The sequence below is a fragment of the Bradyrhizobium ferriligni genome (genome assembly GCF_056837965.1).
This window is the reverse complement of record NZ_JBXEJO010000077.1, coordinates 1-47324: the sequence shown is the minus strand read 5'-3', so window position 1 is coordinate 47324 and position 47324 is coordinate 1. Positions and strand designations below refer to the sequence as shown.

At 64.7% G+C, this 47324-nt stretch carries 43 protein-coding genes and 1 tRNA gene; 24 read left to right on the top strand and 20 right to left on the bottom strand.

Annotated elements, in window-relative coordinates:
* Nucleotides 1–117: 117 nt before the first annotated feature.
* From AC1VNY_RS34520 to AC1VNY_RS34500, 5 genes are all read right to left on the bottom strand, one after another.
* On the bottom strand, nt 118–522 hold the full coding sequence (locus tag AC1VNY_RS34520; RefSeq protein ID WP_028344087.1) for a DoxX family protein: 405 nt from the start codon (nt 520–522) through the stop codon (nt 118–120).
* 353 nt (nt 523–875) lie between these two features.
* Entirely contained in the window at nt 876–1349 is a 474-nt protein-coding gene (gene greA / locus AC1VNY_RS34515) for a transcription elongation factor GreA (protein ID WP_018269816.1), read from the bottom strand.
* Between the two features lie 197 nt (nt 1350–1546).
* Nucleotides 1547–5011, bottom strand: a complete 3465-nt coding sequence (gene carB, locus AC1VNY_RS34510; protein WP_304498808.1) for a carbamoyl-phosphate synthase large subunit — start codon at nt 5009–5011, stop codon at nt 1547–1549.
* A 352-nt stretch (nt 5012–5363) separates the two neighbouring features.
* Nucleotides 5364–5439: transfer RNA gene (locus AC1VNY_RS34505), tRNA-OTHER, on the bottom strand.
* A 77-nt stretch (nt 5440–5516) separates the two neighbouring features.
* Entirely contained in the window at nt 5517–6206 is a 690-nt protein-coding gene (locus AC1VNY_RS34500) for a class I SAM-dependent methyltransferase (RefSeq protein ID WP_038386877.1), read from the bottom strand.
* Nucleotides 6207–6330: 124 nt separating this feature from the next.
* Here AC1VNY_RS34500 and AC1VNY_RS34495 point away from each other — a divergent pair, with 124 nt between their 5' ends.
* On the top strand, nt 6331–6858 hold the full coding sequence (locus AC1VNY_RS34495) for a Dps family protein (RefSeq protein ID WP_482408534.1): 528 nt from the start codon (nt 6331–6333) through the stop codon (nt 6856–6858).
* A 58-nt stretch (nt 6859–6916) separates the two neighbouring features.
* On the opposite strand, the gene AC1VNY_RS34490 is transcribed toward AC1VNY_RS34495, so the two are convergent.
* From AC1VNY_RS34490 to carA, 4 genes are all read right to left on the bottom strand, one after another.
* Nucleotides 6917–7438, bottom strand: coding sequence for a hypothetical protein (locus AC1VNY_RS34490; protein ID WP_482408533.1), 522 nt, complete (start codon nt 7436–7438; stop codon nt 6917–6919).
* 71 nt (nt 7439–7509) lie between these two features.
* Complete coding sequence (locus tag AC1VNY_RS34485; RefSeq protein WP_482408532.1) at nt 7510–8610, bottom strand: mandelate racemase/muconate lactonizing enzyme family protein; 1101 nt, start codon at nt 8608–8610, stop codon at nt 7510–7512.
* Between the two features lie 124 nt (nt 8611–8734).
* Nucleotides 8735–9232 carry a PaaI family thioesterase gene (locus AC1VNY_RS34480; RefSeq protein WP_482408531.1) on the bottom strand — a complete coding sequence of 166 codons (498 nt, stop codon included), beginning with the start codon at nt 9230–9232 and terminating at the stop codon, nt 8735–8737.
* Between the two features lie 150 nt (nt 9233–9382).
* Nucleotides 9383–10576: a glutamine-hydrolyzing carbamoyl-phosphate synthase small subunit gene (gene carA / locus AC1VNY_RS34475; RefSeq protein ID WP_482408530.1), complete on the bottom strand. Its 1194-nt coding sequence runs from the start codon at nt 10574–10576 to the stop codon at nt 9383–9385.
* Nucleotides 10577–10736: 160 nt separating this feature from the next.
* Here carA and AC1VNY_RS34470 point away from each other — a divergent pair, with 160 nt between their 5' ends.
* From AC1VNY_RS34470 to AC1VNY_RS34450, 5 genes are all read left to right on the top strand, one after another.
* A complete protein-coding gene (locus AC1VNY_RS34470; protein ID WP_482408529.1) occupies nt 10737–11438 on the top strand; it encodes an alpha/beta fold hydrolase in 702 nt (233 codons plus the stop codon).
* Between the two features lie 58 nt (nt 11439–11496).
* On the top strand, nt 11497–11952 hold the full coding sequence (locus AC1VNY_RS34465) for a GatB/YqeY domain-containing protein (RefSeq protein WP_028344077.1): 456 nt from the start codon (nt 11497–11499) through the stop codon (nt 11950–11952).
* A 119-nt stretch (nt 11953–12071) separates the two neighbouring features.
* On the top strand, nt 12072–12689 hold the full coding sequence (gene folE / locus AC1VNY_RS34460) for a GTP cyclohydrolase I FolE (RefSeq protein ID WP_028344076.1): 618 nt from the start codon (nt 12072–12074) through the stop codon (nt 12687–12689).
* 27 nt (nt 12690–12716) lie between these two features.
* Nucleotides 12717–14237, top strand: a complete 1521-nt coding sequence (locus AC1VNY_RS34455) for an FAD-dependent oxidoreductase (protein WP_482408528.1) — start codon at nt 12717–12719, stop codon at nt 14235–14237.
* A gap of 280 nt (nt 14238–14517) precedes the next feature.
* The gene (locus AC1VNY_RS34450) at nt 14518–16128 is read left to right on the top strand and encodes an acyl-CoA synthetase (RefSeq protein WP_482408527.1); all 1611 of its coding nucleotides are present in this window, start codon (nt 14518–14520) and stop codon (nt 16126–16128) included.
* A 163-nt stretch (nt 16129–16291) separates the two neighbouring features.
* On the opposite strand, the gene AC1VNY_RS34445 is transcribed toward AC1VNY_RS34450, so the two are convergent.
* Genes AC1VNY_RS34445 through AC1VNY_RS34430 form a run of 4 tightly spaced genes read right to left on the bottom strand, consistent with a single transcriptional unit; the run spans nt 16292 to nt 18071 of the window.
* Nucleotides 16292–16807, bottom strand: a complete 516-nt coding sequence (locus AC1VNY_RS34445) for an SRPBCC family protein (RefSeq protein WP_482408526.1) — start codon at nt 16805–16807, stop codon at nt 16292–16294.
* Nucleotides 16808–16839: 32 nt separating this feature from the next.
* Nucleotides 16840–17307: an SRPBCC family protein gene (locus AC1VNY_RS34440; RefSeq protein WP_057018077.1), complete on the bottom strand. Its 468-nt coding sequence runs from the start codon at nt 17305–17307 to the stop codon at nt 16840–16842.
* Nucleotides 17300–17764, bottom strand: a complete 465-nt coding sequence (locus tag AC1VNY_RS34435) for an SRPBCC family protein (RefSeq protein ID WP_482408525.1) — start codon at nt 17762–17764, stop codon at nt 17300–17302. The genes AC1VNY_RS34440 and AC1VNY_RS34435 overlap by 8 nt, the downstream gene beginning before the upstream one ends.
* Nucleotides 17757–18071, bottom strand: coding sequence for an ArsR/SmtB family transcription factor (locus tag AC1VNY_RS34430; protein WP_482408524.1), 315 nt, complete (start codon nt 18069–18071; stop codon nt 17757–17759). The genes AC1VNY_RS34435 and AC1VNY_RS34430 overlap by 8 nt, the downstream gene beginning before the upstream one ends.
* A gap of 120 nt (nt 18072–18191) precedes the next feature.
* Between AC1VNY_RS34430 and AC1VNY_RS34425 the strand changes: the two genes are divergently transcribed.
* From AC1VNY_RS34425 to AC1VNY_RS34410, 4 genes are all read left to right on the top strand, one after another.
* Nucleotides 18192–19631 (top strand): LVIVD repeat-containing protein, encoded by a 1440-nt coding sequence (locus tag AC1VNY_RS34425; protein ID WP_482408523.1) that lies wholly within the window; start codon nt 18192–18194, stop codon nt 19629–19631.
* 37 nt (nt 19632–19668) lie between these two features.
* Nucleotides 19669–20169 carry a hypothetical protein gene (locus tag AC1VNY_RS34420; protein ID WP_482408522.1) on the top strand — a complete coding sequence of 167 codons (501 nt, stop codon included), beginning with the start codon at nt 19669–19671 and terminating at the stop codon, nt 20167–20169.
* Nucleotides 20170–20372: 203 nt separating this feature from the next.
* On the top strand, nt 20373–20990 hold the full coding sequence (locus tag AC1VNY_RS34415) for a LysE family translocator (RefSeq protein WP_028333127.1): 618 nt from the start codon (nt 20373–20375) through the stop codon (nt 20988–20990).
* A gap of 156 nt (nt 20991–21146) precedes the next feature.
* Nucleotides 21147–22919, top strand: coding sequence for an adenylate/guanylate cyclase domain-containing protein (locus AC1VNY_RS34410; RefSeq protein ID WP_482408536.1), 1773 nt, complete (start codon nt 21147–21149; stop codon nt 22917–22919).
* A 64-nt stretch (nt 22920–22983) separates the two neighbouring features.
* On the opposite strand, the gene AC1VNY_RS34405 is transcribed toward AC1VNY_RS34410, so the two are convergent.
* Genes AC1VNY_RS34405 through AC1VNY_RS34395 form a run of 3 tightly spaced genes read right to left on the bottom strand, consistent with a single transcriptional unit; the run spans nt 22984 to nt 27256 of the window.
* Nucleotides 22984–23907, bottom strand: a complete 924-nt coding sequence (locus AC1VNY_RS34405) for an FAD binding domain-containing protein (RefSeq protein WP_482408521.1) — start codon at nt 23905–23907, stop codon at nt 22984–22986.
* On the bottom strand, nt 23904–26585 hold the full coding sequence (locus AC1VNY_RS34400; protein WP_482408520.1) for a molybdopterin-dependent oxidoreductase: 2682 nt from the start codon (nt 26583–26585) through the stop codon (nt 23904–23906). The genes AC1VNY_RS34405 and AC1VNY_RS34400 overlap by 4 nt, the downstream gene beginning before the upstream one ends.
* Nucleotides 26582–27256, bottom strand: coding sequence for a TetR/AcrR family transcriptional regulator (locus AC1VNY_RS34395; RefSeq protein WP_482408519.1), 675 nt, complete (start codon nt 27254–27256; stop codon nt 26582–26584). Before AC1VNY_RS34395 ends, AC1VNY_RS34400 begins: the two co-directional genes overlap by 4 nt.
* 194 nt (nt 27257–27450) lie before the next feature.
* Between AC1VNY_RS34395 and AC1VNY_RS34390 the strand changes: the two genes are divergently transcribed.
* Together AC1VNY_RS34390 and AC1VNY_RS34385 are read left to right on the top strand one after the other, a co-directional pair.
* Complete coding sequence (locus tag AC1VNY_RS34390) at nt 27451–27684, top strand: DUF6894 family protein (RefSeq protein WP_482408518.1); 234 nt, start codon at nt 27451–27453, stop codon at nt 27682–27684.
* Between the two features lie 7 nt (nt 27685–27691).
* Nucleotides 27692–27871, top strand: a complete 180-nt coding sequence (locus tag AC1VNY_RS34385; RefSeq protein ID WP_482408517.1) for a hypothetical protein — start codon at nt 27692–27694, stop codon at nt 27869–27871.
* 12 nt (nt 27872–27883) lie between these two features.
* On the opposite strand, the gene AC1VNY_RS34380 is transcribed toward AC1VNY_RS34385, so the two are convergent.
* Nucleotides 27884–28816: a helix-turn-helix domain-containing protein gene (locus tag AC1VNY_RS34380; protein ID WP_482408516.1), complete on the bottom strand. Its 933-nt coding sequence runs from the start codon at nt 28814–28816 to the stop codon at nt 27884–27886.
* A 368-nt stretch (nt 28817–29184) separates the two neighbouring features.
* Between AC1VNY_RS34380 and AC1VNY_RS34375 the strand changes: the two genes are divergently transcribed.
* From AC1VNY_RS34375 to AC1VNY_RS34350, 6 genes are all read left to right on the top strand, one after another.
* On the top strand, nt 29185–30135 hold the full coding sequence (locus AC1VNY_RS34375) for a helix-turn-helix transcriptional regulator (protein WP_482408515.1): 951 nt from the start codon (nt 29185–29187) through the stop codon (nt 30133–30135).
* Nucleotides 30136–30496: 361 nt separating this feature from the next.
* Nucleotides 30497–30763 (top strand): hypothetical protein, encoded by a 267-nt coding sequence (locus AC1VNY_RS34370; protein WP_482408514.1) that lies wholly within the window; start codon nt 30497–30499, stop codon nt 30761–30763.
* A gap of 103 nt (nt 30764–30866) precedes the next feature.
* Nucleotides 30867–32072: an NAD(P)/FAD-dependent oxidoreductase gene (locus tag AC1VNY_RS34365; protein WP_482408513.1), complete on the top strand. Its 1206-nt coding sequence runs from the start codon at nt 30867–30869 to the stop codon at nt 32070–32072.
* Nucleotides 32073–32408: 336 nt separating this feature from the next.
* Nucleotides 32409–34676, top strand: coding sequence for a TonB-dependent siderophore receptor (locus tag AC1VNY_RS34360; protein ID WP_482408512.1), 2268 nt, complete (start codon nt 32409–32411; stop codon nt 34674–34676).
* A gap of 243 nt (nt 34677–34919) precedes the next feature.
* On the top strand, nt 34920–36062 hold the full coding sequence (locus AC1VNY_RS34355) for a PepSY-associated TM helix domain-containing protein (protein ID WP_482408535.1): 1143 nt from the start codon (nt 34920–34922) through the stop codon (nt 36060–36062).
* 7 nt (nt 36063–36069) lie between these two features.
* Nucleotides 36070–36252: a hypothetical protein gene (locus tag AC1VNY_RS34350; protein WP_038386847.1), complete on the top strand. Its 183-nt coding sequence runs from the start codon at nt 36070–36072 to the stop codon at nt 36250–36252.
* A gap of 191 nt (nt 36253–36443) precedes the next feature.
* On the opposite strand, the gene AC1VNY_RS34345 is transcribed toward AC1VNY_RS34350, so the two are convergent.
* Together AC1VNY_RS34345 and AC1VNY_RS34340 are read right to left on the bottom strand one after the other, a co-directional pair.
* Nucleotides 36444–38204 (bottom strand): adenylate/guanylate cyclase domain-containing protein, encoded by a 1761-nt coding sequence (locus tag AC1VNY_RS34345; protein WP_482408511.1) that lies wholly within the window; start codon nt 38202–38204, stop codon nt 36444–36446.
* Between the two features lie 107 nt (nt 38205–38311).
* A complete protein-coding gene (locus AC1VNY_RS34340; RefSeq protein ID WP_482408510.1) occupies nt 38312–39109 on the bottom strand; it encodes an N-formylglutamate amidohydrolase in 798 nt (265 codons plus the stop codon).
* 104 nt (nt 39110–39213) lie between these two features.
* Here AC1VNY_RS34340 and AC1VNY_RS34335 point away from each other — a divergent pair, with 104 nt between their 5' ends.
* From AC1VNY_RS34335 to AC1VNY_RS34325, 3 genes are all read left to right on the top strand, one after another.
* On the top strand, nt 39214–40113 hold the full coding sequence (locus AC1VNY_RS34335; RefSeq protein ID WP_482408509.1) for a transglutaminase family protein: 900 nt from the start codon (nt 39214–39216) through the stop codon (nt 40111–40113).
* Between the two features lie 2 nt (nt 40114–40115).
* The gene (locus tag AC1VNY_RS34330; protein WP_482408508.1) at nt 40116–40928 is read left to right on the top strand and encodes a transglutaminase-like domain-containing protein; all 813 of its coding nucleotides are present in this window, start codon (nt 40116–40118) and stop codon (nt 40926–40928) included.
* A 127-nt stretch (nt 40929–41055) separates the two neighbouring features.
* Nucleotides 41056–41454 (top strand): gamma-glutamylcyclotransferase family protein, encoded by a 399-nt coding sequence (locus tag AC1VNY_RS34325; protein WP_304500225.1) that lies wholly within the window; start codon nt 41056–41058, stop codon nt 41452–41454.
* 5 nt (nt 41455–41459) lie between these two features.
* Here AC1VNY_RS34325 and AC1VNY_RS34320 read toward each other — a convergent pair whose 3' ends face one another.
* Nucleotides 41460–42014, bottom strand: coding sequence for a chlorite dismutase family protein (locus AC1VNY_RS34320; RefSeq protein ID WP_482408507.1), 555 nt, complete (start codon nt 42012–42014; stop codon nt 41460–41462).
* 210 nt (nt 42015–42224) lie between these two features.
* Between AC1VNY_RS34320 and dnaG the strand changes: the two genes are divergently transcribed.
* The 3 genes from dnaG (at nt 42225) to AC1VNY_RS34305 (ending at nt 47268) form a co-directional block, all read left to right on the top strand.
* Entirely contained in the window at nt 42225–44258 is a 2034-nt protein-coding gene (gene dnaG, locus AC1VNY_RS34315) for a DNA primase (protein ID WP_482408506.1), read from the top strand.
* Nucleotides 44259–44624: 366 nt separating this feature from the next.
* The gene (gene rpoD / locus AC1VNY_RS34310; RefSeq protein WP_482408505.1) at nt 44625–46757 is read left to right on the top strand and encodes an RNA polymerase sigma factor RpoD; all 2133 of its coding nucleotides are present in this window, start codon (nt 44625–44627) and stop codon (nt 46755–46757) included.
* Between the two features lie 133 nt (nt 46758–46890).
* Nucleotides 46891–47268 carry a VOC family protein gene (locus AC1VNY_RS34305; protein ID WP_028343417.1) on the top strand — a complete coding sequence of 126 codons (378 nt, stop codon included), beginning with the start codon at nt 46891–46893 and terminating at the stop codon, nt 47266–47268.
* Nucleotides 47269–47324 lie beyond the last annotated feature (56 nt).

Below are 47324 nucleotides of genomic sequence, written 5' to 3'. Positions count from 1 at the left end.
GGCAGGGTGGGGTCAAGCCGCAAGCGAGAGCGTCTTCGTGGAAACAGATCTCCACCCGGATTGCGCTTTCAGCGCAAACCGACCTCCCCTTGTACAAGGGGAGGTCGAAGCACCGACTCACCGCTTGCCCATCGCAGCGTCGACGCTGATCGGGCCCGGACCCGAGGTCGCGAGGTAGAGGCAGGCGAAGCAGAACAGGATCGCCGCGGTGCCGTTGTTGAGCAGCGGCAGGAACACCGGCTCGGCCGGGTTCTTGAACATGTGGCCGAGGAAATAGGCGAACGCCATCTCGCCCGACAGGATGAACGCGACCAGCCGCGAGAACAGGCCGAGCATCAGGAGCGCGCCGAGCACCAGTTCAAGCCAGCCCGCAGCCTGGATCAACGGCGGGATATTGGCGAAGTACGCGACCACCGGAAACTTGAAGATCTTCGCGACGCCGTACTGAAACAGCAGCAGTCCGGTGATGAACCGGAACAGGCTGAGCGCCACCGGCTGAAACTTGGAGAACATCTGGTCCATTGTCATTGACCCCCTGTTTGACACACTGGAACGTTGCAAGATGCAGAAACACACGGTGTCCGCCACCAGAGTGTGATGTCAACACCTTGCGCCTGGAATCATTCCTCGCGCGATGGCAGTTGCGAGAGAACGCGGCAGCGGCACGGTGACGCGCAGCGATGCGTGTTGCGACGCGATCGTCAGCCCGAACTCCGTCCCCCGACATGATTATACTGCATAATCATGTCACGGCCTCACTGGCATGGCGTGCAGCGGCTCTCCACTCACATTGCTGTCAGACCGGGGTGAAACGCGGGGCATAAAAAAAGCCGCGTGCGGGACGCGGCTTTTCTGCACCAGTCACGTGAAGGTAACTACCGCCACTCGACCTTGGTGATCTCGTAGGCCTTGGCGCCGCCCGGCGCCATCACCTCGACGGTGGTCCCCTTCTTCTTGCCGATCAGCGCGCGCGCAAGCGGCGAGGTGATGGAGATGCGGCCCTTCTTGGCGTCGGCCTCGACTTCGCCGACGATCTGCCACACCGCCTTCTTCTCGGTGTCCTCATCGATCAGCGTCACGGTCGCGCCGAACTTGATGGTGTCGCCTGACAGTTTCGAAATGTCGATGATGTCGGCGCGCGCGAGCTTGTCCTCGAGCTCGGCGATGCGACCCTCGTTGTGCGACTGCTCTTCCTTGGCGGCGTGATACTCGGCGTTCTCCGAGAGATCGCCGTGCGAGCGCGCTTCCGCGATGTGTTCGATGATGCGCGGACGATCCACCGATTGGCGATGCTTCAACTCGTCCGTCAGCGCGGCGTATCCGCCCGCGGTCATCGGAACCTTATCCATCATCTTCGTCCTTCATCGCGCGCGCCCGGCGGCCGTGCACGAATATCCAGTTCAGCTAACGCAGGAATCAGGGCGCCAACGCGCCCGGAAGCCCAGTGATTTTCGGCCCCGCTAAGGGCCGTGACAACATCCAATCGCGCGGTGAGTTCCAGCCATTCGGCTAATTGACCGCTTCGGGCCTTCAGCCCGGGCAGCGGTCAGCTTTCGGAAAAGTAACTCTGAAGCGTGCGGACCTCAAGGTCCCCGGCCCGATAGGCCCGGATTCCCCGTGCGGCCGCCACCGCGCCCGAAAGAGTGGTGTAATATGGCACTTTATGCAAGAGGGCAGCCCGCCGCAGCGAGCGGCTGTCGGCCAGCGCCTGCGGACCTTCGGTGGTATTGAAGACCAGCTGGACGTCGCCATTGGTGATGGCGTCGACGATGTGCGGACGGCCTTCGAGCACCTTGTTCACCTTTTCCGTCGGCACGCCGTTGTCGCTGAGGTAGCGCTGCGTGCCCGAGGTTGCCATCACCTTGAAGCCGAGCGAGTGCAACAGCCGCACCGCATCCGCGATGCGCATCTTGTCGTCGCCGCGCACCGAGACGAACACCGTACCTTGCCGCGGCACGCGCGTGCCGCCGCCGAGCTGGCTCTTCGCGAACGCGACCTCGAAGGAGCGGTCGATGCCCATCACTTCGCCGGTCGAACGCATCTCCGGTCCGAGCACGGTGTCGACGCCGGGGAAGCGCGCGAACGGGAATACCGATTCCTTCACGCCGACATGGCCGAGCTTCTTCTTCTTCAGCTTGAAGTCGGCGAGCTTCTCGCCGGCCATGATCCGTGCCGCGATCTTGGCGACCGGCGTGCCGATCACCTTGGCGACGAACGGCACGGTGCGGGATGCGCGCGGGTTGACCTCGAGCACGTAGATCTCGCCGTCCTTGATGGCGTATTGCACGTTCATCAGGCCGACCACGTCGAGGCCGAGCGCGAGTTCGCGGGTCTGCCGCTCCAGCTCCTCGATGGTCTTGGCGTCGAGCGAATGCGGCGGCAGCGAGCAGGCGGAGTCGCCGGAATGGATGCCGGCTTCCTCGATGTGCTCCATGATGCCGACGATGAAGGTGTCCTTGCCGTCGCAGAGGCAGTCGACGTCGACTTCGGTCGCGTCGGACAGATAGCGGTCGAACAGCAGCGGGTTCTTGCCGAGCACGGTGTTGATCTGCCCGGTCTTGTCGTTCGGGTAGCGCGCCTTGACGTCGGCGGGCACCAGCTCAGGCAGCGTTCCCAGCAGGTAGTCGTTGAGCTGGTTCTCCTCGCGGATGATCTGCATCGCGCGGCCGCCGAGCACGTAGGACGGACGCACCACCAGCGGCAGGTCGAGATCGGCGGCGACCAGGCGGGCCTGCTCGACCGAATAGGCGATGCCGTTCTTCGGCTGCTTGAGACGCAGCTTGTCGAGCACGCGCTTGAAGCGGTCGCGGTCCTCGGCGAGGTCGATCGCGTCGGGCGAGGTGCCGAGGATCGGCACTTCGGCGGCTTCGAGCGCGCGGGCAAGCTTCAGCGGGGTCTGGCCGCCGAACTGCACGATCACGCCGTGCAGCGTGCCGTTCTTGCGCTCGGTCGCGATGATCTCCAGCACGTCTTCGGCGGTGAGCGGCTCGAAATACAGCCGGTCGGCGGTGTCGTAGTCGGTCGACACCGTTTCCGGGTTGCAGTTGACCATGATGGTCTCGTAGCCGGCGTCCTCGAGCGCGAAGCAGGCGTGGCAGCAGCAATAGTCGAACTCGATGCCCTGGCCGATGCGGTTCGGGCCGCCGCCGAGGATGATCACCTTCTTGCGGTCCGACGGCGCGCTCTCGTCGGCAAATTCGCCGGCGAACGGCCGCTCATAGGTCGAATACATGTAGGCGGTCGGCGAAGCGAACTCCGCCGCGCAGGTGTCGATGCGCTTGAACACCGGGCGCACCCCGAGCGCGTGGCGCTTGGCGGTGACGTCGGCCTCGGTGGTCTCCGTGAGCACGGCGAGCCGCGCGTCGGAGAAGCCCATCGCCTTCAGCATCCGCATCGCGAACGCATTGGTCGGCAGGCCGCTGCTGCGGATCTTGCCTTCCATCTCGACGATGGCGCGCAGCTCCGCGAGGAACCAGGGATCGATCTTGCAGGAATTGAAGATATCCTCGTTCGACCAGCCGAGCCGCATCGCCTGCGCGACCTGCAGCAGGCGATTCGGCGTCGGCGTGCCGAGAGCGGCGCGGATCGCGTTCTTGTCGTCGCTGCGGCCGAGGCCCTCGATGTCGATCTCGTCGAGGCCGGTCAGCCCGGTCTCGAGCCCGCGCAGGGCCTTCTGCAGGCTCTCCTGGAAGGTGCGGCCGATCGCCATCACCTCGCCGACCGACTTCATCGAGGTGGTCAGCGTGGAGGAGGCGCCGGGGAATTTCTCGAACGCAAAGCGCGGAATCTTGGTGACGACGTAGTCGATCGTCGGCTCGAACGAGGCCGGCGTCGCGCCGCCGGTGATGTCGTTGGCGATCTCGTCGAGCGTGTAGCCGATCGCAAGCTTGGCGGCGACCTTGGCGATCGGGAAGCCGGTGGCCTTCGAGGCCAGCGCCGACGAGCGCGACACGCGGGGATTCATCTCGATCACGACCATGCGGCCGTCGTCCGGATTGATGCCGAACTGCACGTTGGAGCCGCCGGTCTCCACCCCGATCTCGCGCAGCACCGCAATCGATGCGTCGCGCATGATCTGGTATTCCTTGTCGGTGAGCGTCAGCGCCGGCGCCACCGTGATGGAATCGCCGGTGTGCACGCCCATCGGATCGACGTTCTCGATCGAGCAGATGATGATGCAATTGTCCTTCTTGTCGCGCACCACCTCCATCTCGAACTCTTTCCAGCCGAGAACGGATTCCTCGATCAGCACCTCGTTGGTTGGCGAGGCATCGAGGCCGCGCTCGATGATGTCGAGATATTCTTCCTTGTTGTAGGCGATGCCGCCGCCGGTGCCGCCGAGCGTGAAGGAGGGGCGGATGATCGCGGGCAGGCCGATGTCGGACAGCGCCATCAGCGCTTCGGCCAGGGCCTGCTGCTGGTAGCGCTTGCGCCGCTCGTTCTCGCCGCCTTCCCACTGCCGTTCGAAGGCTTCGAGCTCGGGGCCGGACAGCTTGGCCTGATCGGCGAGGTACTTGTCGCGGTCGGACTTCTTCAGCGCCGACGCATTGGCGAGCCGCGACCTCGGCGTCTGCAGCCCGATCTTCTCCATGGCGTCGCGGAACAGCTGGCGGTCTTCGGCCTTGTCGATGGCGTCGGCGGTGGCACCGATCATCTCGACGTCGAACTTCTCCAGCGTACCCTGCTTGCGCAGCGACAGCGCGCAGTTCAGTGCGGTCTGGCCGCCCATGGTCGGCAGCAATGCGAAGCCGCCGGGCAGGACGTAGCGTTCCTTTTCGATGATCTTGGCGACGATTTCGGGCGTGATCGGCTCGATATAGGTCGCGTCCGCCAGCTCCGGGTCGGTCATGATCGTGGCCGGGTTGGAATTGACCAGGACGATCCGATAGCCCTCTTCCTTGAGCGTCTTGCAGGCCTGCGTGCCGGAATAGTCGAACTCGCAGGCCTGGCCGATCACGATGGGACCGGCGCCGATGATCAGGATGGTGGAGATGTCGGTTCTTTTGGGCATCAGCTCTCGCGGACTGGAATTTGGGCACAAAAAAAGGGCGCGCTTCCCGCGCGTCCCTCGAGCCATGCGCTACATCTTGTAGCGCCGGAAGCGCGATCCTTCGCGCGCGGGTGGTCTTTAGACCAGTTTCCGCACCCGCGAAACCCCCAAAAGCGCCCCATCAACCGCGATTCTGGGGGAAATTCCTCGTTCGACGCATGCCCGGTTGGGGGGGGGTGAGGGGTTGTCAGGGTCCGGGCCGCAGCACCGCCCAGTCCGTCTACGCTTTCGCTGACGCTCAAGCTACGCCGGACACGCTTTGCCCCGCCGGTCCAGCGTGGCTGCGCCACGCGTAGCCCGTCAGGGCGAAGCGTGGAGGCCCGGCCTGGATTTGAACCAGGATAAACAGTGTTGCACCACTGCCGCGTCGACGCTTCCGCCACCGGGCCGAGCGGATCATTGCTGATTATTTCAGCCGCCGCCATGTTTCCTTCTGGGTAACGTTAACGCGTCGTGCAACCCTGGATCAGTGGTGCGCCACGAACGTCATCCGCCACGGATTGTGCCCGATGTTGCGCGGCGCGCGCGTGGCGCTGAACCCGGCGGCGCCGAGCTTCGCGATCATCTCGTCCTCGCGGTAGCGCTGCAGTCCGATCCTGGTGCGCAGCTGGCGGTAGTCGGACAGTGCGGTTGAAGCCAGCCCGACCAGCGCATCGCGCAGGAAGCCGTGGGTCGCCGCAAAGCGCAGCAGTGCCACGACATCCCTCGCCATGCCGACTTCGGGCCGCAGGATATCGCCGAGCACGAACCGGCCGGACGGCTTCAGCACGCGGTGGATCACGTCGAAGGCGGAATCGAGCTCCTGCGGCGTCATGTATTGCGCGACCGAGTTCATCACCACGAGGTCGATCGAATCCGCGTCCATGTGCTTCAGATCATCGAGCGAGCGGACACGGATTCGGGTGTCGGGCGCGAAGCGCGCGACCAGACGGCCGCGTACGCCGGGCGCCGGCTCCGCCAGATAGAGCTGGGCGCAGGCATTGGCGACCTTCGCCGCCGACAGCGCCTCGCCGCAGGCATAGTCGAGCACCACGGCATCCGGCGAAGCGATGTAGCCGATGATGTCGTTTGCGATGATCTGGAAATGCAGGTCACGGTGCAGTCGGCTCGCATAGATCGTATGCGTGGAATCGTAATAATCGATCCATTCATCCATCGCGTTTGGTATCCGGCAGAACGGGGTTCCTGGCCTCAGGAACGGGTGGGCTGATGATGCGTTAGCGGTCCGGCGGCCAATGTTCAATGCGCCGAAATACGGGTTCCTAACAGGAAGGTCCAACGTGAGCAAAGCCAAGACTGACAAGATCTCGCCCGATCTCGACACGCCGAGCGACCTGCCACAGGCTGCGGTGGACACGATCTCGGCCTCGCTCAACACGCTTCTGGCCGATGCCTTCGCGCTCTACCTGAAGACCAAGAATTTCCATTGGCACGTCAGCGGCCGGCATTTCCATGATTACCATTTGTTGCTGGACGAGCAGTCGGAGGCGATCTTCGCGACCACCGACCAGCTCGCCGAGCGGGTGCGCAAGCTCGGCGGCGCGACGCTGAAGTCGATCGGCGATATCGCCAGGCACCAGACCATCAAGGACAATGACGACGATTATGTGCCGCCTCGCGAAATGCTGCGCGAGTTGATGGAAGACAACAAGCACATGGCGGCCGCGATGCGCAAGGCGCACAAGCTGGCCGACGACCGGGAGGACTCCGGCACCGCGGGCCTGCTCGAAACCTTCATCGACGAAACCGAGCGCCGTACCTGGTTCCTGTTCGAGGCAAGCCGCCAGGAAGGCAGCAACGCGGCCTGAGATTCATCCTCTCCCCTTGTGGGAGAAGGAAAGGGGCACCGGTGCAACGGGCCAATCCCTAGCGTTTCCACAGCCGTACCAGCGGCCCGTCCTTGCCCATCACCGGATCGGTCGCGGGGGGCGCGACCAGCGGGATCGTCTTCAGCGCCCTGGCGTGGTTCTCGGGCGTTGGCCGCTGCAGGTCCATCGGCGGGCCCGGCGGATAGGCGCCGATGACGCAGAAATCGTCACTCGCCGACAGGCATTGATGCCCGGTGCCGGCGGGCAGGATCGCGACGTCGCCAGCTGCGATCTCCAGCGCTTGTCCGCGCTCGCCGCCGAACTGCACGCGCGCGCGGCCGCGGGCGACGCCCAGCACTTCGTGCACAGTGGCGTGGTAATGCGCGAAGTCGTAGACGCCGTTGCGCCACATCGCGCCCCAGCCATTCTTGCCGAACAGCTGCTCGATGCTGGCCTCGGGATTGCTGCTGACGTCGACGGCGGCCTTGTAGACCAGGAACGGCATCGGGTTGTTCGGCACCAGGCCGTCATCCTGGAAGACGATGGCCAGGGGTTCGATATCGGTACGGACGACCGACATGGTGGCTCTCCAGCGTTGCGAGGTGCCGTGGTCTGCAGACCAACAAACCGTCGGTCCGCAAACCGTTCCAGCTAGATTTTGAACTTCAGCACGTCTTCGTTGAATTTGAGCCCGTGCCCGGGCCGCTCCGGCGCGGTGATCATGCCGTTGGCGATCTCGGGCGGGTCGATCCAGAGATCGTCGATCAGCGCCATGTTCTCGCACCAGATGCCGTTCGGAATCGAAGCCAAGAGGTGCACATTGAGTTCGGGAAACAGATGCGGCGCGATGGTGATGCCGAACGTGTCCGCGAGCGCCGCGATCTTGCGCAGGTCGGTCATGCCGCCGCGCATCGGGTCGGGTTGCAGGATCGGCAGGCAGGGATTCAGAAAGAACGGCCGCAGATCGTAGCGCGTGAAATGCGTCTCGCCGCCGACGACGCGCATGTCCAGCGCCGCCGCGATGCGCTGGTAGCCGGCGAAGTCATCGGCAGGCACCGGCTCCTCGAGCCAGTAGATGTCGTACTTCTCGAACTTGCGTCCCATCTCGATGGCGACATCGGCGCTCCAGCCCATGTTGACGTCGATCATGATGTCGATGTCGGGCCCGAGCGCCTCGCGCATGCGGCGCACATTGTCGAGGTCCTGCGCGGGCGTGTGAACATGCGCGACCTGCATCTTGATCGCCTTGTAGCCCTGCTTCACGAAATGCAGCGCCTTCTCGATCATCCCGTCGCCGCCGGCGCCGCGGAAGCAGCCGGAACCATAGATCGGGATTTCCGAGCGATAATGCCCCCACAGCCGGTGCAGCGGCAGGCCGGCGCGTTTCCCCACCGCGTCCCACAGCGCGATGTCGAGCGCCGACATGGCCATCGCGGCGATGCCGCCGCGGCCATAGGTCATGGTCGCCGTCCACAGATCGCGCCAGATCGCCTCGATCGCGGTGGCGTCCTTGCCGATGACGCGCGGGATGATGCACTCGTCGAGACAGGCCGCGATCGACTTCATCGCCGGCTTGAACACGAACAGATAGCCCATGCCGGTGACACCGCCGGACGTCTCGACGTCGCAGATCAAAATGTCGCGCGTCGCGCCGAGCGCCGCGCCTTTCAGCCAGGGATCGTCGGCCCAGGGCAGCCGCAGCATCGTCACGCGGATGTCGCGGATGGTCATGTCTGAATCGGCTGAAATCATCGGCGTTCCCTTTCCAGGCCGGATCATGTTTGCCTGATCTCGGACAGGGAAACTCAATCACACAGCGCAGGCCGCGATCCAGCGCGCTTCGTCATGGCTCCAATGCGCCAAGACGCGATTGCCTTCAGGTCGTCTTGGGCAACTCGAACACCAGGCAGGTCGTGGTGGCATGCGCGAGCAGCTTGCCCTTGTCGTCGGTAATCCGCGCTTCCGCGGTCGCAACACGGCGCCCGGCGTTGAGCACATGGCCCTCGGTGCGGATTTTGCCGGTGTCCTGGCTCATGCCGCGGACGAAGGAGATCTTGAACTCCAGCGTGGTGTAGCCAAAGCCCTGCGGCAGCGTGGTTTGCACCGCAAGCCCCATCGCGGAATCCAAGAGGATCGCGGCGTAGCCGCCATGCACCGAGCCGATCGGGTTGTAGTGGCGGAGGCCCGGGATGCTGTGGATCACCACATGGCCGGTCTCGGCGGAGCAGTCGAACGGCTCGACATTCTCCATGATCGGCGGCTCCGGCAGGGTTCGGGCGAAGATGCCGTGCACGAAGTCGAGCCCCGGCATCGAGGCCATCACCGCCATCGAGGAGACGCCGTAGACGGGCTTCGGGGTGGCGGGGGCGGTCATGTCGAGATTTCCCGTGATGTGATGCGAAGACGCATTGCTGCTGTCGGTGCTGGCCGCGCACAACTGCTGTCATGCCCGGACTTGATCCGGGCATCCATCTTTCTTCAAGGGATGGATTGCCGGGTCAAGCCCGGCAATGACGATCGGGCTCTAAGCCGCGCGCTTGTTATTCCGCATCAAATCGGCAAAGCGCTGGAACAGGTAATGCGAGTCGCGCGGGCCGGGCGAGGCTTCCGGGTGATACTGCACTGAGAATACCGGCTTGCCCTCGAGTGCGATGCCGCAATTGGAGCCGTCGAACAGCGAGATATGGGTCTGGGTCGCGCCTTTCGGCAACGTCGCCTGGTCCACGGCAAAGCCGTGGTTCATCGAGGTGATCTCGACCTTGCCGGTGGTCTCGTCCTTGACCGGATGGTTGGCGCCGTGATGGCCCTGATGCATCTTCATGGTCTTTGCCCCGACGGCAAGGCCAAGCATCTGGTGGCCGAGGCAGATGCCGAAGGTCGGCGTCCCCGAAGCAATCACCTTCTGGATGACTGGCACGGCATATTTGCCGGTCGCGGCGGGATCGCCGGGGCCGTTCGACAGGAATACGCCGTCCGGCTTCATCGCCAGGATGTCTTCGGCGGCGGTCGTCGCCGGCACCACGGTCACCTTGGCGCCGACGCCGGCGAGCAGGCGCAGGATGTTGCGCTTGATCCCGTAGTCGATCGCGACCACGTTGAATTCCGGCGCGGTCTGCTGGCCGAAACCGTTGCCCCACACCCAGGGCGTCTCATCCCAGGTGAAGCGCTGGCCCGAGGTGACCATCGGCACCAGGTCCATGCCCTCGAGGCCGGGCCATTCGCGGGCCTCTTCCTTCAGGCCGTGCAGGTCGAACTCGCCGTTCCTGGCGTGCGCGATCACCGCATTGGGCATGCCCTTGGAGCGGATCAGCGCGGTCAGCGCGCGGGTGTCGATGCCGGAAAGGCCGATGATGCCGCGCGCCTTCAACCACTGGTCGAGATGGCGGGTGGCGCGGTAATTCGAGGGATCCGTGATCGCCGAGCGCAGGATCACGCCGCGCGCGCCGGGCGTCGCGGCCATGTTCACCGTCTCGATGTCTTCCTCGTTGGTACCGACATTGCCGATATGCGGGAAGGTGAAGGTGATGATCTGGCCGGCATAGGACGGATCGGTGAGGATCTCCTCATAGCCGGTCATCGCGGTGTTGAAGCAGACCTCGCCGACGGCGTGGCCTTCCGCGCCGAGACCGAAGCCTTCCAGCACGGTACCATCGGCGAGCACAAGGAGCGCGGTCGGTTTGTGGTCCGGCCAGGCGGGAGCGTTTTCGGGGGTTGTCATGAGCCCTTTAAATAGTCGCCGCACCCTGCGGCGTCAAAGCGAAAGGGCGCGGATTCACACGGCAATGTCCGCCGATTTGACAGGCCGGAACGGCCTTTTAATCTAAAGTTCCTTGTAACGGCCGTTTGCTTGCCGAAAATGACCCGTCCGGAGCTCCCGCATGGATAATACGATGCCGATCCTGCTCGTCCCGGGCCTCATCTGCTCGCCGCGGATTTTCGCCCCGGTCATCCCGGCGCTGTGGCGATGCGGGCCGGTGACGGTGGCCAACCATGTCAGGGACGACAACATGGGGGCGATCGCCCGCCGGATCCTGGCCGAGGCGCCGCCGCGCTTTGCGCTCGCCGGGCACTCGATGGGCGGCTACATCGCCTTCGAGATCATGCGGCAGGCGCCGGAGCGGGTTGCGAAGCTGGCGCTGATGAGCACCCAGGCGCGGGCCGACACGCCGGAAGCGACCGCACGCCGCCGCGGCATGATCGAGCGTGCCAAAAGCGGCCAATATCGTAGCGTGGTCGACGAGCTCTATCCGGGCTTCGTGCACCCGTCGCGGCAGGGCGCTGCAAGTTTGCGCCAGATTGTCGACGACATGAGCGAGGACGTCGGCGCCGAGGCCTTCATCCGCCAGCAAAACGCGGTGCTCAGCCGGCCGGATTCGCGGCCGAGCATGGCCTGGATCAAGTGCCCGACACTGGTGCTGACGTCGGATACCGACAACACCGTTCCGAATTCGCTGTCGGACGAGATGGCCAACGGCATTCCCGGTGCCAGGCTCGTGGTGCTCGCCGATTGCGGTCACCTGCCGCAACTGGAACAGCCGCAGGCCTGCGCCGCTGCGCTGGTCGAATGGCTGAGGAACTAGGTTGTTCTGCCGGTGCAAACTGCCTAGATGAGGGAATTGCTGGTTCAAGGACAACGAAATGCTGCGCGACGACATTAATACTGCGGTCAAGGAAGCGATGAAGGCGAAGGACGAGCGCAAGCTCTCCACGCTGCGCATGGTTAATTCGACCATCAAGAACGCCGACATCGACGCGCGCGGGCAGGGCAAGCCGCCACTCTCCGATGCCGACCTGCTCGGCCTGCTGCAGAAGATGATCAAGCAGCGCCAGGAGTCGGTCGAGCTCTACGACAAGGGCGGCCGCGCCGAGCTCGCCGCCCAGGAGCGCGAGGAGATCGCGGTGATCTCGGCGTACCTGCCGAAGCAGATGTCCGATGACGATGTGAAGGCCGCGATCTCGGCGATCATCGCCGAGACCAACGCTGCCGGCATCAAGGACATGGGCAAGGTGATCGGCGCGCTGAAGGCGAAATACGCCGGCCAGATGGATTTCGGCAAGGCCAGCGGCCTCGTCAAGGCGGCGCTGACGGGCTAGCCGTTCGTCCCGGGTGGCTTGCGGCGCAATGTGCCGCGGGCCGAATTGCGGGAACCTTTCTGCTGACGGAGCATCTGACGGGCATGATCTCGTGATGACGCCGCAAAGGAAAGGCCCCGATGAACCCGATTGTGCATGCGCTGGATCGTGCAAGAGCCGCTCAAACCGAATCCGACAAGCCGACCCGGGCCGAAGTCGAGGCCGCAGTCCGCACCATCATCCGCTGGACCGGTGACGATCCCGAGCGGGATGGTTTGCTTGAAACTCCGGCGCGCGTGACGCGTTCGTTCGAGGAGTTCTTTGCGGGGTACGACCAACGTCCCGCCGAGATCCTGGAAAAGACCTTCGAGGAGATCGAAGGCTACGACGAAATGATTGCCCTGCGGGGCATCCGTTTCGAGAGCCATTGCGAGCATCACATGGCGCCGATCATCGGTCAGGCCTGGGTTGCCTACATCCCGAACGGCCGCGTGGTCGGCATCAGCAAGCTCGCACGAGTGGTCGACATCTATGCCAGGCGCTTGCAGATTCAGGAGAAGATGACGGCGCAGATCGCCAACACCATCAACGACGTCTTGAGGCCTCAGGGCGTGGGCGTCATCATCAAGGCATCGCATCACTGCATGACGACCCGTGGCGTGCACAAGCCGGATACCGATCTCGTGACCAGCCGCATGCTGGGTTGCTTTCGCGACAATGCGCTAACCCGCCAGGAATTCCTCGGGATAGCGGTTTAGAGTGTCACAGGGCAATGGAGGAACGATATGGCCGATCAGCAAGCTCCTTCCGGTCTGGATCTGACACAGGGCGTGGCACTCTCCGACTTCCCGGGCGCGATGCTGCTCGGCCATGTCGGCGACGAGGACGTGCTGCTGGTGCGTTCGGGCGCGGACATCTTCGCCATCGACGCGCATTGCAGCCATTACCATGGCCCGCTCGCCGAAGGCCTTCTTGAGGGCGAGACCGTCCATTGCCCCTGGCATCACGCCTGTTTCGATATTCGCACCGGTGAAGCGACCGCCGCGCCCGCCTTCAACGCGCTCGCGGTCTGGAAGGTCGATCGCGACGGCGATCGCATCATCGTGCGCGAGAAGCGCGTGCAGCCGAAATTCCGCGTCAAGGGCCCGGTCGATGCGCCTGGGAGCATCGTGATTGTCGGCGGCGGCGGGGCAGGGTTTGCCGCCGCCGAGATGCTGCGGCGGCAGGACTATCGCGGCAGCATCGTCATGCTGAGCGGCGAGGCCACGCCGCCGGTGGATCGGCCGAACCTGTCCAAGGATTTCCTCGCCGGCAGCGCGCCGGAAGACTGGCTGCCGCTGAAGCCGGACGATTTCTATCGTGACGCGGCGATCGATCTGAGACTGAGGACCGAGGTCAAGTCGATCGATACCGGCCGCCGCAACGTTGTGCTCGCCGGCGGCGAAACGCTCGCCTATGACCGGCTGCTGCTGGCGACCGGCGCGGAGCCGGTGCGGCTGCCGATCCCGGGCGCGGACCAGCCCCACGTTCATGTGTTGCGCACCGTCGACGATTGCCGGGCGATCATCGCCGCGGCCAGCGGAGCGCGCCGCGCGGTCGTGATCGGTGCAAGCTTCATCGGCCTCGAGGTGGCGGCTTCGCTCCGCGCGCGCCAGATCGAGGCGCACGTGGTCGGATTGGAACAGCGGCCGATGGAGCGCGTGCTCGGGCCCGAGATGGGCGATTTCGTCCGCGCGCTGCACGAAGAGCACGGCGTCGTATTCCACCTCGGCGACACCGTGACCGCGATCGAGGCCAAGCGTGCGCACCTAAAGAGCGGGCCCGTGCTCGAGGCCGATCTCGTCGTGGTCGGTGTCGGCGTGAAGCCGCGGCTGGCGCTGGCGGAAGCGGCCGGGCTCGCGATCGATCGCGGCGTGAGGGTCGACGCCTATCTCGAGACCAGCGTGCCCGGCATCTACGCGGCCGGCGACATCGCGCGCTGGCCCGATCCGCACAGTGGCGAGACGATCCGGGTCGAGCACTGGGTGGTGGCGGAGCGCCAGGGCCAGACCGCCGCGCGGAATATGCTCGGGCAGCGCGAGGTCTTCGACGCGGTGCCGTTCTTCTGGAGCCAGCATTACGACGTACCGATCAACTATGTCGGCCATGCCGAGCAGTGGGACGAGATCGCGGTGGACGGCAGCATCGTCGGCAGGGATTGCGTGCTGCGCTACAAGCGCGGCGGGCGCGTGCTCGCGGTCGCATCGGTCTATCGCGACCTCGATAGCCTCAAGGCCGAGGTCGCAATGGAGCGGGCGGCAGCCTGACCGCTTTCTCCTCAAGGATGTTCGTAGCCCGGATGGAGCGAAGCGAAATCCGGGTGAGTCTGTCCACTCGATGAGAACCCCGGATTGCGCGGAGCCTGTCATCGGGCGCGCGTTCGCGCGACCCTTTGGCTCCATCCGGGCTGCGCATTCTTCATCCGGCATCACATTCTTCGTCAGCCCGGGCTTGTCCCGGGCATCGACGTCTTTACAATCTGCCACAGCAAAACGCGGATGGCAGGGGAATGCCCGGCCATGACGAGGGACGGAAGCAACACACACCATGCTTAAGGAAGCCGCTACCTACGACGAGCTCTATCGCAACTTCCGCTGGGACGTTCCCGCGCGCTTCAACATGGCGACCGCGTGCTGCGACCGCCATGCCGACGGCACCGGGCGGCTCGCGCTGGTCTATGTCGACGAGGATGGCGGCACCACGCGCACCTCGTTTGACGAGGTGGCGGACGCCTCGCGCCGCTTCGCCAATGTGCTGACCGCCGACGGCCTGGTGCGCGGCGACCGCGTCGCGGTGTTCCTGTCGCAATCGCTCGAACTGCCGGTCGCGCATCTCGCGGCGTTTCGCGCCGCGATGATCTCAATCCCGCTGTTTGCGCTGTTCGGCGAGGACGCGCTCGAATTCCGCCTGTCGAACTCCGCGGCCAAGGCCGTGATCACCGATGAAGCAGGTTGGGAGAAGATCGCGAAAATCCGCGATCGCCTGCCCGAGTTGAAGAGCGTCTATATCGTCGGCGAAAAGACGCCGGCGGGGACGAAACCGTTCTGGAGCGCGATCAAGTCGGCGTCGCCTGAATTTGGGACCGTCGACACCTCGGCCGACGATCCCGCGCTGATCATCTACACCTCAGGCACCACGGGCAATCCGAAGGGCGCGCTGCATGCGCATCGCGTCGTGCTCGGCCATCTGCCCAATGTCGAGATGTGCCACAACTTCCTGCCACGGCCCGGCGACCTGATGTGGACGCCGGCCGACTGGGCCTGGATCGGCGGCCTGATCAACGGCCTGTTCGCGTTCTGGTACCACGGCATCCCGATGGTCGGGCACCGCGCCCGCAAGTTCGAGCCGCAGGCGGCGATGCAGATGATGGCCGAGCTCGGCATCCGCAACGTGTTCCTGCCGCCGACCGCGCTGAAGCTGATGCGGCAAGCCGATGTGAAGAACTCCGGCGTCAGGCTGCGCAGCATCTTCACCGGCGGCGAGTCGCTCGGTGGCGAATTGCTCGGCTGGGTGCGCGACACCTTCGGCATCGATGCCCATGAGGTGTTCGGGCAGACCGAATGCAATCTCGTGATCGGCAGCAATTCCAACCTGTTTCCGATCCGTCCGGGCTCGATGGGCCGCGCCACGCCCGGCTTCGACGTCCGCATCGTCAACGAGAAGGGCGAGGAGCTGCCGCGGGGCCAGCGCGGCATCATCGGCGTGCGCCAGCCGTGCCCCTGCACCATGATCGAGTACTGGCGCAATCCGGAGGCGACCGCGAAGAAATATGCCGGCGAATTCCTGCTGACCGGCGATCTCGGCGTGCAGGATGAGGACGGCTATTTCTGGTATGTCAGCCGCGAGGACGACGTCATCACCACGGCCGGCTATCGTGTCGGCCCGTCCGAGATCGAGCACACGCTGATGAAGCATCCGGCGGTCGCGATGTCGGCGGTGGTCGGCATCCCCGATCCGATCCGCACCGAATCGATCAAGGCCTGGATCGTGCTGCGGCCGGGCTACGCGCCGGGCGATGCCCTGGCGCGCGAGATCCAGGAATTCGTCAAGGTCCAGCTCGCCGCCCACGAATATCCGCGCTTCGTGCAGTTCGCCGGCAGCCTGCCGATGACGGCGACGGGCAAGGTGCTGCGGCGCGAGTTGAGGGCGCTGGGGTAGTTTTCTCCGTCGTCGTCCCGGCGAAAGCCGGGACCCATAACCACAAATGCGTGTGTTGCGCGACGATGTGGCCCCCGCGAGTTCTAGCCGCTTAGAGCGGTGGTAATGGGTCCCGGCCTTCGCCGGGACGACGGCGGAGTATGGGATGGCTGTATCGCCATCCTCACGACGGCATCGGGATTCCCAATTCCTTCAGCGCGGCCATCATGCGCGCTGGCGGCTGCATCGGGATCACCATGGCCTTGCCGGTCTCCACGAGGCTCTTCAGGCTGGAGAGGATCGCCGGCCAGCCGGTGCGGCCGCCCGAAAGGATGTCGTCGCTGATCGGACGGTCATGCGATTGCAGCAGCGTCAGCTTCACGCCGTCGCCGGCTGGCTCGATCTCCCATGTGACGAGCGTCGGTCCGAGCTTTTCGACCAGCTGCGGCCAGTTGACGTTGAAGGTCACGGTCAGACGCTTTAGGGGATCGCACTCGATCACCTCGCCGGAGATGTGCAGCGCGCCGTCCGGCGTCCGCACGATGTAGGCGCCGCCGATCCGCAGATCGACCTCGACCGCGTTGCCGGAGAAATACTGCCGGCTGAGTTCGGCGGTCGTCAAAGCCTGCCACACCTTCTCGGGCGTGGCGGCGATGTAGATCGCGTAGACGATCGCCGGTTTGAATTTCTCGATGTTCATGTCTGTACGCACCCGTCGATAGATTTTCATTGTCATTCGAAGCCGTCGATCCCGAGCGCGGCCGGCGGGATCGTGACCGCCTTGCCGGTCTCGAGCAGGCTCTTGAGCCCCGACAGGATCGCCGGCCAGCCCTTGGAAATGCCGTCGAGCAGCTTGCTGCCCGCGCCGAAGCCCTCATGGGTCACGGTCAGCTTCACGATCTTGCCATGGGCTTCGAGCGTGAAGACCACCTTGGTTGCCGGCTCCTTGCGCATGTCCTCGTCGAGCACGTGCTTGAAGGTGTAGGCGAGGCGTCGCGGTCGGTCGGCCTCGAGGATCTCACCGGTGTCGGTGGTCTTGCCGCCCATCACCAGCGCGAGCGGCGAGCCGACCTTCCAGTCCGATTGCAGCTCGGTGTCGAACCAGTATTGCCGCGTGAACGCGCTCTTGGTCAGCGCGTCCCACAGTTTGTCCGGCGTGGTCTCGATGTAGGTGACGTAGGCGAATTCGGGCTTAGGCATGGTAGGCCTCCCTGGCGCCGCTGGTGAGCAGGTCGGCCGGCAGCTCGCGCCCGGTCTCGAGGAAGCTCTTCAGGCTTGCGATCACCATCGGCCAGCCGCCGGAGATGTCGCGCAGCGTCTTCGGACCCAGATTATCATGCGTCACGGTCAGCTTGACCACTCCGCCGTGGGGTTCGATGTCGAAGGTCACGCGCGAGACCTGTTCGCGCTCGACGCCTTCCTTCACCACATCCCAGCTGTAGGCGAGCTTGTTCGGTCGATCTGCGATCAGCACCTCGCCCTGCACGCTGCGGCGGTCGTCCTTGGTGAGGTGGTAGGGGGAGCCGATCTTCCAGTCGGAGCTGACGCGATAGCCGAACCAGAAGCGTTCGGTGAAGTCGCTCGATGTCAGCGCATGCCACAGTTTGTCGGCGGTGGTCTCGATATAGGTGACGTAGACGTAGTCCGGTTTACTCATCACGCTTCTCCAATTGTCTTTTCAACTCGCTCAGCGCGGCGAGTTTCCCGCGCTCGAACTTCCTGATCCACCGCTCGCCGATCTGATGGATCGGAACCGGGTTGAGATAGTGCAGCTTCTCGCGGCCAAGCTTGATCGTGGTGACGAGGTTGGCCTCCTCGAGAATCACAAGGTGCTTGGTGACGGCCTGACGCGTCATGTCGAGGCCGTCGCAGAGCTCACCGAGCGTCTGCCCGTTCTGATCGCGAAGCCGGTCAAGCAGCGTTCGCCGTGAGGCATCCGCGAGGGCTTTGAAGACTTCATCCATGGGTCGGATAATAGGCAACCAAATGGTTGCATGTCAAGAGCGTGTGTTTTGGCATCGGCAGCACCGTGCTAGCCTCGCCGGCAGCCAACGCAGATTGGTGTGGAACATTGGGTGGTGCGCATGGGCGGTCGCGTTACGGCAGTTTGCTGCACGTTGGTTCTTGTCCTGCTCGCGAATGGTGCGAGTGCCCAGCAGAAGATCGGCGATCCGCCCGAAGCCTCCAACATGAGGCTGGTTGGAACCAACGATTTGCAGGCGCGCAGCGCCTATCAGCCGACCATTCATCATCAGGGCGACAGATGGATCGCCTATATCGGTCATCACGGCGGCACCGACGACATTCCCGATCCCGTCAACCCGATGACCGGCAAGGCCGAGCCGAACGGCACCTCGATCGTCGACGTCACCGATCCCGCGCATCCGAAATATCTGCGGCACATTCCCGGACAGGAAGGCAAGTATGAATCCGGCGGCGCGCAGATGGTGCGGATCTGCGACGGCAAGGATCTGCCGAGGGGCGATCGCAACGCGGTTTACATGCTCCGCACCTTCGGCAGCGAGGCGCACGAGATCTGGAACGTCGCCGATCCCGCCAATCCGGTGCTCGTCACCCGGATCGGCGGCCTGAAGGACACGCACAAGAGTTTTTGGGAATGCGGCACCGGCATCGCCTTCCTGGTGTCGGGCGCGCCGGACTGGCGCACGCGGCGCATGACGCAGGTCTATGATCTCTCCGATCCCGCGCATCCCGTGAAGATCAGGGACTTCGGCCTGCCCGGGCAGGAGCCGGGCGCGACCGGCGCGGTGCCGACCGAACTGCACGGGCCGATCTCGACCGGGCCAACGGGCAATCGCGTCTATTTCGGCTACGGCACCAACAAGGGCGGCTTCCTGCAGATCGTCGACCGCGACAAGCTGTTGAACGGACCGAAGGAGCCGACGCCGGACAATCTGAAATACCCGGAGATCGCGCGGATGCCGCTGTCGGCGATGAACGGCGCGCACACGGTGTTTCCGATGCCCGGTATGCCGATCGCCGAATTCGCCCGAGACAAGGACGGCAAGACCCGCGACATCGTGATGATCGTCGACGAGGCGATCCAGAACGAGTGCGGCGAGGCGCGGCAGATGGTGTGGTTCGCCGACGTCACCACCGAAGCACGGCCGATGCTGATCTCGAGCTACACGGTGCCCGAGGCCTCCGGCGCGTTCTGCGCGCGCGGCGGCCGGTTCGGCTCGCATTCGTCGAACGAGAGCATGGCGCCGGTCTACTACAAGAAGCTGGCCTTCATCGCCTTCTTCAACGCCGGCGTCCGCGCGCTCGACATCCGCGATCCCTATCATCCGAGGGAAGTCGGCTACTTCATCCCCTCCATCACGGCTGCGACCGACAAGCGCTGCGTCACCATCGACGGCAACGACCGCTGCAAGGTCGCGATCCAGACCAACAATGTCGAGACCGACGAGCGCGGCTACATCTATGCGGTCGACCGCGCCAACACCGGCCTCCACATCCTCGAACTGACCGGCGCGGCGCGCGCCATCGCCGGTCTGCCGTGAGCGCGCGATGAAACGCTCATGGCCGGTCATCGCGGCGATGTTCCTGGCACTCGGCGGGCTCTCCGCAGTTGCCGGCTACGAGATGGCGCCGGCGGGCGCAGCCGCGTGGCGTGAAATCGCCTGGCCGTTCCCGCGCGACGGCTGGCCTGCCGGCCGGGCTTTCCGATGCGGCGCGGCGGAGTGCGGTGACGTCGAGGTTTATCTCAGGCCGAAACTCGGCTTCTGCAATTGCGACAGCGGCGTCGCGGATGACGACGAGGTCGATCGCGTTGCCGACGTCGACATGATCAGCCCGCGCTTTGTGCCGCTGAAGGCGGGCGATGCCGTTGCTGTCGCCGACATGCCGGGGCGGCTTAGGGCGTATGACATTGATGGACATAGCACTGCCATCGGGATCGCCGTATCGCATCGCTGCGACCTGATGGCGGTCGCCGCGCAGGGCAGGGGAGATGCCGCAGGGGTGCAGCGGGCGACGTTGACGTTTCTGGAGTCGCGGGAGATCAGAGCATGGATGATTGCGGCAATGGAGGGACATTGAGGAGCCTGTCTCTCTCATGCGAAAATGGTGTCGTCACCCGCGAAAGCAGGTGACCCAGTATTCCAGAGACGCTGATGCTTAGCTGATGGGCCGCGGCGTACTGGATACCCCGCTTTCGCGGGGTATGACAGAGATGAGCAGGAGCCGCTTCCTCTTCGCCCGTCCTATGTGCATAATTCAGCTTCACCATCAGTGAGCTCCCCATGTCCCTGCAAGCTTATTTCGCCTTCGTCGCCGCCTGCATCGCGCTGGCGCTGCTGCCCGGTCCGATCGTCACGATGGTGATCGCCAACGGGCTGCGCTACGGCACGCGCGCCGCGCTCACCAACGTGCTGGGCGCGCAGGTCGGACTTGCGATCGTGATCGGCACCGTCGCGGTCGGGCTGACCTCGCTGATGGCGACGATGGGCTATTGGTTCGACTGGGTGCGCTTTGCCGGTGCCGCCTATCTGGTCTGGCTCGGCTTCAAGCTGATCCGCTCGCCGGTCGAGGGCGTCAGCACCGACGACACGCCGCCGCCGCCGCGCGGCGGCTTCTTCCTGCAGGGCTTTCTTGTGCTGCTCTCGAACCCGAAGGTGCTGGTGTTCTTCGGCGCCTTCATCCCGCAGTTCATGGATATGGACAAGCCGCACGTCCCGCAGGTGGCGCTGCTCGGCCTTACCTTCATGGCGACCGCCGTGCTGACCGACGCCGCCTACGCGTTGGCGGCCGGCCGGGCCCGCAAGTTCTTCTCCAAGGAGCGGACCCGGCTGATGTCGCGCATATCAGGCGGCTTCATGATCGGCGGCGGCATCTGGCTGGCGCTGACCCGGGCGCGCTGAAGCCGCCGGGCGATAGGCTCAAAATCGCCGCCGACAAGGCCACGATTCCCGGCGTCGGCAAACTTCGCGGACGTTTGCTCTAGCCCGGAGGCCGTCGGCCATGCTTTGATCCGCGACGAAAGCTAACCCATCGTCTGGGAGCAGGCCTTGACTACCGTGAATCGGCGTCTGGCAGCGGTTCTGGCGGCGGATGTCGCCGGCTACAGCCGGCTGATGGGAATCGACGAGGAAGGCACCTTGGCCAGGCTGAAGTCGGTCAGGCGGATGCTGCTCGATCCGACGCTGGCTGCGCATCGCGGCCGCGTTGTCAAAACGACCGGCGACGGAATACTCGTTGAATTCGCCAGCGCTGTCGATGCGGTGCGCAGTGCGGTCGAAGTTCAGCGTCGAATGGCCGATCAGATTGCTGCCGTAACAACGGAGCAGCGGCTCGAATTCCGAATCGGAATCCACATCGGCGACATCATTTTTGACGACAACGATATCTTTGGCGACGGCGTCAACATCGCAGCGCGGCTGGAGGGGATTGCCGAACCGGGTGGCGTTTGCATTTCCGACGACGCACAACGGCAAGTTCGCGGCAAGGTCGATGCGACCTTCGAGGACATGGGGCCGCAGCTTCTGAAGAATATTGCGGAGCCAATTCGTGCTTGGAGGCTTCGCGTTGGTGACGCCTGCGCAGCGGCCACGGTCGCGAAACCCGCCTTCACCCCTCCGGCCTCCCCGCCCGCGCTTGCCGAGAAGGCCTCCATCGCGGTGCTGCCGTTCCAGAATATGAGCGGCGATCCGGAGCAGGAATACTTTGCCGATGGCGTCGTCGAGGACATCATCACGGCGCTATCGCGTTTCAGATCGTTGTTCGTGATCGCGCGCAATTCAAGCTTCACCTACAAGGGAAAGCCCGTCGACATCAAGCAGGTCGGGCGCGAACTCGGTGTGCGATACGTGCTGGAGGGTTCGGTGCGCAAGTCGAGCGGCCGCGTTCGGATCACCGCGCAACTGATCGAGGCCGGCAGCGGTGCGCATCTCTGGGCAGACAGGTTCGACGGCGAACTGAAGGACGTGTTCGACCTGCAGGACCAGGTCACCGCAAATGTTGTCAGCGTGATAGCGCCAAAAATCCAGCAGAGCGAGATCGAACGAACCCGAACCAAGCCGACCGATCGTCTCGACAGCTACGATCTCTTTCTGAGAGGCATTGCGGCCTATGCAGACCGCTCCAAGTGGGGCGACGCCGAACTGGGCGAGTGGTTCAACAAGGCCTGCGCGCTTGATCCCAACTATGCGGCCGCTCAGGTCATGCTGGCCTATTCGTCACTGCTGAAGCAGACCACGCGCGGCACGCCCCCCGGCACGGAGGAGTTGGCAGAGGCGCTGCGGATCGCCGAGCTCGCCTGCGCGCTGGCCAGCGACGATCCGTTCGTGCTGGCGCGTGCGGCTCACATGTTTGCTTATCTCGGCCATGACTACGATCGCGCTGAGACGATGATCGAAGAGGCGATCTCGCTCAATTCGAACGATGCTGCGGCGTGGGGATATCGCGGCTGGATTTCGCTCATGTGCGTCCAGCCGGCACGCGCGATCGAAAGTTTTGAGCGTAGGCTGCAGCTCAGCCCGATCGAGCCCGGGCGGGCGTCGATGTGGAACGGAATCAGTTTCGCGCATTTCATGCTCGGTCAGTGTGAGCAGGGCCGCGCGGCGGCCGCCAAGGCGCTGGTGATCGGCGAAGACGCACACACGCTCAGCGCGTTGATCATGAACGAAGTCGGCTCGGGGCGCCTCGACGAGGCGCGCGTCATCGCCGGCCGCCTGCTCAAACTACGGCCCGATTTCCGCGCTTCCTACGCGCGGCAGAATTTTCCGACCAGGAGCGTCGAATGGGGCGACCGCATGGTCGCCGTGCTGTGTGAGGCCGGCATTCCGGCGTAGGAATTCCTCGATCTATGCATTCCAGACGCGACGTTGCCTCGAGGCCGCGAATGGGCGCTTGATCCTACGCCACGATCCGCTCGACGACGTCGCGCACCAGGCCCGTCAGCAGCTCGAGCTTGTATCCGGTCATCGGTAGCGGCCTGGCTCCCGAGATCGCCAGTTCGGCAGCCTGCGCGATGGTCGCCGCGTTAATCTGCTTGCCCTGCAGCGCCGCCGCGGACGCGGTCAGCCGCAGCGGGACCGGAGCGATGCCGCCGGCGGTGATGTGGACCTGCTGGAACGCGCCGCCTGATATCACCGCCCGCGCGCAGATCTCGACCAGCGGCCATTCCGCATGCGTCCGGCTGATGGCGCGCTTGTACAGCGCGCGCTCACCGGCCAGCGGGACGGGAAGCTCGATCCGCTCGATGCGTTCGCCCGGTGCAAGCAGATTGTCGGCCGCAGCATTGCTGCCGTCGCCGAGCAGGTCGGAGATCGACAAGCCGCTGCGCCGGTCGGTGACGATCTTCGCATCATAAGCGAGCAGCGCCATCGCCATCGTCGACGGATGCGGCGCCACGCATGGGCCAAGATCGAACGCGATGTGATAGAGATGGTTGCCGGATCGCGCCGGACAGTCGGCGCCGCCCTTCTTGAGACAGGCGATCTGCGGATTGCGGAAATACCAGCAGCGCGAGCGCTGCGCGAGGTTGCCGCCGAGCGTCGCCATGTGCCGGATCTGCGGCGTGGCGAGGCCCTGCGCGGCGGCGGCGACGCCGGGGTAAGCCTCGGCGAGCCGCGGATCGGATGCGATCGCAGCGATCGTGGTCAGGGCGCCGATGCGGGCCGAGCCGTCCGCATTCCACGCAATGCCGATCGTGTCGGGACTGGCGGCGAGATCGATGATCGAGCCGCACGACAGGCCGCTGCGGCGGCGCTCCGACAGGTCGGTGCCGGCGGCGCGAAATTCGGGTGCGGATATGACGTCTGCAGTCGCGACACTCATGCGGCATCCCTCCCTTTCAGCGCGGCGACGATGCGATCGGGCCGGATCGGAATCTCGGTGAGGCGGACGCCGATCGCGTTATGGATCGCGTTGGCGACGGCGGCCGAGGTCGGCACCGTCGACGCCTCGCCGATCCCGACGCTGTTGCCGAGCACATGGTCGAAGCCGGCTTCGTCGAAATGGACGTCGATCTCCGGCGTGTCGGCGATCCCCGGGATGCGGTAGTCCTCCATCCCCGCGGTCAGGACGTCGCCGCTCGTCGGATCAAGCTCGCGCGCCTCGTAGAGCGCGTAGCCGAGGCCCTGGATCACCGCGCCGCAAGCCTGGCTGCGCGCCAGCGCGGGGGAAGCGATCCTGCCGACCGCGATGCCGGTATGCACGTTGAGCACGCGGACATGGCCGAGCCAGGTGTCGACCTCGACCTCGATTACCTGCACCGAGCTCGGCACGCCGGCGCCGACCGCGATGTTCGAGAAGCGGCGCATCATCCAGCCGAACACCATGCCCATCAGGCCGACTTCGCGCAGCGGCGAGCGGATGCCGGGCGCGGTGTTCTTGCCGTCCTCGCCGCGCGTCTCCACGACAGCGATGTCGGGCGAGCGTGCGATCAGCTCGCGCCAGGGCGCGTTCGAGCCGGGCGCCGGCTTTCGCGTGGCCTGTTCGAGCATCGCGGCCTTCAGCTTCCGAACCGCCTGCAATGTCGGCGGCATCACCGAGGCGGTGACGCGGCTGCCGCCGGAGCCGGGGCCTTCGGGCAGCGACGAATCGCCGATCCGCACCTCGATCTCACCGGGTTCGAGATCGAACTCGCGCGCGATCGCGTCGGCAAGCACGCTGCGGGTGCCGGTGCCGATGTCCTGCGTCGCGGTGCTGGCGACGATGCGGCCGCCCTTGACCGCGACCTCGACCTTCACCTTGGGCTGCCACAGATAGAGCCAGTAGCCCGTCGCGACCCCGATGCCGCGGCGATAGCGCCCGTTCTGCGCCGGTTTGCGGTTGCGCCAGATCTCGAGCCCTGATGCCCAATCGTAGAGCCGCTGCCGGTTGGGATCGGGATCCCAGCGCTTGCGCAAGGCGATCGGATCGACGTTGAGCCGCAGCGCGGCCTCGTCGATCGATTGCTCCACGGCGAATGCCATCGGCGGACCGCCGGGGCCGCGGAAGGCGGCGCCGGGCGGCAGATTGCTGATGACGTCGAAATCCGAAAGATCCTTCGCCTCGGCCGGGTAGATCAGCCGCGCCAGGCCCGCGATGGTCGAGTTGGTCGCGGCCCCGGTATCGGCATGCGCGGTGACCGAGAGCGCCCTCAGGCCACCCTGGTCGGAAGGCAGCAGCGCGACCTTCAACTCCGCAGCCGGCCGATAGCCGGCGACCGAGAGTTCTTCCTGGCGATCATAGGCGACCCGCACCGGCGCTTTCGCCGCGCGGGCAAGCTCGATCGCGGCGATCGCCTCGGTCCCCAGGCTCGCCTTCGACCCGAAGCCGCCGCCGACGTGCTCGGCGATCACGCGGACCTTGTCGTGATCGAGCTTGTAGCGCTTTGCGATCTGCTCCTTCAGGTGAAACACCTGCTGGGTTGAGGCGTGCAGGGTCAGCCGGTCACCGTCGAAGCGCGCCACCGCGGCGTGGGGCTCGAGACACGCATGCTGTTGCGTGGCGGTGCGGAAAGTGGTCTCGACGAGCAGCTTGTTGTTCGCCTGCCGCGCCTCATCCACCCAGTTGCGGGCCTTTTTGGCGCGGGTCGAGAACACAGCGGTCGGCCCGCGGATGTTCTGCTTCCAGGGCGCCGGCCCGCCGGCCGCCTCCGAGACGTTGCCGGCCCGCTTGCGGCTTGCCTTGTCGAACACCACGGGTGCGTCGTCCTTGCGTCCGGCGTCGAGCCCGACCACGGCGGGCAGGCGTTCGCTGATCAACCTGATCGCGGCCAGCGCGGCAAGCGCGCTCTTACGGTCCTTTGCGGCGACCGCCGCAATCGGCTCGCCGACATAGCGCACGATCCGGTCGTCGCCGAGCAGCGACACCGCGGTAATGCCGGCAAGCGCGCGCGCCGGCGCGAGATCGAGCGTGGTGATGCGCGCATGCGCCTCGCGCGAGCGCAGGATCAGGCCTTCGAGCTGGCCGTCATGATGGATATCGACGGTGTATTTCGCCGCGCCCGTCACCTTGTCGCGCGCCTCGATGCGGGGTGCCGTGACATGATCGCCGTCGAAGCGGCCGGCGCAGGCATCCGCCACCGCACGGAAAATCCCGTCATAGGCGCCGCAGCGGCAGAGATGGCCCGACAGCGCCGCGCCGATCTCCTCGCGCGACGGCACCGCCGTTCCTCTGGTGGCGCGCCAGCGGTCGCAGAACGCGGTCGCTTCCACGATGAAGCCGGGCGTGCAGAAGCCGCATTGCAAGGCGTCATGCGCCATGAACGCCTTCTGCACCGGATGCAGCCCGGACGCGCCGATGGCTTCCACCGTCGTCACCGATTTGCCGGCGGCGGCGTGCGCCGGCATCAGGCAGCTTGCGACCGGCGCGCCGTCGACCAGCACGGTGCAGGCGCCGCAGACGCCGGCGCCGCAGACGAGCTTGGTGCCGGTGAGCTTGAGCTGGTCGCGCACGATGTCGATCAAGAGCGCATCGGGATCATCGGGCAGGGATTCGACGCGGCCATTGACGGTCGTCGTGGTCATGGATGTCCTCCGCTTGTCCTGCGTGTCGGCCTTTTGGGGATCGCCGCCTTCTTGACGGGCGGTTTCTGCGATTTCGGCATGAGTTTCGGTAGCGCGCCGGCGCAGAGCGTCCGCACCATGATCGCCATGTCCTTCAGGAACGCCTCCGACGGCTGCATCGCCGGATACTGCGACTTCGCTGCGTACATCGCCATTTCGACCAGCCGCGCGAATTCGGTCGGCGAGAGGTCCTGCGGCAGCACGAGCTGCTGCTTGTGCACGATCCGCGAGATCGTCGCGACCATGCGTTCCGCATAGCGCGCGGCGTAGGTCTGGTAGAGGTCGCGCGCGTGCACGAGGTGCTCGGAATACAATTCCTCGAGATGCGGCGAGCCGTCCAGCGAGGCGATCATGGTCGACATCCGCGCGGTCATGCCCGCGGCAAGGATGTCGCCGAGATCGCCGCCCGCCGTCTCCGCCGCGGCAACGGCGGTCTCCTCGGCCGCGATCGCGGATTCATGCACGCGCTCGATCACGGCGCGGAACAGCGCTTCCTTGGATTCGAAATGGTGATAGAGCGCCTGCCGCGTCAGGCCGGCCGCCTCGGCGACCTGCTCGATCGAGGAGCGGCGAAAGCCGTGCCGGCGGAACACCAGCATGGTGGCATCGAGAATGCGGGTTTTCGGTCCCATTTGACGATTTTGACAAATATAGAAGAACTGTCAAATCGCGATTTGGTGAGGAGGCGATGCGGGAGCTTGATCACCATTCCGCGAGGCCGCCGCGCAGCCCGCGCCGGTGTGAACCGCCTTGCGAATGGTCGCGTCGAAGAAACGTGGAGCTCCAAAGGCGAGCCTTCTCGTCCGGATCTTGCGAGGATACCGACATGACCCAGGTCTTTTTCCATTGCTCGACCACGCACGGGGTGTTGATGGATCGCCGCGGCACCTCGGTGACCAGCCTCTCGGAGGCCTGCGAGGCGGCGACGTGCATGATGCGATCGCTGCTCGCAACGGTCAGCCTGGAAGACTGGCGCGACTGGGTCGTGCATGTCAGCGACGAGTCCGGCGAGGAGATCGTGATCCTGTCCTTCGCATCCGTCCTCGGCAAACCGCACTGAGGGCGCCATGCTGTCATCGCACGTATCATTGCTCCTTCTGCGCGACGGCTTGAACGCGATCGCGACGGGCTTGCAGAATCTGATTGCGCGAATTCGCGATCCCTACCGGCCCGAGCTGCACTACATGCGCGGACCGGGCCCCAAATGGCATGCCAAGCATGCCGTGCGAGCCGTGGCGGCCGGTTGAACGCGGCCCTGTTCAGCTCTCGCTTTTCGCAGGGCGATGCATCTCGCGCCGCCACGCCGCTGGGCTGACGCCGACCACGGCGGAAAACACCCGCGTGAAGTGGCTTTGATTGGCGAAGCCGGCCGAAATCGCGATCTCGGACAGCGACAGGTCGCGCGCCGCCATCAGCTGCTTGGCCACCTTCAGGCGCTGCTGAAGCAGCCATTGGTGCGGCGGCAGGCCGGTGGAGATGCGGAAGGCGCGCGAAAAATGGCCGACCGACAGATCGAGCTCGGCCGCGATCTGCTTCAGCGAAATCTTCCCGCTGAGGTCAGACTCGAGCTTTTCGCAGGCGCGGTTGATCTGCCAGGCGGCGAGGCCGCCGCGGGTCGGTCCGGTCGGGTGTTGTATTCCGCCATAGGTCCGGGTGACGTGCGCGGTCAGCGCCAGCATCGTGTGATCGATGAACAGCTGGTTGGTCTCGTCCGGCCGGCGCAATCCCTCGCGCAGCAGCGCCCCGACATGACGAATGACGCCGTCGTCGTGACCGGCGCCGATTTCGCAGGCCAGTTCGCCGATGCGCGGCGAGCCGGTTTGTTCGGCGAAATCAGTGAGCGCCGAGCGCGGCAGATAGAAGAACAGCGAGTGGAACGGCTTGTCGATCACGTAGCGCGGATCGCGTTTGAGATCGTAGAGATAGGTCGCGCCCGCCGGGATATCCCGCTTCATGAGGCACTTGCCGCCCTCCCACAATTCGCAGTCCGGATAATCGTGCAGCTTCAGGCTGACCAGAAAGGCATCCTCGGCGGTGAGCGATCCGGACAGCCCGGGCACCGGGTTGTCGTCCCGGGTTTCGGTGACCGCGAGTTCGGCGCTGCGCAGCGTGCGCGTAATCAGCGCCGGCGGCGTGTCCTTCAGGCGTAGGAATTGCCCGAGCCGCTGCCCGTAGGCGCCCGCCTGTGTCATCTGCGTTGAGTCCATCATTGATGTGCAACCGGGCAGGGACCTGTCAGCCATCCTGCGAAGCCGTCACTCATTATCCGGGATTGCTGCTGCGCAGTCCAGTTTGCTCACGCAATCATGAACGACCTGCCGGCCGATCGCGGCCAAGCGATTCCAGAGCGATTTCAATTGCCTTGGTTCGATCGGCCGTACCCGACGCAGAAATGTCGCAGCGCTGCGCTTGGCGCAGAATTGAGCAAAGCATAGCCGTTTCAGGAAAGACAGCTGAACTGTACGGCGCTTAGGTCCGGCGGGCAGTTCCGCGCCTCACCGGTCCCACAGACCGGCCCGCAAGGAGGGAGCGCATGAGCCTTCAAACGCGAGCACGGGTGATGAGTAAGCCGATCCTGCACGATCCTTTGCGGGATTCGTCCGCCGCATCCGAAGCGCGGCCGGCCGAGGCACCGACCGGCCCGCGCTGCCCGGCTGGCCAGGAGATGGCCCGCGTGCTCAAGACGCAGCCGCTTCGCATGGCGGCCGACCCGTCGAGCGGCGCGATCGCCTATTGGAAGCATGACGCCCTGCACGACGTGGTCAGGCCGATGGTCGACCATGTCGTCATGAGCTATCCCGCCGGCTCGCAGCGGCTGGAGCGCCGCACCGGCAGGGTAGCTTCGATCGGAACGGCGCGGTCCGGGGTCGTGACGATCATTCCGGCCGGCTCGAGTTCGCGCTGGGATATTCACCAGTCGGTGCATGTCGTTCAGCTCTATCTTCCGCATGCGACGCTGACGCGCGTGGCCGGCGAAGCCGACACCGCGGCTCCCGGCGATCTGCTGGAGCGCACCGGGCACCCCGATCCGATTACATCGCGGTTGCTGCTGAGCGCCGCTGATGCGCTTGAGGGCAGCGCCGCGCTGGATGCGCTATTCCGGCAGCAACTGACGGATCTCTTGGCCACGCGCCTGCTGTCGGCGCATGCCGGCGTGCCTGCCACCGTGCAGGCGACCGTGGGTGGTCTTGCGCCGACAGCGCTGCGCCGCGCCATCGAGCGGCTGCGCTCGGACAGCGATGCGGACGTCTCGCTCGGGGCGCTGGCGGCGGAGGCCGGCCTGTCGCGCTTTCACTTCTGCCGCGCCTTCAAGGAAAGCACCGGGCTCTCGCCGCATGCCTGGCTGCGCCAGCACCGGCTCGAGCAGGCCATGAACATGCTGCGGGACACCGAGGCATCCGTGGTCTCGATCGCGGCGGCGCTCGGCTACAGTTCGCAAACCGCGTTCGCGGCCGCGTTCAGGAAGCTGACCGGCGAAACCCCGAGCGATTGGCGGCGCCGCCTGCGGTAGGGCGTTTTCGAGCGCAGAACCGAAAATGCTCTAGTGTGCTGAATGCGAAGTTCGTGCGATTTCGCGGCAGCCACTTTCACGAACTTCGCATTCATAAAGCACACTAGAATCATAAGTTTGCTAGCGTCCTTATCGAATCCGAAGTTCGCTCCGAAGGTGCGGCAAATGATGCGAACTTCGGATTCGGGACACTAGCCGCAATCGCTCTTCAGGTCGGGCAATCGCTCTGGGGCACTCATGCGGCCAATTCGCTAGATCACCGTGGCGCCCATGCCAACAACGGAGACAAGCGATGGCCTGGAAGGATTTCGGTAGCTCCCTTGCAGTCACGCGGCGACGCCGGGTTCTCGCGACTGCACTGATGTACGGACTTACGCTCACCGTCCGCTTCACGTCGGCAACCGGCGAGGATGCCGATGCGCCGGCGCAGGCCGTTCAGGGCGCCGATACCATGACGTCGGTGATGATCAGCGACGCCGCCCAGGCGCTGTACCGGGACTGGCTCCCGGGGGCCGCGCTGCCGATCGGCCTTCAGCATGGATCGCTGTCGGGCGCGAGAGGCTGCCGCGCAGCGTGCATGCCTGGGGCGCGCACGCCGTTCCTGTCGACCTGCGCCGCCCGGCAATAGGCGCGCGCCTTCTCACCTCTTCGCGTCGCCGATCGCGACAGGCTTCGCCGCACGCGGCGGCAACGCGCGGACATCAGAGACTGTCAACCCAGAGGAGATACCCATGCGAATTGTCATCATTGGCGCCGGCTTTGCCGGCATGTACGCCGCGCTCTCCGCAGCCCGCCTGCGCGACATCAAGGGCGTCTCGCCCGAGGAGCTCGAGATCGCGCTGGTCGCGCCGGAGCCGACCCTTGTGGTGCGCCCGCGGCTCTACGAGCCGAAGCCGGAGACGCTGACTGCGCCGCTGCTCGACGTCTTCAACGCGATCGACGTCGTCTATGTGCAGGGCAGCGCCGAAGCCGTCGATACCAAGGCCCGCACCGTGCAGATCGTCACCGCCAAGGACGCGCGCAAGACGCTGCCTTACGATCGCCTTGTGGTGGCGACCGGCAGCCGGCTGTTCCGTCCGAACGTACCGGGCCTCGCCGAACACGGCTTCAGCGTCGACAACCTTGCGGACGCGATCGCGCTCGACCGCCATCTGCATGGCCTCGCCAGGCAGCCGGCATCAGCGGCCCGGGACACCGTCGTCGTCGCCGGCGGCGGCTTCACCGGCATCGAGGCCGCGACCGAGATGCCGGCGCGGCTGCGCGAGATCCTCGGCGAGGACGCCAGGCCGCGCGTCGTCATCGTCGATCGCAATGCCGCGATCGCGCCCGACATGGGCGAGGGCCCGCGTCCGATCATCGAGGACGCGATGCGCAAGCTCGGCGTCGAGGGCCGCTTCGGCGCCGGCGTCGCCGAGGTCAGCAAGTCCGGCGTCACGCTGTCCAGCGGCGAGCACATCGAGGCTGGGACCGTGGTCTGGGCGGCGGGCATTCGCGCCGCGCCGCTGACCATGCAGATCCCGGCGGAACGCGACAATTTCGGCCGGCTGCTGGTCGACCGCGATCTGCGCGTGCCGTCGGTGGCGGGTGTGTTCGCCACCGGCGATGCGGCGCGCGCCGCTTGCGACGATGTCGGCAATTACGCGCTGATGTCGTGCCAGCACGCGACGCGGATGGGCGCGTTTGCCGGCAACAACGCCGCGGCCGAGCTGCTCGGTGTCCCGACCAAGCCGTATCACCAGAAGGCTTATGTCACCTGCCTCGACCTCGGCGAGGCCGGTGCGCTGTTCACCCGCGGCTGGGAGCGCAAGGTCGAGATGGTCGGCGACGTCGCCAAGAAGACCAAGCGGGAGATCAACACCGTCTGGATCTATCCGCCGCGCGCCGAACGTGCCGCGGCGCTCGCATCCGCCGATCCGGAGCACGTCACCGAAGTCTGACGCTGAGCTCGGCGAGAGCACCGCAACTGCGATCATCGCTTCCGCGCACGGCGTCGTTCGATCGCTGTGCGCGGAACTGACTCGAAGTATCGCGGAGCGAAACGCAGTTTAGAATCATCCTTAGAAGCGCTCGAGAAATCTGAGGCGCATTGACGCAGTTTCGCTGCGTTCACGTTGCGAGCTCGCAACACCATCGGCGATAAGCCCGACACTGGACGTGTTCTAATCACCGATCAGCTGCGTACGTCTTTCATCGTGTTAGTGACGGCGAGGATGAAGGCGATGTGAGTTGACGGGGGTCGGATGTTTCGTCGCACTGCGTTGGCGGCCGGGTACATGGCCGGCAGCGGTTTGTTCGTGCTGAGTGTGGTGATGCCGCGTGAAAGCGTTGCGCAGTCGGCGCTGCCGCCGGTGACGGTCGAGGCGCCGAAACAACAGCAGCAGGCGCGGCGAACGCAGCCGGCGCGACGCGCGGCGCGTCCTGCGCGCACGACGCCGCGATCGATCGCGAACCGGGCGCCCGCGCAAGCGCAGAACGTTCCATCACCGGGGGCGGGTGGCGGCGGCGAGCGCGGCAACGGGCCGGTCACCGGCTATCTCGCCAGCCAGAGCGTCACCGCAACCAAGACCGACACCCCGGTGCTCACGACGCCGCAGTCGATCTCGATCGTCACCCAGGATCAGATCCAGGCACAGGGTGCACAGAACATCACCGAAGCGCTGCGCTACACGCCCGGCGTGACGATCGAGAGTTTTGGCGCCAACGCGTTCTTCGACGAGTTCAAGCTGCGGGGCTTCACCGCGCCGCGTTATCTCGACGGGCTGCGGCTGCCGACCGACACCACGACCTTCGCGGTCCCGCGCATCGAGACCTACGGTCTCGAGCGCATCGAAGTCCTGAAGGGGCCGTCATCCGGCCTCTATGGACAATCCGATCCGGGCGGCCTGTTGAACCTGGTCAGCAAGCGGCCCACCGAGACGCCGCATTACGAGATCGAGGGGTCGTTCGGCTCGTTCGACCGCTTCCAGGGCGCCTTCGATATCGGCGGTCCCGCCGACAAGGACGGCCGGTTCCTTTACCGCATCGTCGGCCTTGGCCGCGACAGCAACAGCCAGACCGACTTCGTTCAGGACAACAAGCTGTTCATCGCGCCGAGCTTCACCTGGCGCCCGACCTACGACACCAGCTTCACCGTGCTCTCGCAGTACCAGAAGGTCGACAACAAGGGTTACCAGCAATACGTCCCGGGACAGGTGTCCTTCCTGCCCAACCCCAACGGACATATTCCCTACAGTCGTTACCTCGGCGAGCCCGGGCTGGACGGCTATCATCTCGAGCAGTTCGCGGTCGGCTATGCGTTCGAGCATCGCTTCGACAACATCTTCCAGTTCCGGCAAAACCTCCGCTACACCCAGGTCAGCAACGACCTCGCCTCGGTGCGGACCGAGGGCATGGTGACGGATCGTCTGGTCGCGCGCACTTACAACTACGTCAAGGCCAATGCCGCCAATGTCGCGCTCGACAATCAGCTGCAGGCGGATTTCGCGACCGGCCCGCTGGTCCACAAGGTGCTGGCCGGCGTCGACTACTTCGATCTATGGGCGAACACGGACTATCGCACGACGCCGATCGCGCCGATCGATGCCTATAGTCCGGTCTACGGCACCGCCGTTCCGTCAGCCAGCTCGCTGGCGCCGTTCATTCTGCGCGACGACAGGCAGTCGCAGCTCGGCGCCTATCTGCAGGATCAGATCAAGCTCGATCGCTGGACGTTGACCATGAGCGGCCGCCAGGACTGGGTCAGCTCCGGCTTCACCAGCATGGCGTTCTATCCGCCGGCCGGCCATTATTCGCGCGAGGACTCGGCGCAAACCGGGCGCATCGGCCTGGGCTACCTGTTCGATATCGGCCTGGCGCCCTATGTCAGCTACGGGACCTCGTTCACGCCGAACCTCGGCGCCGACAGCGCCGGCCGGTCGTTCAGGCCGACGACAGGCGAGGGCGCCGAGGTCGGTGTCAAGTTCAAGCCGAACGGCTCGAACTTCATGGTGACGGCGGCGGCGTTCGATATCCGTCAGCAGGACGTGCTGACCGCCGATCCCATCAATCCGCTCTTCAACGTGCAGACCGATGCCGTGCGCGTCCGCGGCCTCGAGCTCGAGCTGAAGGGCAATCTGACGCGCGAGCTCGAGATCACGGCGGGATACACCCACCTCGATCCGCGGGTGACGACGAGCATCGCCGGCTATGCCGGCAAGTACATGATGAACACGGCGCAGGACCAGGGCGCGGTCTGGGGCAAGTATACCTGGTATGACGGCGCACTCGCGGGCCTTGGGCTCGGTCTCGGTGTGCGCTATGTCGGCGAGACCTACGGCGACAACTTCAATACCTTTGTCATTCCCTCCTATGCCTTGCTCGATGCGTCGGTCAGCTACGACTTCGCCTATCTGCGGCCGGACCTGAAGGGATGGAAGGCACAGGTCAACGTGACCAATCTGACCGACCACTTCTACGTTGCATCCTGCCTGACCGGGCTTCCCTATTGCGGCCTCGGCAATGGCCGCACGGTGCTGGGCACGATGAAGTACACCTGGAACTAAAGCATGATCCCGAAAGGTGCGAAGCGGTTTTCGGAAAGGATCAGGCTTCAACAAAAGCATGATCCGGAAAAGTGCGAAGCGGTTTTCCGAACAGATCATGCTTCAACAAAAGCATGATCCCGAAAAGTGCAAAGCGGGTTTTCGGAAAAGATCATGCTTCCAACAAGAGGCTAAAGCTCGATGGCGATCCAACCGGATCTCATCGCGCTTTAGGTAACGACATTGACTGCGACGACCAGATCCCTGCGGCGATGGGGCGCTGTCCATAAATGGACGAGCCTCATCTGCACGTTGTTCATGCTGCTGCTCTGCATCACCGGCCTGCCGCTGATCTTCCACGAGCAGATCGATGATCTCCTGCACAGCCAGGTCAAGCCGGCCGACGTGCCGTCGGGCACGCCGCCGGCCAATCTGGATCGTCTGCTCGGCAACGCGCTGGCGCAGGCGCCCGGAAAGGTGCCTCACTTCCTGATCTGGGATCGCGACGATCCGAGCGCGATGTTCGTCAGCGTCGGCCCGACCATCGATGCCGATCCGACCAACAACCTCTTGATCCGGATGGACACCCATACCGGCGCCTATCTCGATGCGCCCGATGTGACCGGCCGCTTCACCTACATCATGCTGAAGCTGCACACCGACATGTTCGCGGGGCTGCCCGGCAAGCTGTTCCTCGGACTGATGGGGATCCTGTTCTGCGTCGCGATCATCTCCGGGATCGTCGTCTATGCGCCGTCGATGCGGAAGCTGCGCTTCGGCGCCTACCGCGCGCGGCGGACCCGCGTCGTGCGCTGGCTCGACGTTCATAATCTCGCGGGCATCCTGCTCGTCGCCTGGACGCTGGTCGTCGGCTTCACCGGGGTGATCAACACCTGGGCCGACCTCGTGCTCAAGATGTGGCAGTTCGGCCAGCTCGCCGAAATGACCGCGCAGTACAAGGACCGGCCGGTGCCGTCGAAGCTGACCTCGCTGAATGCGGCGGTCGAAGTGGCCACCCATGCGGTGCCCGGCATGACGCCGAGCTTTGTCGCCTTCCCGGGAACCCTGTTCAGCAGCAAGAGTCACTATGCGGTGTTCCTGCACGGCGATACGCCGCTGACCTCGCGGCTGCTGAAGCCGGCGCTGATCGACGCGGAAACCGGCAAGCTGACCGACACAAGGGACATGCCCTGGTATGTGACGACCCTGTTCGTCTCGCAGCCGCTGCATTTCGGCGACTATGGCGGCATGCCGCTCAAGATCGTCTGGGCGCTGCTCGACATCCTGACCATCTTCATCCTCGTGACCGGCGTGTATCTGTGGATGCGCCGCCGCAAGGCCGGTGTGAGCCAGGAACGCGCGATCGCCAACGCCGCCTCCATCGACAACCCCGCATTATCGTCGTGACGTCAGCATGGTCTCGCATCGTTCATTGACCCAGATCTTCGGCGCCCCGCTCGTCATCGCGATCGTGAGCACGGTCGGATTGATCAGCGCGCTGGTCGGCGACGGCTGGTGGGATGCGGTCTCGTGGGCCGGGCTCGGCCTGCCTGTGCTGCTCTATCTGCTGTTCATCTGGCGGCGCCAGCCGAATTGATTGGGTTGACCTGATCGCGCCTCGAACCGGTCGTGCAATCAGCAAAGCTGGTCCAATCGGAATATGCCGATCCCTGCAGTGTCTCATCCGCGGAGATGCGCAAGAAATCCAACGGGCAATCGAACAAGCAGTCGCGGCCACGCAAGTGTCTGGCGTACGGCATCGCGCCGGCATTGTAAGATGACGGGTTTTCATTCCGGGAGCCCCGCCATGCGTAGCGGGTTGACCAATGCGTCCAGGTCGCCTTGTCGACGATACGGCAGCAGCCTGGCCCAGCGGGCAAGGCTGAAATTGGGGTGGCCCGCCAGCAAGTCGGTTGAGATCATGCGCGCGTCATCTTGCCGGCCGAGATTCCAGAGCGCCGCTATGAGTGTCGACTGCGCGGTCAGCCAGAGCGGCCGCTGCCTCAGTACGCGGGAGGCTATATCGTGCGCCGCCACGAAATCTTCGAGATGAAATCTTGCGCGCGCTTCGTCGACCATGGATTCGTTGCGCTCAATCGGACTGAGCCGTTGGGCGTGTTCCTCGTAGAGGACGGCTTTTCGGAAGTTGCCGGCATAGCCGTGGTACATGCCCGCCATGTGATGTGCGTCGGAGCTGCTGGGAGCGAGACTGATCGCCGTTTCTCCTGCTGCCACAGCCTCATCATGACGGCGTTGATAGGTGCGAACATAGCCGATCACCAGGTATGCTTCCCCGAAGCTAGGGTCGGCGGCGAGAGCCCGATCAGCGCAGCCCAGAGCGGCTTGATACGCTTCATTTTCATCCTTGATCCAACCGAAGCGCGCCTGGTCTGTCAGGGTAAGACCCAACAAGTAGAGCGCCGGCATAAACGAGGGATTGATCTCCAGCGCTTGTTCAAAAAGCTTCCGGGCCTGTGCATGGGTTTGCCTTGCGAAATTAACGTACAGGGCGCGTCCCTTTAAGACATACTCATAAGCCAGCGGACTTCCCGAGCGTTTTCTCCACACCCTTGCGCGTTCACCGACCGTCAACTGGACTTCGAGCGCTTCGACGATCTCTTGCGTAATTCGGTCCTGGAGATCGAACACGTCGTCCAGGTCTCCGTCAAAGCGATCCGCCCAGAGATGGCCGCCGTCTCGACCATCAATCAACTGCGCCGTCAACCTGATGCGATTGCCGATCTTTCGAACGCTCCCCTCCAGCAGATAGCGAGCACCCAGGATCTGCCCGATTTCGCGAATGTCCCGGTTCTGCCGCTTGAACGCGAAGCTCGAATTGCGAGCTATCACCATCAATTCCTGAATCTTTGACAGGGTCGTAAGGACGTCTTCCGCGATCCCGTCCGCGAAATACTCCTGCTCGCTGTCGCCGCTCATGTTCTGAAACGGCAGCACCGCGATGGAGGGCTTTCCCGAAAACGGGCGCATGTGATGCGATTCGGCGGGAGTTGGATGGCGCTCAGGCGAAGTTCTGGCGCCAATCTTCATTCGCCAGGCGCGGATCGGTTCAGCGATGTTCTTCAGATTCTGTTGGCCCATGTCTTCGAAGGCTGCATCGACCTTGCTCCGGATCTGCCGGTAGGCGTCGTCAGACAGGCATATGCCGCCCGGGTCCGCGATGTTCTCCAGCCGCGCGGCGATGTTGACGCCGTCGCCGAAAATGTCGTCGTTGTCGATGATGATGTCGCCGACGTGAATGCCGATGCGAAATTCGATCCGCTGCTGCTGCGGCGCGGATGCATTAAGCTCCGCCATCCTGCTCTGAACCTCTACAGAGCTGCGCACGGCATCGACGGCGCTGCCGAACTCGACAAGCATACCGTCGCCGGTTGTCTTGACGATGCGGCCGCGATGAGCGGCGATCGTTGGATCAATGAGATCCTTTCTGGCCGCCTTGAGCCGCGCGAGCGTGCCTTCCTCGTCCGTTCCCATCAGGCGACTGTAGCCGGCGACATCTGCCGCCAGCACTGCTGCCAGTCGCCTTTCCACTCGCTCGGGCGCCACGGACTACCCTAACTCGGAAGTTCAACCCAGCCAATTAAAGCACGTCGAGCTGGCTCCGGGCTAGAGGCCACGCCCTGGCTGACCGTTAGTCGCTAGATCAGCGCTTCCGTGCGCAGCGTCGCCTCGATCTCGCCGAGGATGCGCGCCAGCCGTTCGGCCCATGCGGTCTCGCCGGCCTGGTCGGAGATCAGGTCCTGGCGGATCTCGATGCCCGAATTCATCAGGCCGCGCGTCTCGCCATGCACCGGGATCGTGTAGTCGGTCTCGTCGCTGACCGCATAGGGCTCGTTGTCGCCGACCACGAGATCGCCCTCGGCGCGCAGACGCTTCAGCAGCAGCGGCGGCAGCACCGTGTCGCGGTGATAGAGCGTGCCGATGTGCCAGGGGCGTGCGATGCCGGCGTAGATCGGCGTGAAGCTGTGCAGCGACACCAGCACCGTCGGCAGGCCCTGACGCGCACGCGCGTCGATGATCTCGTCGATGCGTTTGTGATAGGGATCGAAGATCTGCGCGCGGCGCATCTCGGCGGCCTCGCGCGACAGGCCTTCATTGCCCGGCACCGTGGTGGCCTCGCTGATCAGCGGGATCGAGCTTGCGACATGCGGCGGACGGTTGCAGTCGATCACGAGCCGCGAATAGCGCTGCGCGATCAAATGCGCCTCGAGCCGCTCCGAGAGCCGGGTTGCGACGCCGGCGATGCCGATATCCCAGGCGATGTGCCGCACCAGCTCATCTTCGGGCAGGCCGAGGTCGCCGAGCGGAGAGGGGATCAGCCTGCCGTAGTGGTCGCAGGTGAACAGGAACGGTGAGCGGCCGCCGGCATTGTGTTCAAGAACCGGTGAAGCGTCGGTGCTCGCGAGCAGGAACGATGGACCGCCTCCGTAATTCAAGGGCTTTTTTCCTCAACTTTGCCTATTCAGGCGGCATGCTGATCTGGAATCGGGCAGCTTTCTCTATAGATTATGCGGTCCGAAATCACGATGATTGTTTGAAGATGCCGCTGCTGACTATTCATCACAAGACCGTTTATCGCTACGCGCGCCCGGTGGCGTTCGGCGAACACCGCATCATGCTGCGGCCCCGTGACGGCCACGATCTGCGCGTGCTCGACAGCGCACTTGTGATCGATCCACAGCCGATGTCGCTGCGCTGGATCCACGACGTGTTCGGCAACAGCATGGCGATCGCCGCCTTCGACGAGCGCGCCGACACGCTGTCCTTTGTCTCGACCGCGACGGTGGAGCACAATCCGGCAGATACGTTTGCGCTGACGCCGGACGATCCCGCCTATTTCTATCCGTTCCTCTACGACGATGAGGAATTCCCCGATCTGCAGCAGTTCATCACGCCGCAATATGGCGACCCGAACGGCGAGCTGTCGGCCTGGGCGCGGCGCTTCCTCGATGTCGAGGCGCCGACGCCGACTTTCAAGATCCTCAGCGGCATGACGCACGGCATCCGCAAGGCGTTCAGCTATCGCAAGCGCCATGAGCAGGGCACCCAGCATCCGCTCGATACGCTGCGCACGCAGTCCGGCACCTGCCGCGACTATGCGCTGTTCATGATCGAGGCGCTGCGCCGGCTCGGCATCGCCGCGCGCTTCGTCTCCGGCTATCTCGCCATGCCGCCCGGCAGCGCGCACGGCTATGTCGGCGGCGGCTCGACCCATGCCTGGGTGCAGGTCTATCTGCCGAGCGCGGGCTGGATCGAGTTCGATCCGACCAACGGCATCGTCGGCACGCGCGATCTGATCCGCGTCGCGGTGGCCCGCGATCCGCGCCAGGCGATCCCGCTGCACGGCGTCTATCTCGGCGCGGCGGATGCCTTTCTCGGCATGGATGTCGACATCAAGGTGGTCTCGGTCGGCGAGAATGCGGAGCAGGAGACGGCCTGACGATGCAGATCAAGGTCGGCTTCGAGATCACCTACACGGCGGCGCAGCCGACCCCGATGGTGATCATGCTGTCGATCCATCCGTCGCGCTACGCCGACATCGTCGGCACCGAGCATCTTTCGACCGAACCGGACGTGCCGATCGGCCTCTATCGCGACGGCTTTGGCAATGTGTGTGGGCGCCTGGTCGCCCCAGGCGGTGACGTCACCTTCCGCGGCAGCGCGGTGGTGCGGGATTCCGGACTGCCAGACATCGTCAATCCGGCTGCGCAGCAGCTGCCGATCGAGCAATTGCCCGACGATATGCTGCTCTATCTGATGCCGAGCCGCTATTGCGAGACCGACAAGCTGACCGACATTGCCTGGTCGCTGTTCGGCAACACACAGCAGGGCTGGGCGCGGGTGCAGGCGATCACCGATTTCGTGCACAACCACGTGACGTTCGGCTACCAGCACGCCCATCACATGAAGTCGGCGCACGACGTCTATGAAAGCCGCGCCGGCGTCTGCCGCGACTTCGCGCATCTGGCGCTCACCTTCTGCCGCTGCATGGGCATTCCGGCGCGCTACTGCACCGGCTATCTCGGCGACATCGGCGTGCCGCCGGACCCCGCGCCGATGGATTTCTCCGGCTGGTTCGAGGTCTATCTGTCGGGCCAGTGGTACACCTTCGATGCCCGCCACAACACGCCGCGGATCGGCCGCATCCTGATGGCGACCGGCCGCGACGCCGCCGACGTCGCCCTCACCACGAGCTTCGGCCGCATGACGCTGACGAAGTTCGTCGTCGTGACCGATGAGGTGGCAGCGGCTTGAGCTGGTCCCCGTCATTGCGAGGAGCTCGCGACAAGATTGCAGAGCAATTTTGCGCGGAAGCGACGAAGCAATCCATGTTTGCGGCGGCATGGATTGCTTCGCTTCGCTCGCAATGACATAGAGGGCCATGACCTCCGACCTTCTCTTCGTCTACGGCACGCTGATGCGCGGCTTCGACCATCCGATGGCGAAGCTGCTCGCGGGCAATGCCGAATTCCTCGGGCCGGCGCAGTGCCGCGGCCGGCTCTATCTGGTGAAGCATTATCCGGGCCTGGTGGTGTCGGACGATCCGGCCGACATCGTGCATGGCGAACTGTTCCGCCTGCGTGAGCGCGAGGCCATGCTGCGTGAATTCGACATGTACGAGGCCTGCGGCGAAGGCTTTCCGCCGCCGACCGAATATGTCCGCGAGATGCTCGAGGTCACGCTCGCCGACGGCAGCGCGCGTGAGGCGTGGACCTATCTCTACAACTGGCCGGTCGCGGAGCTGCCGCGAATCGCGTCAGGAAAATTCCTGGAGCATTAGCTGCTTCAGTTCTCCCGCATCACGCGGATATCGACCTCGCGCTCGACAAAATTCCATTCCTCGGTCGCGCGCAGCATGCCGACCAGTTCGTCGAACAGGGTGACATGGTCGGGCGCGAACTCGAACCAGGTCAGGAAGTCGAAGGGCATGCCGAGGTCGCGCGAATGAAACAGCTGGCGGGCGATTGCGGGGAGGAATTTGAGGGTGCCTGCGATGTGGTGCGACTTGTCCTCGAAGATCTGGCGGCGCTCCTCCTGGGTGAGCTCCCACCACGCCGCGGATTTCCTGATCGGGATCAGCGCCGCTTGGGTTGCCTCGCTGCGGCCGAGCCCGGCCTGCACGGCTAAGAGCTTCTCCCGCTCCTCCTTCTCGGTGTAGCGCAGATGGCTGGTGACGCCGGCGAGCCGCCATGCGTTCTGCGACGGCAGCAGCGGCAGCGCGATCGACTCGCTCGCAACGATTGACAGCGCCGCGACCTTCGGCAGCGTCTCGCCCTTCACCCGCGTGATGGAGGTGACCTGCCAGCCGCCGCTCTGTCCGCCTCTGAATGTCGTGAACATGGCCTATCCAATCCCGGAAGCGGGGAGGGGGCAAGCTCGCCACACAGGCTCTCCACCGTGGATTTGGGGGTAGCCCGCTCGACGGAGCCGTGACAGGCCAGACCTGTGAATAGCCCGGAAAAGCCCCACATTGTTCGGCATGGCGGGTCGTGCCGCTATATGGCTAACCGGTTGTCCGCGATTCGCCGCCCGAGCCCAAAATCCTGACTGATGCGTTTCACGCCCGAATTCCTCGATGAGCTGCGCGCCCGGCTTCCGGTCTCGGAAGTCGTGGGCAGGCGCGTCAAGCTCAAGAAGGCCGGGCGGGAGTGGAAGGGGCTGTCGCCGTTCCAGCAGGAGAAGACGCCGTCCTTCTTCGTCAATGATCAGAAGCAGGCCTGGTTCGACTTCTCGTCCGGGCTGAACGGCAACATCTTCGACTTCCTGATGAAGACGGAGGGCGTGACGTTCCCCGAGGCGGTGGAACGCCTCGCCGCGATGGCGGGAGTTCCGCTGCCGGCCGTGACGCCCGATGCGGCGCGGCACGAGCAGCACCGCCGCACCCTGCACGACGTGATGGAACTGGCGACCAAATTCTTCGCCGACACGCTGGCCTCGCGGGGCGGCGCCAAGGCGCGCGGCTACCTCGCCGACCGCGCCATCTCGCCGGCGACCCAGCTTCAGTTCCGGATGGGCTATGCGCCGCCGGATCGCTTCGCGCTGAAGGAGCACCTCGGCGGGCAGGGCATCTCCACTGACGACATGGTGGAGGCGGGACTTCTGATCGGCGGCGAAGATATCCCGGTGCCGTATGATCGCTTCCGCGACCGCGTGATGTTTCCGATCACGGATGCCCGCGGCCGCGTCATCGCGTTCGGCGGGCGTGCGCTGGAGAAGGACGTTCCGGCAAAGTACCTGAACTCGCCGGAAACCACGCTGTTTCACAAGGGCGACAATCTCTACAATCTGTTCACCGCGCGGCAGGCCGCGCATGACGGCGCGCAGCTGATCGTCGTCGAGGGCTATGTCGACGTCATCGCCATGGTCACGTCGGGTTTTCCCGGCGCCGTCGCGCCGCTCGGCACCGCGCTGACCGAGAACCAGCTCGGCCTGCTCTGGAAAATGGTCGACGAGCCGATCCTCTGCTTCGACGGCGACCGCGCCGGCCAGAAGGCGGCGTACCGTGCGGCCGACATCGCCTTGCCGCAGCTCAAGCCCGGCAAGAGCCTGCGGATTGCGCTGCTGCCGGAAGGGCAGGACCCCGACGATCTCGCCCGCTCCGGCGGCCGCGGCGCGATCGAGGACGTGATCTCGGCCGCGCGGCCGCTCGCCGACATGATCTGGTCGCGCGAGATCGAGGGCGGCAATTTCGATACGCCCGAGCGCCGCGCCGCGCTGGAGGCGCGGATCGGCGAGCTCACCAATGGCATCCGCGACGAGGTGGTGCGCCGCTATTACCGGCAGGACCTGCAGGAGCGGCTGCAGCGCAATTTTGCGCCCGAGGGCGGACGCGGCGGTTATGGCCGCGGCGGCTACGGACGGGGCAATTTCGGCGGCGGCCGCGGCGGCGAATCACCCCGCCAGTTTGCCCCCCGGGGACCTGCCCAAAACGGCCGACAAGGAGGCCTGCAAGGCGGCCGGTTCGGCGCCAGGGCCGGCGCCACCCCCGGGATTTCACGGGGTCCCTATCAGGCCGCCAGCCCCCAATTGGCCAACAGCCCGATCATGCGCGGCCAGCGCAGCGCGATCTCCCGCCGCGAGGCCCTGATCCTGCAATCCCTGATCAACCACCCCTGGCTGCTACACGACCATCTCGAGGAGGTGGCGGCGCTGGAGCTCGCCCATCCCGAGGCCCACAAGCTCAGGGCCGCCATCATCGCCGCCTTTGCCCACGACCATCACCACTCCCCGGACGCCGAGGAGCAGGCCGAGAAGATGCGGGCCGACCTCGAAGCAAGCGGATTATCCCCGATTCTTCAAAGGGTTGAGCGGGCGATCACAACCCAGGCGGTGTGGGGTGCGCAGATCGGCGCGGCGCGCGAGGATGTTTTATCAACCTGGCGTCAACTCGTTGCCTTGCATCAGAAAACCCACGCCTTACTTAGGGAAAGAAAAGATGCGGAAGCGGCCTTGGCTGAAGACTCCAGCGAGGCCAATCTGGCATGGTTGCAGGATATCCAGGCCCGGATGGCAGAAGCCGACGGGACCGAAGCCCTGATTGAAGGGTTCGGCGAATTATCGGGCCGGTTCCAGCGTAATGTCTGATAACAAAAATGCTGCGGACGGCGCTGGCCGCACCCGCAAAAAGACTCGCCAAATCCATGGTTTGGCTGCAAAAACAGGGTTAAGCGAAACTTAATAGCTACCGTAGCATTTTCAGGCGAAGTGGTTCCCGGTTCGCCGTCAGAAAATGCGTTAGATCTAGGTCTGGCGCGTCTTCCGATCGTAAAACCGGTGTCCACTTTTACGGAAGACGCGACGGGCTATTGCAGATTGGAAACCGTCGAGACGGATGACAGGGGTGGCGAGATATTGCGCCGCCCTTTGTGCGTCGAGAGAGTAAATCTAGATTTCGTGCGGATGCGCGTGCGTGGCGCCATTTTGCATGACCGCGTTTCGGGAGCTTAGTGAATGGCCACCAAGGCAAAGACGCTGCAGGTTAAGGACAAGGAAAAGGACGACAAGGCAGCGGATGCTCCTGAGAAGGATGCCGCTGACGCGCCGTCGCCGTTGCTCGACCTGTCGGATGCCGCGGTGAAGAAGATGATCAAGCAGGCCAAGAAGCGCGGCTTCGTGACCTTCGATCAGCTCAACGAAGTGCTGCCCTCCGATACGACGTCGCCCGAACAGATCGAAGACATCATGTCGATGCTCTCTGACATGGGCATCAACGTCACCGAGGCCGACGACAGCGAAGGCGAGGACGAGAAGGACGACGGCGACGACGAGACCGACAACGAGCTCGTCGAGGTCACGCAGAAGGCCGTCACCGAGGTCAAGAAGTCGGAGCCCGGCGAGCGCACCGACGATCCCGTGCGCATGTATCTGCGCGAGATGGGCACCGTCGAGCTGCTGTCGCGCGAGGGCGAAATCGCGATTGCCAAGCGCATCGAGGCCGGCCGCGAGGCGATGATCGCGGGCCTCTGCGAAAGCCCGCTGACCTTCCAGGCCATCATCATCTGGCGCGACGAGCTCAACGAAGGAAAGATCTTCCTTCGCGACATCATCGATCTCGAAGCCACCTATGCCGGCCCCGAGTCCAAGGGCGGCATCAATCCGAACCTGATCGGCAACAACGGCGCCGAGGGCGCCGCCGCCGAAGGCAATGGCGGCGATGCGCAAGGCGGCGCGCCGGCCCATGTCGCGCCGCCGGCCGCGCCGCCGTCGCCGACCCCGTTCCGCGCCGCCCCCGCCGGCGGCGAAGCCGCCACCGAGGAGAAGGATCCCGCCGAGGCCGCCGCCGAAGGCGACATGGACGACGACGAGTTCGAGAACCAGATGTCGCTCGCCGCCATCGAGGCCGAGCTGAAGCCGAAGGTGGTCGAGACCTTCGACAAGATCGCATCCGAGTACAAGAAGCTGCGCCGCCTGCAGGAGCAGGACATCGCCAACCAGCTGCAGAGCGAGTCGCTGTCGCCCTCGCAGGAGCGCAAGTACAAGAAGCTGAAGGACGAGATCATCGTCGAGGTGAAGTCGCTGCGCCTCAACCAGGCCCGCATCGATTCGCTGGTCGAGCAGCTCTACGACATCAACAAGAAGCTGGTCTCGTTCGAGGGCCGCCTGCTGCGCCTCGGCGACAGCCACGGCGTCGCGCGCGAGGACTTCCTGCGCAACTACCAGGGCTCCGAGCTCGACCCCCGCTGGCTCAACCGCGTCTCCAAGCTGTCGGCCAAGGGCTGGAAGAACTTCGTCCATCACGAGAAGGACCGCATCAAGGACCTGCGCCACGAGATCCAGTCGCTGGCGGCGCTCACCGGGCTCGAGATCGGCGAATTCCGCAAGATCGTGCACGGCGTGCAGAAGGGCGAGCGCGAGGCCCGTCAGGCCAAGAAGGAGATGGTGGAAGCCAACCTCCGGCTCGTGATCTCGATCGCCAAGAAGTACACCAACCGCGGCCTGCAATTCCTCGACCTGATCCAGGAAGGCAATATCGGCCTGATGAAGGCGGTCGATAAGTTCGAATATCGCCGCGGCTACAAGTTCTCGACCTACGCCACCTGGTGGATCCGGCAGGCGATCACCCGCTCGATCGCCGACCAGGCCCGCACCATCCGCATCCCCGTGCACATGATCGAGACGATCAACAAGATCGTCCGCACCTCGCGCCAGATGCTGAACGAGATCGGCCGCGAGCCGACCCCGGAAGAGCTCGCCGAGAAGCTCGGCATGCCCCTCGAGAAGGTCCGCAAGGTCCTTAAGATCGCCAAGGAGCCGCTGTCGCTCGAAACGCCTGTCGGCGATGAAGAGGATTCGCATCTCGGCGATTTCATCGAGGACAAGAATGCGATCCTGCCGATTGATGCTGCGATCCAGTCCAACCTGCGCGAGACCACGACGCGCGTTTTGGCTTCGCTCACCCCGCGCGAGGAGCGCGTGCTGCGTATGCGCTTCGGCATCGGCATGAATACCGACCACACGCTGGAAGAAGTCGGCCAGCAGTTCTCGGTCACCCGCGAACGCATCCGCCAGATCGAAGCCAAGGCGCTGCGCAAGCTGAAGCACCCGTCGCGGTCGCGGAAGCTGCGGAGCTTCCTGGATAACTAATTCTATCGGTATCCATCGAAACGAGAACGGCGGGCCTGAGCCCGCCGTTTTCATTTTCCCACCTTAAAGGCGACAAATTTTCAGACACTGAGAAGAGCGGACGAAAATTGTTGCATGACGCTGGAGTGCACGAATGAGCCCTTCCGGAGCTTTGATCGCGATCCTGCCGTGTAATGACCTTGATGCGTCGGAGCGGTTCTATAATCGGTTGGGCTTTGCGCGCCCGGACAGCGAAAGGCCTGCTCCTGGAGAGCCCGACACCTATCGCATGCTGTCGAACGGGAAGGGCGGATATCTACATCTGACGGACGCGGTCGAGGGGTGGCTCACGCCGGGCAGAAACCCGTTTGGGCTTTATCTCTACCTCGAGAGCGTTGATGCCGCAGCGCGCGAATTTCAGCAAGCACCCGAAGACAAGCCGTGGGGGATGTACGAATTTGCGATATCTGACCCGGATGAAACGTTGGTCCGTGTCGGTTGGCCAACCCGTCTCCGCGCCGGGGCGCAATAATTCGTCCGTTGCAAAATTCGCGCGTCAGCGCCCGCGGCCACCCCTCTCCCCAACCC

Excerpts from the sequence above, each read along its gene's own strand:
- AC1VNY_RS34405 (WP_482408521.1), bottom strand. The coding sequence starts at position 23,907 with ATGAGTGTCGCGACTGCAGACGTCATATCCGCACCCGAATTTCGCGCC.
- AC1VNY_RS34395 (WP_482408519.1), bottom strand. The coding sequence starts at position 27,256 with ATGGGACCGAAAACCCGCATTCTCGATGCCACCATGCTGGTGTTCCGC.
- AC1VNY_RS34480 (WP_482408531.1), bottom strand. The coding sequence starts at position 9,232 with ATGACCGCCCCCGCCACCCCGAAGCCCGTCTACGGCGTCTCCTCGATG.
- AC1VNY_RS34490 (WP_482408533.1), bottom strand. The coding sequence starts at position 7,438 with ATGTCGGTCGTCCGTACCGATATCGAACCCCTGGCCATCGTCTTCCAG.
- rpoD (WP_482408505.1), top strand. The coding sequence starts at position 44,625 with ATGGCCACCAAGGCAAAGACGCTGCAGGTTAAGGACAAGGAAAAGGAC.
- AC1VNY_RS34370 (WP_482408514.1), top strand. The coding sequence starts at position 30,497 with ATGTACGGACTTACGCTCACCGTCCGCTTCACGTCGGCAACCGGCGAG.
- AC1VNY_RS34385 (WP_482408517.1), top strand. The coding sequence starts at position 27,692 with ATGCTGTCATCGCACGTATCATTGCTCCTTCTGCGCGACGGCTTGAAC.
- AC1VNY_RS34440 (WP_057018077.1), bottom strand. The coding sequence starts at position 17,307 with ATGCCTAAGCCCGAATTCGCCTACGTCACCTACATCGAGACCACGCCG.
- AC1VNY_RS34500 (WP_038386877.1), bottom strand. The coding sequence starts at position 6,206 with ATGGATGAATGGATCGATTATTACGATTCCACGCATACGATCTATGCG.
- AC1VNY_RS34445 (WP_482408526.1), bottom strand. The coding sequence starts at position 16,807 with ATGAACATCGAGAAATTCAAACCGGCGATCGTCTACGCGATCTACATC.
- AC1VNY_RS34320 (WP_482408507.1), bottom strand. The coding sequence starts at position 42,014 with ATGTTCACGACATTCAGAGGCGGACAGAGCGGCGGCTGGCAGGTCACC.
- AC1VNY_RS34400 (WP_482408520.1), bottom strand. The coding sequence starts at position 26,585 with ATGACCACGACGACCGTCAATGGCCGCGTCGAATCCCTGCCCGATGAT.
- AC1VNY_RS34465 (WP_028344077.1), top strand. The coding sequence starts at position 11,497 with ATGCTGCGCGACGACATTAATACTGCGGTCAAGGAAGCGATGAAGGCG.
- AC1VNY_RS34455 (WP_482408528.1), top strand. The coding sequence starts at position 12,717 with ATGGCCGATCAGCAAGCTCCTTCCGGTCTGGATCTGACACAGGGCGTG.
- AC1VNY_RS34485 (WP_482408532.1), bottom strand. The coding sequence starts at position 8,610 with ATGATTTCAGCCGATTCAGACATGACCATCCGCGACATCCGCGTGACG.
- AC1VNY_RS34390 (WP_482408518.1), top strand. The coding sequence starts at position 27,451 with ATGACCCAGGTCTTTTTCCATTGCTCGACCACGCACGGGGTGTTGATG.
- AC1VNY_RS34420 (WP_482408522.1), top strand. The coding sequence starts at position 19,669 with ATGTTCCTGGCACTCGGCGGGCTCTCCGCAGTTGCCGGCTACGAGATG.
- carB (WP_304498808.1), bottom strand. The coding sequence starts at position 5,011 with ATGCCCAAAAGAACCGACATCTCCACCATCCTGATCATCGGCGCCGGT.
- greA (WP_018269816.1), bottom strand. The coding sequence starts at position 1,349 with ATGGATAAGGTTCCGATGACCGCGGGCGGATACGCCGCGCTGACGGAC.
- AC1VNY_RS34425 (WP_482408523.1), top strand. The coding sequence starts at position 18,192 with ATGGGCGGTCGCGTTACGGCAGTTTGCTGCACGTTGGTTCTTGTCCTG.
- AC1VNY_RS34430 (WP_482408524.1), bottom strand. The coding sequence starts at position 18,071 with ATGGATGAAGTCTTCAAAGCCCTCGCGGATGCCTCACGGCGAACGCTG.
- AC1VNY_RS34375 (WP_482408515.1), top strand. The coding sequence starts at position 29,185 with ATGAGTAAGCCGATCCTGCACGATCCTTTGCGGGATTCGTCCGCCGCA.
- AC1VNY_RS34325 (WP_304500225.1), top strand. The coding sequence starts at position 41,056 with ATGACCTCCGACCTTCTCTTCGTCTACGGCACGCTGATGCGCGGCTTC.
- AC1VNY_RS34350 (WP_038386847.1), top strand. The coding sequence starts at position 36,070 with ATGGTCTCGCATCGTTCATTGACCCAGATCTTCGGCGCCCCGCTCGTC.
- AC1VNY_RS34305 (WP_028343417.1), top strand. The coding sequence starts at position 46,891 with ATGAGCCCTTCCGGAGCTTTGATCGCGATCCTGCCGTGTAATGACCTT.
- AC1VNY_RS34330 (WP_482408508.1), top strand. The coding sequence starts at position 40,116 with ATGCAGATCAAGGTCGGCTTCGAGATCACCTACACGGCGGCGCAGCCG.
- AC1VNY_RS34415 (WP_028333127.1), top strand. The coding sequence starts at position 20,373 with ATGTCCCTGCAAGCTTATTTCGCCTTCGTCGCCGCCTGCATCGCGCTG.
- AC1VNY_RS34380 (WP_482408516.1), bottom strand. The coding sequence starts at position 28,816 with ATGACACAGGCGGGCGCCTACGGGCAGCGGCTCGGGCAATTCCTACGC.
- AC1VNY_RS34335 (WP_482408509.1), top strand. The coding sequence starts at position 39,214 with ATGCCGCTGCTGACTATTCATCACAAGACCGTTTATCGCTACGCGCGC.
- AC1VNY_RS34365 (WP_482408513.1), top strand. The coding sequence starts at position 30,867 with ATGCGAATTGTCATCATTGGCGCCGGCTTTGCCGGCATGTACGCCGCG.
- carA (WP_482408530.1), bottom strand. The coding sequence starts at position 10,576 with ATGACAACCCCCGAAAACGCTCCCGCCTGGCCGGACCACAAACCGACC.
- dnaG (WP_482408506.1), top strand. The coding sequence starts at position 42,225 with ATGCGTTTCACGCCCGAATTCCTCGATGAGCTGCGCGCCCGGCTTCCG.
- folE (WP_028344076.1), top strand. The coding sequence starts at position 12,072 with ATGAACCCGATTGTGCATGCGCTGGATCGTGCAAGAGCCGCTCAAACC.
- AC1VNY_RS34450 (WP_482408527.1), top strand. The coding sequence starts at position 14,518 with ATGCTTAAGGAAGCCGCTACCTACGACGAGCTCTATCGCAACTTCCGC.
- AC1VNY_RS34470 (WP_482408529.1), top strand. The coding sequence starts at position 10,737 with ATGGATAATACGATGCCGATCCTGCTCGTCCCGGGCCTCATCTGCTCG.
- AC1VNY_RS34360 (WP_482408512.1), top strand. The coding sequence starts at position 32,409 with ATGGCCGGCAGCGGTTTGTTCGTGCTGAGTGTGGTGATGCCGCGTGAA.
- AC1VNY_RS34520 (WP_028344087.1), bottom strand. The coding sequence starts at position 522 with ATGGACCAGATGTTCTCCAAGTTTCAGCCGGTGGCGCTCAGCCTGTTC.
- AC1VNY_RS34435 (WP_482408525.1), bottom strand. The coding sequence starts at position 17,764 with ATGAGTAAACCGGACTACGTCTACGTCACCTATATCGAGACCACCGCC.